General features: G+C 72.0%; 60 protein-coding genes and 2 tRNA genes (1 of these 62 only partly in view). 39 read left to right on the top strand and 23 right to left on the bottom strand.

Annotation, left to right across the window (positions count from 1 at the left end; all coding sequences use genetic code 11):
* Positions 1-44: the start of a hypothetical protein gene (locus E3328_RS16445; protein WP_135365695.1), read on the bottom strand. 520 nt of this gene lie to the left of the window's left edge; 44 of the gene's 564 nt are visible here — the first part of the coding sequence; its start codon is at positions 42-44; its stop codon lies beyond the left edge, outside the window.
* A gap of 384 nt (positions 45-428) precedes the next feature.
* Here E3328_RS16445 and E3328_RS16440 point away from each other — a divergent pair, with 384 nt between their 5' ends.
* Together E3328_RS16440 and E3328_RS16435 are read left to right on the top strand one after the other, a co-directional pair.
* The gene (locus tag E3328_RS16440; RefSeq protein WP_135365694.1) at positions 429-1,577 is read left to right on the top strand and encodes a hypothetical protein; all 1,149 of its coding nucleotides are present in this window, start codon (positions 429-431) and stop codon (positions 1,575-1,577) included.
* Between the two features lie 107 nt (positions 1,578-1,684).
* Entirely contained in the window at positions 1,685-2,881 is a 1,197-nt protein-coding gene (locus E3328_RS16435; RefSeq protein WP_135365693.1) for a DUF5305 domain-containing protein, read from the top strand.
* Here the strand turns inward: E3328_RS16435 and solA are convergent, their stop codons facing one another.
* The 3 genes from solA to E3328_RS16420 all read right to left on the bottom strand — a co-directional run bounded on the left by solA (position 2,882) and on the right by E3328_RS16420 (position 7,016).
* The gene (gene solA / locus E3328_RS16430; protein ID WP_135365692.1) at positions 2,882-4,039 is read right to left on the bottom strand and encodes an N-methyl-L-tryptophan oxidase; all 1,158 of its coding nucleotides are present in this window, start codon (positions 4,037-4,039) and stop codon (positions 2,882-2,884) included.
* A 93-nt stretch (positions 4,040-4,132) separates the two neighbouring features.
* Positions 4,133-6,124 carry an AMP-dependent synthetase/ligase gene (locus tag E3328_RS16425; protein ID WP_135365691.1) on the bottom strand — a complete coding sequence of 664 codons (1,992 nt, stop codon included), beginning with the start codon at positions 6,122-6,124 and terminating at the stop codon, positions 4,133-4,135.
* A gap of 253 nt (positions 6,125-6,377) precedes the next feature.
* Positions 6,378-7,016, bottom strand: a complete 639-nt coding sequence (locus tag E3328_RS16420; protein ID WP_135365690.1) for a helix-turn-helix domain-containing protein — start codon at positions 7,014-7,016, stop codon at positions 6,378-6,380.
* 83 nt (positions 7,017-7,099) lie between these two features.
* Here E3328_RS16420 and paaA point away from each other — a divergent pair, with 83 nt between their 5' ends.
* From paaA to E3328_RS16375, 10 genes are all read left to right on the top strand, one after another.
* A complete protein-coding gene (gene paaA / locus E3328_RS16415) occupies positions 7,100-8,050 on the top strand; it encodes a 1,2-phenylacetyl-CoA epoxidase subunit PaaA (protein WP_135365689.1) in 951 nt (316 codons plus the stop codon).
* 2 nt (positions 8,051-8,052) lie between these two features.
* Positions 8,053-8,370 carry a 1,2-phenylacetyl-CoA epoxidase subunit PaaB gene (paaB, locus tag E3328_RS16410; protein WP_135365688.1) on the top strand — a complete coding sequence of 106 codons (318 nt, stop codon included), beginning with the start codon at positions 8,053-8,055 and terminating at the stop codon, positions 8,368-8,370.
* Positions 8,370-9,203, top strand: coding sequence for a 1,2-phenylacetyl-CoA epoxidase subunit PaaC (gene paaC / locus E3328_RS16405; protein ID WP_135365687.1), 834 nt, complete (start codon positions 8,370-8,372; stop codon positions 9,201-9,203). Before paaB ends, paaC begins: the two co-directional genes overlap by 1 nt.
* Entirely contained in the window at positions 9,200-9,658 is a 459-nt protein-coding gene (gene paaD / locus E3328_RS16400; RefSeq protein ID WP_135365686.1) for a 1,2-phenylacetyl-CoA epoxidase subunit PaaD, read from the top strand. Before paaC ends, paaD begins: the two co-directional genes overlap by 4 nt.
* Positions 9,658-9,861 (top strand): 1,2-phenylacetyl-CoA epoxidase subunit PaaE, encoded by a 204-nt coding sequence (gene paaE, locus E3328_RS16395; protein WP_135365685.1) that lies wholly within the window; start codon positions 9,658-9,660, stop codon positions 9,859-9,861. Before paaD ends, paaE begins: the two co-directional genes overlap by 1 nt.
* Positions 9,862-9,921: 60 nt before the next feature.
* Complete coding sequence (locus tag E3328_RS16390; RefSeq protein ID WP_135365684.1) at positions 9,922-10,890, top strand: NOP5/NOP56 family protein; 969 nt, start codon at positions 9,922-9,924, stop codon at positions 10,888-10,890.
* Entirely contained in the window at positions 10,887-11,516 is a 630-nt protein-coding gene (locus E3328_RS16385) for a fibrillarin-like rRNA/tRNA 2'-O-methyltransferase (protein WP_135365683.1), read from the top strand. The genes E3328_RS16390 and E3328_RS16385 overlap by 4 nt, the downstream gene beginning before the upstream one ends.
* 68 nt (positions 11,517-11,584) lie before the next feature.
* Positions 11,585-11,971, top strand: coding sequence for a hypothetical protein (locus E3328_RS16380; RefSeq protein WP_135365682.1), 387 nt, complete (start codon positions 11,585-11,587; stop codon positions 11,969-11,971).
* A 97-nt stretch (positions 11,972-12,068) separates the two neighbouring features.
* Positions 12,069-12,245, top strand: a complete 177-nt coding sequence (locus tag E3328_RS22135; RefSeq protein WP_167837431.1) for a hypothetical protein — start codon at positions 12,069-12,071, stop codon at positions 12,243-12,245.
* A gap of 70 nt (positions 12,246-12,315) precedes the next feature.
* A complete protein-coding gene (locus E3328_RS16375; protein ID WP_135365681.1) occupies positions 12,316-12,549 on the top strand; it encodes a DUF2249 domain-containing protein in 234 nt (77 codons plus the stop codon).
* Between the two features lie 26 nt (positions 12,550-12,575).
* On the opposite strand, the gene E3328_RS16370 is transcribed toward E3328_RS16375, so the two are convergent.
* The 3 genes from E3328_RS16370 to E3328_RS22615 all read right to left on the bottom strand — a co-directional run bounded on the left by E3328_RS16370 (position 12,576) and on the right by E3328_RS22615 (position 14,313).
* Entirely contained in the window at positions 12,576-12,956 is a 381-nt protein-coding gene (locus tag E3328_RS16370) for a putative zinc-binding protein (RefSeq protein ID WP_135365680.1), read from the bottom strand.
* Between the two features lie 87 nt (positions 12,957-13,043).
* Entirely contained in the window at positions 13,044-13,325 is a 282-nt protein-coding gene (locus tag E3328_RS16365; protein ID WP_135365679.1) for a sulfurtransferase TusA family protein, read from the bottom strand.
* Complete coding sequence (locus E3328_RS22615) at positions 13,318-14,313, bottom strand: hypothetical protein (RefSeq protein WP_135365678.1); 996 nt, start codon at positions 14,311-14,313, stop codon at positions 13,318-13,320. Before E3328_RS22615 ends, E3328_RS16365 begins: the two co-directional genes overlap by 8 nt.
* 121 nt (positions 14,314-14,434) lie before the next feature.
* On the opposite strand from E3328_RS22615, the gene E3328_RS16355 reads away from it, so the two are divergent.
* Entirely contained in the window at positions 14,435-15,325 is an 891-nt protein-coding gene (locus E3328_RS16355; protein WP_135365677.1) for a hypothetical protein, read from the top strand.
* 28 nt (positions 15,326-15,353) lie between these two features.
* Here the strand turns inward: E3328_RS16355 and E3328_RS16350 are convergent, their stop codons facing one another.
* From E3328_RS16350 to E3328_RS22610, 4 genes are all read right to left on the bottom strand, one after another.
* Positions 15,354-15,863, bottom strand: a complete 510-nt coding sequence (locus E3328_RS16350) for a hemerythrin domain-containing protein (RefSeq protein ID WP_135365676.1) — start codon at positions 15,861-15,863, stop codon at positions 15,354-15,356.
* Positions 15,864-15,923: 60 nt separating this feature from the next.
* Complete coding sequence (locus E3328_RS16345) at positions 15,924-16,694, bottom strand: sulfurtransferase (protein ID WP_135365675.1); 771 nt, start codon at positions 16,692-16,694, stop codon at positions 15,924-15,926.
* Positions 16,695-16,932: 238 nt separating this feature from the next.
* Positions 16,933-17,004 (bottom strand) — tRNA-Thr (locus tag E3328_RS16340).
* 97 nt (positions 17,005-17,101) lie between these two features.
* Entirely contained in the window at positions 17,102-17,872 is a 771-nt protein-coding gene (locus tag E3328_RS22610) for a DUF7114 family protein (protein WP_246023030.1), read from the bottom strand.
* Between the two features lie 142 nt (positions 17,873-18,014).
* Here E3328_RS22610 and E3328_RS16330 point away from each other — a divergent pair, with 142 nt between their 5' ends.
* Together E3328_RS16330 and E3328_RS16325 are read left to right on the top strand one after the other, a co-directional pair.
* A complete protein-coding gene (locus E3328_RS16330; RefSeq protein WP_135365674.1) occupies positions 18,015-18,710 on the top strand; it encodes an enoyl-CoA hydratase/isomerase family protein in 696 nt (231 codons plus the stop codon).
* A 108-nt stretch (positions 18,711-18,818) separates the two neighbouring features.
* A complete protein-coding gene (locus E3328_RS16325; RefSeq protein ID WP_135365673.1) occupies positions 18,819-19,529 on the top strand; it encodes a thioredoxin-like domain-containing protein in 711 nt (236 codons plus the stop codon).
* A gap of 25 nt (positions 19,530-19,554) precedes the next feature.
* Here the strand turns inward: E3328_RS16325 and E3328_RS16320 are convergent, their stop codons facing one another.
* Positions 19,555-20,388 (bottom strand): NAD+ synthase, encoded by an 834-nt coding sequence (locus E3328_RS16320; protein WP_135365672.1) that lies wholly within the window; start codon positions 20,386-20,388, stop codon positions 19,555-19,557.
* Between the two features lie 121 nt (positions 20,389-20,509).
* Between E3328_RS16320 and E3328_RS16315 the strand changes: the two genes are divergently transcribed.
* Together E3328_RS16315 and E3328_RS16310 are read left to right on the top strand one after the other, a co-directional pair.
* Positions 20,510-20,580 (top strand) — tRNA-Gly (locus E3328_RS16315).
* 286 nt (positions 20,581-20,866) lie between these two features.
* The gene (locus E3328_RS16310; RefSeq protein WP_135365671.1) at positions 20,867-24,184 is read left to right on the top strand and encodes a bacterio-opsin activator domain-containing protein; all 3,318 of its coding nucleotides are present in this window, start codon (positions 20,867-20,869) and stop codon (positions 24,182-24,184) included.
* A 38-nt stretch (positions 24,185-24,222) separates the two neighbouring features.
* On the opposite strand, the gene E3328_RS16305 is transcribed toward E3328_RS16310, so the two are convergent.
* Complete coding sequence (locus E3328_RS16305) at positions 24,223-24,459, bottom strand: hypothetical protein (RefSeq protein ID WP_135365670.1); 237 nt, start codon at positions 24,457-24,459, stop codon at positions 24,223-24,225.
* Between the two features lie 120 nt (positions 24,460-24,579).
* On the opposite strand from E3328_RS16305, the gene E3328_RS16300 reads away from it, so the two are divergent.
* Positions 24,580-25,644, top strand: a complete 1,065-nt coding sequence (locus E3328_RS16300) for an AAA family ATPase (RefSeq protein WP_135365669.1) — start codon at positions 24,580-24,582, stop codon at positions 25,642-25,644.
* Between the two features lie 84 nt (positions 25,645-25,728).
* Here E3328_RS16300 and E3328_RS16295 read toward each other — a convergent pair whose 3' ends face one another.
* A complete protein-coding gene (locus E3328_RS16295) occupies positions 25,729-26,139 on the bottom strand; it encodes a hypothetical protein (protein WP_135365668.1) in 411 nt (136 codons plus the stop codon).
* A gap of 143 nt (positions 26,140-26,282) precedes the next feature.
* On the opposite strand from E3328_RS16295, the gene E3328_RS16290 reads away from it, so the two are divergent.
* From E3328_RS16290 to E3328_RS16250, 9 genes are all read left to right on the top strand, one after another.
* Positions 26,283-26,597 carry a 30S ribosomal protein S24e gene (locus tag E3328_RS16290; protein WP_135365667.1) on the top strand — a complete coding sequence of 105 codons (315 nt, stop codon included), beginning with the start codon at positions 26,283-26,285 and terminating at the stop codon, positions 26,595-26,597.
* Entirely contained in the window at positions 26,598-26,732 is a 135-nt protein-coding gene (locus tag E3328_RS16285) for a 30S ribosomal protein S27ae (RefSeq protein WP_135365666.1), read from the top strand.
* Positions 26,733-26,881: 149 nt separating this feature from the next.
* Positions 26,882-27,466, top strand: coding sequence for a twin-arginine translocase subunit TatC (locus tag E3328_RS16280; protein WP_135365665.1), 585 nt, complete (start codon positions 26,882-26,884; stop codon positions 27,464-27,466).
* Between the two features lie 87 nt (positions 27,467-27,553).
* Positions 27,554-28,315, top strand: coding sequence for a glucose 1-dehydrogenase (locus E3328_RS16275; protein WP_135365664.1), 762 nt, complete (start codon positions 27,554-27,556; stop codon positions 28,313-28,315).
* A gap of 86 nt (positions 28,316-28,401) precedes the next feature.
* Positions 28,402-30,135: a bifunctional N(6)-L-threonylcarbamoyladenine synthase/serine/threonine protein kinase gene (locus E3328_RS16270; protein ID WP_135365663.1), complete on the top strand. Its 1,734-nt coding sequence runs from the start codon at positions 28,402-28,404 to the stop codon at positions 30,133-30,135.
* A 102-nt stretch (positions 30,136-30,237) separates the two neighbouring features.
* Positions 30,238-30,690 carry a universal stress protein gene (locus E3328_RS16265; protein ID WP_135365662.1) on the top strand — a complete coding sequence of 151 codons (453 nt, stop codon included), beginning with the start codon at positions 30,238-30,240 and terminating at the stop codon, positions 30,688-30,690.
* Positions 30,691-30,728: 38 nt separating this feature from the next.
* A complete protein-coding gene (locus E3328_RS16260) occupies positions 30,729-32,318 on the top strand; it encodes an outer membrane protein assembly factor BamB family protein (RefSeq protein WP_135365661.1) in 1,590 nt (529 codons plus the stop codon).
* Between the two features lie 156 nt (positions 32,319-32,474).
* The gene (locus E3328_RS16255) at positions 32,475-32,753 is read left to right on the top strand and encodes a DUF5808 domain-containing protein (protein WP_135365660.1); all 279 of its coding nucleotides are present in this window, start codon (positions 32,475-32,477) and stop codon (positions 32,751-32,753) included.
* Between the two features lie 200 nt (positions 32,754-32,953).
* On the top strand, positions 32,954-33,628 hold the full coding sequence (locus tag E3328_RS16250) for a non-canonical purine NTP pyrophosphatase (protein WP_135365659.1): 675 nt from the start codon (positions 32,954-32,956) through the stop codon (positions 33,626-33,628).
* Between the two features lie 27 nt (positions 33,629-33,655).
* Here E3328_RS16250 and E3328_RS16245 read toward each other — a convergent pair whose 3' ends face one another.
* On the bottom strand, positions 33,656-34,126 hold the full coding sequence (locus E3328_RS16245) for a DUF7384 family protein (RefSeq protein WP_135365658.1): 471 nt from the start codon (positions 34,124-34,126) through the stop codon (positions 33,656-33,658).
* Positions 34,127-34,340: 214 nt separating this feature from the next.
* On the opposite strand from E3328_RS16245, the gene E3328_RS16240 reads away from it, so the two are divergent.
* From E3328_RS16240 to E3328_RS16230, 3 genes are all read left to right on the top strand, one after another.
* Positions 34,341-35,195 carry a UbiA family prenyltransferase gene (locus E3328_RS16240; RefSeq protein WP_135365657.1) on the top strand — a complete coding sequence of 285 codons (855 nt, stop codon included), beginning with the start codon at positions 34,341-34,343 and terminating at the stop codon, positions 35,193-35,195.
* Between the two features lie 110 nt (positions 35,196-35,305).
* Positions 35,306-36,370, top strand: coding sequence for a guanosine monophosphate reductase (locus E3328_RS16235; protein ID WP_135365656.1), 1,065 nt, complete (start codon positions 35,306-35,308; stop codon positions 36,368-36,370).
* A 45-nt stretch (positions 36,371-36,415) separates the two neighbouring features.
* Positions 36,416-36,856: a DUF7124 domain-containing protein gene (locus tag E3328_RS16230; protein ID WP_135365655.1), complete on the top strand. Its 441-nt coding sequence runs from the start codon at positions 36,416-36,418 to the stop codon at positions 36,854-36,856.
* Between the two features lie 37 nt (positions 36,857-36,893).
* Here the strand turns inward: E3328_RS16230 and E3328_RS16225 are convergent, their stop codons facing one another.
* Entirely contained in the window at positions 36,894-38,075 is a 1,182-nt protein-coding gene (locus E3328_RS16225; protein WP_135365654.1) for a redox-regulated ATPase YchF, read from the bottom strand.
* A gap of 56 nt (positions 38,076-38,131) precedes the next feature.
* On the bottom strand, positions 38,132-39,346 hold the full coding sequence (locus E3328_RS16220; RefSeq protein WP_135365653.1) for a polymer-forming cytoskeletal protein: 1,215 nt from the start codon (positions 39,344-39,346) through the stop codon (positions 38,132-38,134).
* Between the two features lie 174 nt (positions 39,347-39,520).
* Between E3328_RS16220 and E3328_RS16215 the strand changes: the two genes are divergently transcribed.
* Positions 39,521-39,718 (top strand): DUF5800 family protein, encoded by a 198-nt coding sequence (locus tag E3328_RS16215; RefSeq protein ID WP_135365652.1) that lies wholly within the window; start codon positions 39,521-39,523, stop codon positions 39,716-39,718.
* On the top strand, positions 39,718-40,188 hold the full coding sequence (locus E3328_RS16210; RefSeq protein WP_135365651.1) for a hypothetical protein: 471 nt from the start codon (positions 39,718-39,720) through the stop codon (positions 40,186-40,188). The genes E3328_RS16215 and E3328_RS16210 overlap by 1 nt, the downstream gene beginning before the upstream one ends.
* Positions 40,189-40,227: 39 nt before the next feature.
* Here E3328_RS16210 and E3328_RS22130 read toward each other — a convergent pair whose 3' ends face one another.
* A complete protein-coding gene (locus tag E3328_RS22130; protein ID WP_167837381.1) occupies positions 40,228-40,365 on the bottom strand; it encodes a hypothetical protein in 138 nt (45 codons plus the stop codon).
* 89 nt (positions 40,366-40,454) lie between these two features.
* Positions 40,455-41,876 carry an NAD(P)/FAD-dependent oxidoreductase gene (locus tag E3328_RS16205; protein WP_281275802.1) on the bottom strand — a complete coding sequence of 474 codons (1,422 nt, stop codon included), beginning with the start codon at positions 41,874-41,876 and terminating at the stop codon, positions 40,455-40,457.
* A gap of 14 nt (positions 41,877-41,890) precedes the next feature.
* On the opposite strand from E3328_RS16205, the gene E3328_RS16200 reads away from it, so the two are divergent.
* Complete coding sequence (locus E3328_RS16200; RefSeq protein ID WP_135365649.1) at positions 41,891-43,084, top strand: threonine synthase; 1,194 nt, start codon at positions 41,891-41,893, stop codon at positions 43,082-43,084.
* A 453-nt stretch (positions 43,085-43,537) separates the two neighbouring features.
* On the opposite strand, the gene E3328_RS16195 is transcribed toward E3328_RS16200, so the two are convergent.
* A complete protein-coding gene (locus E3328_RS16195; protein WP_135365648.1) occupies positions 43,538-44,062 on the bottom strand; it encodes a type IV pilin domain-containing protein in 525 nt (174 codons plus the stop codon).
* Between the two features lie 98 nt (positions 44,063-44,160).
* Between E3328_RS16195 and E3328_RS16190 the strand changes: the two genes are divergently transcribed.
* Entirely contained in the window at positions 44,161-45,804 is a 1,644-nt protein-coding gene (locus E3328_RS16190) for a PGF-CTERM sorting domain-containing protein (RefSeq protein WP_135365647.1), read from the top strand.
* Between the two features lie 108 nt (positions 45,805-45,912).
* Here E3328_RS16190 and E3328_RS16185 read toward each other — a convergent pair whose 3' ends face one another.
* A complete protein-coding gene (locus E3328_RS16185; protein ID WP_135365646.1) occupies positions 45,913-46,521 on the bottom strand; it encodes a GAP family protein in 609 nt (202 codons plus the stop codon).
* Positions 46,522-46,688: 167 nt separating this feature from the next.
* On the bottom strand, positions 46,689-48,452 hold the full coding sequence (locus E3328_RS16180; protein ID WP_135365645.1) for a Rieske (2Fe-2S) protein: 1,764 nt from the start codon (positions 48,450-48,452) through the stop codon (positions 46,689-46,691).
* A gap of 161 nt (positions 48,453-48,613) precedes the next feature.
* Here E3328_RS16180 and E3328_RS16175 point away from each other — a divergent pair, with 161 nt between their 5' ends.
* From E3328_RS16175 to E3328_RS16155, 5 genes are all read left to right on the top strand, one after another.
* On the top strand, positions 48,614-49,213 hold the full coding sequence (locus E3328_RS16175) for a DUF5789 family protein (RefSeq protein WP_135365644.1): 600 nt from the start codon (positions 48,614-48,616) through the stop codon (positions 49,211-49,213).
* Between the two features lie 68 nt (positions 49,214-49,281).
* Entirely contained in the window at positions 49,282-49,899 is a 618-nt protein-coding gene (locus E3328_RS16170) for a cupin domain-containing protein (RefSeq protein ID WP_135365643.1), read from the top strand.
* Between the two features lie 243 nt (positions 49,900-50,142).
* Positions 50,143-50,775, top strand: coding sequence for a hypothetical protein (locus E3328_RS16165; protein ID WP_135365642.1), 633 nt, complete (start codon positions 50,143-50,145; stop codon positions 50,773-50,775).
* Positions 50,776-50,943: 168 nt separating this feature from the next.
* Positions 50,944-52,119 carry a molecular chaperone DnaJ gene (dnaJ, locus tag E3328_RS16160; RefSeq protein WP_135365641.1) on the top strand — a complete coding sequence of 392 codons (1,176 nt, stop codon included), beginning with the start codon at positions 50,944-50,946 and terminating at the stop codon, positions 52,117-52,119.
* Positions 52,120-52,806: 687 nt separating this feature from the next.
* A complete protein-coding gene (locus E3328_RS16155) occupies positions 52,807-53,418 on the top strand; it encodes a DUF998 domain-containing protein (protein WP_135365640.1) in 612 nt (203 codons plus the stop codon).
* A 21-nt stretch (positions 53,419-53,439) separates the two neighbouring features.
* On the opposite strand, the gene E3328_RS16150 is transcribed toward E3328_RS16155, so the two are convergent.
* A complete protein-coding gene (locus tag E3328_RS16150; protein ID WP_135365639.1) occupies positions 53,440-53,949 on the bottom strand; it encodes an NUDIX domain-containing protein in 510 nt (169 codons plus the stop codon).
* Positions 53,950-54,092 lie beyond the last annotated feature (143 nt).

The following is a 54,092-nucleotide window of genomic DNA, read 5'->3' as shown; positions in this document are numbered from 1 at the left end:
ACAGCCAGTGACCCGATACCGATCAGTGCTTGCCGTCGATTCATTTTCATTTTTCACACACCCACCTGAAAGGCGGTTACTACGTACCATATTGTTCTCAAATAAATAGCTTGTGTCTCAAATGGGCTTCTTCAGAGCGAGAGAACGCCCGAAAGGCTCTATACCCCCGGTAATCGGGCATTCTGAGATCGACCGGCAACGAAAAACATTTAACTAACAATCACTCTACTGACGGGTAACTACCGGGCGGTGTCGGCCGTGGGTCCGACGCCGTAGCGCGGTCGGTGGGCGGTCGACAGGGTGACAGCATGGGTGAGAAGTTGACGCGGCGGGCGGCGCTGGCCTGTCTCGGGAGCGGCGCGGTCGCGATGGGGCTGGGGTCGTCGGCGTTCGAGTCCGTCGAGGCCGGCCGGGGCGTCACCGTCGACGTGGCCGGTGACGGGCAGACGGCGTTTCTGGAGGTCGAGAACCTCGGGAACACGGTCGACAAGAAGAACCAGGCGACCGACATCCTCCGGCTGCGGAACAACTTCGACGAGGCGCTGTCGCTGGACGTGAGTGTCGACCCCGGTTCGGGACTCAAAGAGGAAAACGGGTTCGCGACCACGGTGAGTGCCAACGGTGGCGCGACCACGTACTCGGTGTCCTGCGACGGCAACAGCGGCGGGGGCTCGACGGAGGTGACCGTAACCGTCACGTCCGCCGACGGTCAGTCGGTCGCAGTTCAGGATGCCGCATATACGTTCGCTATCCAGCGGAATTGTCCCGGGAACGGTAGCGGCGGTGGGGGTGGCTCAGGCTCCGGATTCGATTCCATCTACGCGGAAGACGTATCTCCGTACGTGCAGCCGGGAGAGGAACGACAGACGTTCAGCTTCGTCCTCGCGGGGAATCGGAAACCGAACGAACAGGTCTCGATCAACCTGAGTGACCCGCGAGGCAACGGCGTCGACTACGACCAGACGCTCTGGAACGAGGACATCCGGATCGAATCCGGGTCGGGGTCGGTCTGGGCCAACGGTGACAGCATCGTGTACCAGGTCTCGTCACAGGACAAGAAGGGGGACACGATCGAACTCTCGGTCGGGAGTTACGCCACCGACGGCAACGGCGGTCCGTACGACGTGACGTTCACCAGGGAGGACACGGGCGAGACAGGGACGACACAGTTCGAGATAACGGGTGATGAGGGAGACGGGGCCCCGTTTACGCAGGCAAGCGCGAGTGATATCTCCGGGTCCAACCGGCAGACGTTCAGTTTCACGCCGGGTTCGAAGATAGAGTCATACGAAAACGTGGAGATCGACCTCAGCGATCCGCGAGACGACGGGGTGAACTACGACGAGACGCTGTGGGAACCCGACATCCGGGTAGAACAGGGCGCCGCCGGTTCGGACGAGATCTGGGCTTCCGGGTCGGCGATCGTCTATCAGGTACAGCCGGAAGACTACGCGGGCGAGCAGATCGTCGTCTCGGCGGGGAGCTACGAGATCCTCGAAACCGGGAAGACGTACACGGTCACGTTCACTCGTACGGATACCGGCGACCAGATCGAGGACACGTTCACGACCGGATGAGCCAGTTTAGCCGACCCAGGCGGACCCCGTTGAGAATCGACCGGGACGCTCCAAGACGCTGCATCGGAGGGCACCGGTTTTACATTGGAGGTCAGTGATCGAGAGGTATGCGCCCGAGTGATCGCCCGTCGGGACTCGAACGGCTGAGATACGCCGTGGCCGCCAGACGCGGTATCGTCCTCGGGGCGCTCCTCCTGACTGCGGCGCTCGGCGGCTTCGTCGCCGCCCAGACGTTCACCGGGCCGGACACCGCGACCGAACAGCGGACGGTCGGCACCTGGACCACCGAGGGGGAACTGCGCCACGGCGCCGTCGTCCAGCGGGACACCCGCGCCTTCGACGCCGGCGCGGTCCTGCACAACCGCTCGGTCTACTTCTCGTCGGTGACGCCGGCGCTCAACGGCTCGTACGTCTTCCGCCACAGCGGCGACGCCGAGCCGGCGACCGTGCAGACGGACCTGCGACTCGTCGTCCGGGCCGTCACCGTCGGCGAGGACAAGAGCGTCCTCTGGCGGGTGAGCGAGCGGGTCGCCTCCGAACGGACCGCGTCGCTGTCGCCCGGGGACGAGTTCGCCGTCCCCTACGAGTTCAACGTCACCGCCCAGTCCGAGCTGGCCGAGCGAGTGCGCCGGGAGCTCGGCTCCTCGCGCGGGGAGCTCCAGGTCCGGCTGGTCGCCGACACGACGGTCTCGGCGACCGTGGCCGGGGAGCGGTTCGACCGCGAGCGGACGGCCACGCTCGAAGTGACGCCGCGAGGGGACTCCTACGCCGTCAGTGCGACGAGCGCCGGCCAGCGGCGCGAACCCGTCACCGAACGGGTCGCCGTCCCCGTCGAACCGGACCCGGTGGCCCGCTACGGCGGGCTGCTCGCGGCGCTGCTCGGACTCGTCGGCGTCGGCCTCGTCGCGTACCTCGACCGGGCCGGGCGGCTCGACGTGGACCCGGAGACGCGGGCGGCGATGGAGCTGGCCCGTGACCGCGACTCCTTCGCGGAGTGGATCTCGACGGGTCGGGTCCCGCCCGCCGGCGACGACCGCGTCGTCACCGTCGACTCGCTGGCGGGCCTGGTCGACGTGGCCATCGACTCCGATCGGCGGGTCGTCGAGGACACCGACTCGGGGACGTTCGTCGTCCTCGACGGCGGGACCCGCTACGAGTTCCGCCCGGACGACTGCGACGGGGACGTGCTCGGCCCCGTCGACGGTCACGGCGAGGGGTCGGAGACAGCGCCGTCCGGTGGCGACCGACCGGCCGACGACCCTCTGACGGGAGACGGCGAAGAACCGCCAGCGACCGACGAGTGATCAGTCGAAGCGGTCGAGCGCGTACTCCGAGATGTCGAAGTCGGTCCCGCCGTCAAGCGCCAGGTCCGCCAGGACCTCGCCGAGCGCGGGCGCGAACTTGTACCCGCGACCGGACAGCCCGGCGGCGACCGCGACGCGCCCGTTCGCGAGCGTGTCGAGGACGAACCGCCCGTCCGGCGAGTTCGTCACGAGGCCGGTCGAGAGCCGCAGCGTCGGCCCGGCGGCGCCGGGGACGTGCGCCTCGGCGAACGCCCGCAGCGGTCGCTCGTCGGCCTGTGTCGGCTCGGAGAGCGCGTCCGGCGCGGTCGGACGGAAGTCCGCCCGACCGAACTTCATCCCCGGGAGCGAGCGGCCGGGGAGACCGTAGTAGTTCTCCCCGTCGACGGTTGCGACGAACGGGGGGAGCGGGTCACTGGCAGCCCCCTCCGATCGCCCGGCCGCGAGCGAGGCCGACCGGCCGCCGCTCGGCGCGAACCACGCGGTCGCGTGACGGCAGGGTTCGAGGAGACCGTCGAGGGCGTCGACCGCCCGGGCCGCCCAGGCGCCCGCCGTGACGACCAGCCGGTCCGCGCGGTAGGTGTCGCGGTCGGTGTCGACGCGGACGCCGCCGTCGACGGTCGTCCAGTCGACGACTCGCTCGCGGGCCCGGACTGTGGCGCCCGCGTCGAGCGCCGCGGCGACGTGCGCGACGACGCCGCGTTCCGAGGCGACGACGGCGCCGTCGGGCTGGTAGAGCGCCTCGGCGTCGTCCGGGAAGTCGTAGCCGGGGAACCGCTCGGCCAGCTCGGCGCCGGACAGCGACTCGTGGGCGAGGCCGTGGCGCTCGCAGGCGCGGCGGGCGCTCGCGACGGGGTCGTCGCCGCCGACGGCGACTGCCAGCGACCCCGTCCCCGTCAGCAGGTCGCGGCCCGTCTCCGCTTCGAGGTCGCGCCAGGCCTCGTGGGCCCGGTCGGCCAGCGCCATCGTCGCCGGGTCGCCGTCGAGCAACCGCTGTAACAGTCGCGTCCGCCCGTGGGAGGAGCCCCGGCCGTGGGGCACGTCGAAGCGTTCGAGGCCCAGGACCGCGGCGCCGCGGCGGGCGAGGTGGTACGTCGCCGCGCTCCCGACGCCCCCGACTCCGAGAACGATCGCGTCGTATCGCCCGCCGCTTGGTGCCATGTCGACCCCTGCGGAGTCACCCGCCAAAGCCATTACGTCATCCGACCGCCGCACTCGGTCGCGTGACAGGTTCGACCCCGGTATCGTGTCGGGTCACTCGGCGACCGGGGCGGCGCGCTCCTCGTAGATCCGCTCGATGGCGTCGTCGTGGACCGACCGGATGTTCCGCCGTTTCTTCTTCATCGAGGGGGTCAGCAGGTCGTTCTCGGCGGTCCACTCGCGGGAGACGAGCTCGAAGGCCTTGATCCGCTCGACGCGTTCCAGCTCGGCGTTGACCTCCTCGATTGCCTCGCCGACCCACTCGCGGACGCGCTCGTCGCGACACAGCGCCTCGTCGTCGGCGGGCAGGTCGACCCCCTCGCGGTCGGCCCACCGCCGGACCGCCTCGAAGTTCGGGACGACGATTGCGCCGACGAACTTCCGCTCGTCGCCGACGACCATCACCTGGTCGATCCGGTCGCTCGTCGCGAACCGGTCCTCGATGGGGCCGGGCGCGACGTTCTTCCCCGTCGAGAGGACGATCAGCTGTTTCAGCCGGTCCTTGTAGCGGAGGTACCCCTCCGGGGTGATCTCGACGATGTCGCCGGTCAGGAAGTACCCGTCCTCGGTGAACGCCGCGTCGGTCTCGGCCTCGGCGTTCCAGTAGCCGTCGGTGACGTTCGGGCCGGTCACTTCGAGTTCGCCGACCGGCCCCTCCGCCTCGGGGAACTGGTCGTCGCCGACCGCCGACTCGTCGACGCGGGCGTCCACGTCGGTCACCGGCGGGCCCATCGTCCCCGGCCGGATCGCCTCGGGGGGGTTCACCGAGAGGACCGGCGCCGTCTCGGTCAGGCCGTACCCCTCGACGACCGGGATTCCCATCCCGAGGAACATCTCGGCGAGTTCCCGGCTGAGGCTGCCGCCGCCGCTGACGAGGAACTCCACCTCGCCGCCCATGCGCTCGCGGACCGTCGAGTACACCAGCCGGTCGGCGACCGCGCGCCTGGCCCGGAGGGCGACGCCGGGGTCGTCGGCGCGGGCGTAGTCGCGGGCGACCCCGACGGCCCACTCGAAGATCCGCTCTTTGGCCGCCGAGTCGCTGGCCTGCTCGCGCATGTTGTCGAAGATCCGCTCGTAGACCCGGGGGACGCTCGCGCCGGTCGTCGGGCTCAGCAGCTGCAGGTCCTCGGGCAGCGTGTCCGGGCTCTCGGCGTAGCCGACGGTCGCCCCGGAGGCGAACATGAGGAAGTGGCCGGACAGCCGCTCGAAGACGTGCGCGAGCGGGAGAAAGGAGATGGTCCGCGAGTTCTCGTCGAGGACCGGCGTCTCCCCCTTGTCGGGGCGCGGACCCATGCGCTTGCGACACTGGTTGACGTTCGCCCGGAAGTTGCGGTGGGTGAGCCGGACGCCCTTCGGCTGGCCCGTGGTCCCGGAGGTGTAGATGATGCTCGCGAGGTCGTCGGGGTCGCGCTCGTCGATCCACCCCTCGTAGGCCTCGCGGTCGAACGCCTCCTCGCCGCGCTCGTGGAGTTCGGCCAGCGTCAGCGCGTCGCCGCGGTCGGCGGCCGGGCCGTCCGGAGCGGTCTCGTCCATCACGACCGAGAAGGACAGGTCGAGGTCGTCCTCGACTTCCTGAACGCGCTCCAGCAGCGACTCGTCGCCGACGACGACCCCGGTCGCGTCGGGGTCGTCGAGCAGGTATCGCACCTGTTTCGGCGAGGAGTCGGTGTAGACCGTCGTCACCGTCCCGCCGGCCGCGAGGACCGCGAAGTCGGCGAGCGCCCACTCCATGCGGGTCTCGGCGAAGATGGCGACGCGGTCGCCCGCTTCCAGCCCAAACTCGCGGAACCCGGCGGCCAGCCGGCGGACGACCGACCGCATCTCCCCGTAGGAGATATCCGCGTACTCGCCGTCCGGCGCCGCCGGGATCACGTCCGGTGCGAGCGAGCGGTCGTAGACGCCGCCCTTGTACCGCTGGGCGGGCGCCGACCCGTAGCGGTCGGCCGCCGCCTCGAACATCGCCGCGAGCGTGTCCGTCCCGACGACCTCGTCGGTGTAGGTCTGTTCCGCGGCCCACCACTGGCCCGCGGGCTCCGGGGCATCCATGGGACCCTATAAGATCCCGGGTATGATATATGTTATCGAACGTGCGGTCGGCTCTCGGTCGTTGAACGTGACGAAAACGGAGATCGAGTTGTCGGGACGGGTCGCGGTCTCCCCCGCGTCGGTCCCGTCGGATCGGCCGACGAGTTTCCGACCACGGACGACCGTCGCCGGTCCGCTCGAACCTGGCGGGCGAATCGATATAGCGCTTTAGAGTTTACGGGACGGCGGGTCGGTCGAAGACCGCCCCACCGGATCACCCGAATATGCCGCCGAACAGCGTCGCTTCGGCCCGGTGGACGCGTTCGAGGAAGGCGGACTTGCTGATCCCGAGGTCGGCGGCCACGTCGGCGGCGGTCGCCTCCCGCGGGACGGCGAAGTAGCCGCGTTCGAGGCCCGCCTCGACGGCCTCGACCTGCGCCGGCGTGAGGTCCCAGTGGGCGGCGACGCCCGCCTCGCCGTCGGGACCGAGCGGCGAGGCGCGTTCGACGGTGACGCCGACCCGCTCGTCGGCGGCGTCGAGGACGCCCCGGAGCACGTCGCGGCCGACGACGGCGCCGCGGTGGCGCTCCTCGCCCGCCCGGTAGCGCAGCGACTCGACGAGAAACCCCGCGTCGGTCAGCTCGTGGACCGCGCAGGGCGCCTTCGAGAGACAGCGGTAGGTCTCGCGGTCGCCCGCCCGCGCGACGTGGAGGTACCGGACCCGGTCGTCGGCGTCGAGCGCCTCGGCCACGCCGGCGTCGGCCGGGCCGCTCGCCCGGACGAGCGCGTTCCCGTCGGTCCGCAGCTGCGGCGGGTCCGCGTCGACGGCCGCGTCGGCCGCCGCCGAGGCGCGCGCGAGCGGGCAGTCGTCGCCCGTCACGCGGAACTCGACGACCAGGCACTCCTCGATCATCCGTGCGTGGTACTCTCTCCCAACGTAAAAACCCACGATATGAGCGGGTCAATACGTACCCGCGCCGGAATCGTAGCCCCGACATGGACATCGACGCGGTGAAAGAACGGGCCGGCCCCCGGGAGTTCGGGCCGGCCGACGACATGCCCGCGGCGTACCGGGAAGCGGCGACGCGGATGCTCCAGTTCCACGCCAACAGCGAGATCATGGGGGCGTACCTGGAGAAACCGTTCGTCCGGCAGTCGCCGAGCATCGACCGGAAGCTGGCGTTCAGCGCCAAGGTGCAGGACGAGATCGGCCACGGCCAGTTGCTCTATCGCGCGGCGGAGGCGCTGGGCGTCAAGACCCGCGAGGAGATGCTCGACGAACTCGCCCGCGGCGACGGGAAGTTCCTCAACTGCTTCCACTACGAGATGGAGGAGTGGGCGGAGACGCCGATGATCGCCTTCTTTGTCGACGGCGCGGCGATGAAGCGCCAGGCCACGCTCAAGCGGTCGAGCTGGACGCCCTACGCCCACGCGATGGACAAGATCTGCTTCGAGGAGGGCTTCCACGTCAAACACGGCGAGGACATCATGCGTGAACTCGCCGCGGGATCGAAGGCCGAACAGCGGCGGCTGCAGGAGGCGTTCGACACCTGGTGGCCGCGGATCCTCCAGTTCTTCGGGCCGACCGACGACCAGTCCACCCATCACGACTTCGCCGCCGAGGTCGGGCTGAAGACGGCGAGCAACGACGAACTCCGCGACCAGTTCCTCAACGCCTACGTCCCGAAAGCCCGCAAGTACAACCTGGAGATCCCCGACGAGCCCCGGATCCGCTACCACGAGGACCGCGACCACTACGAGGTCGTCGAGGACGATCTCGACTGGGAGGAGTTCTTCGCCGTCGCGAACAACGAGTACCCGGAAGGGCGCGAACAGATCGACGGGCGAGCGAAGGCCAGGGAAGCCGCCGCGTGGGTCCGCGACGCGCTGGCGTCGAGCGACGGCAGTGCCCCGGACGACGGCGCCGTCGCGGCCGGAGGTGACTGACCGTGCGCTGGGAAATGTTCCGCCAGGAGTCCCGGGGCGACTACCACCGCCACTGCGGGGACGTGCACGCCCCCGACCGGGAACTGGCGGCGCTGTTCGCCCAGATTCAGCACGGGCGCCGCATGACGACCGAGAGCCTCTGGGTCGTCCCGAGCGAGGCGGTCACCGAGGTCGACGCCGACGACGCCGCGTTCGGCGGCCGGACCGACAAGGCCTACCGCTGGGCGACGACGTACAACGTCGACGCCACGTTCGCCGAGGAGGTCGCCGACTCCGAGCGCGAGCAGGCCGCAGCGGAACGATCCGGGGGGACCGACTGATGGGCGACCCGCGACCGCTCGCCGCCCTCGACGGGGACGAGCGGGCGGCGGCCGAGTCGCTGCTCCGGCGGCTGGCCGACGACGAGTTCGTCCTCGCCGAGCGCTACACGGAGTGGCAGGTCGTCGCGCCGACCCTGGAGTCGGACCTGGCGCTTTCGAACGTCGCGCAGGACGAACTCGGCCACGCCCGCGTGTGGTTCGACGCGCTCGGCGAACTGGGGTACACCGAACGGGACCTCGTCTGGGAGCGCGACCCCGGCACCTTCCGCCACAGCACGCTCGTCGAGCTGCCCTTCGAGGAGGGCGACTGGGCCGACGCGGTCGTCCGGGGCTATCTCTACGACGTCGCCGAGGACCTGCGCCTGGACGCGGTCTCGGAGTCCGGGATCCGCGAACTCGTCGACCCGATCGAGAAGATCCGCGGCGAGGAACCGTACCACCTCGACCACGCCCAGACGTGGATCGAACGGCTCTGCGCCGACGACGACGGTCGGGACAGGGTGCAGTCGGCGGTCGACCGACTCGTCCCCCACGCGCTGACGCTGTGGGAACCGGGCGAGCGGGCCGGGGCGATCCGGGAGCACGGGCTCCGCGGGGCGTCGCTGTCGGCGATGCGCCGACAGTGGCTCGACACCGTCGGGTCGTTCCTGGAGGGCCACGGCGTGGCCGTCCCGCTCGATCCCGGTGACGACCCCGCCGACCTGCTGCCGGCCGCCGTCGGCCGCGACGGGAGCCACACCGACCACTGGCCGCGCCTCCACGACGAACTGACCGGGACCTACCGGGAACTCGGCCGCAGCGAAGTCCGCCGCCTCCGGGGTGAGCGCGCGTGAGCGACCCGGATCTCGACACTCCGGACGGGCGCGCGGTCGGCGGTGACGGGACCGACCCCGGTCAGACGGCGTGCGCGTACACCACATATCGCGATACGAAATCCGGCGGCGAGCGGGAACTGCCGGCCACGGGAGCGGACGCGACGGGCGTCGAATCGCGGGTCTGGGCGGCGCTGCGCGAGGTCGAGGACCCGGAGATGCCCGTCAGCGTCGTCGACCTCGGGCTGATCTACGGCGTGACCGTCGAGGACGGCGTCGCGGCGGTCGAGATGACGCTCACCTACACGGGGTGTCCGGCCCGGTCGATGCTCACCGACGAGGTCGAACGGGCGGCCGCGAGCGCCGAGGGCGTCGAGCGGGCGGACGTGCGGCTCGTCTGGTCGCCCGAGTGGACGCTCGACCTGGTCACCGACGACGGGAAGGCGGCGCTCCGGGAGTTCGGGGTGAGCGTCTGATGGGCGACGGACGGCGCGACGGCGCGGTCGGGCGTCGCGGGTCGGACCCGAGCGTCGACGCCGAGGACGACACGGGGGCAGCCGTCGCGTGTCCCTACTGCGGGTCGACCGACACGGAGCGCGACCACCCGAAGGGGCCGTCGCTGTGCCGGTCGATGCATTACTGCCGCGCCTGCGACCAGCCCTTCGAGGCGATGCGCTGAGGGGGAAACGAGGCGGGCCAACCGGCGTGCTTTTTTGGACCGGGCGGCGAACCCGCAGGCATGACCGAACACGCCGGGTGGTTCGCGGGGATCGACCCCGGGGACGCCGAGGCCGCCGCCGAGCGAGTCCGGGACGGGTCCGCCGAGTCGCCCGCCGACTGGCCGGCCCTGGCCGTCGAGGAGGGGTTCGCCGCCGACGAGTCGGCGTACTACGAGCGCCTGCGCGAGGCGACGACGGCCGCCGCCCGGGCCGCCGTCCACGAGCGCGAGCGGGCGGACGACAGACAGCTCATCCACGCGGTCCGCGCGATGGACGACTGCGAGCGCACGGCGAACGAACTCGCCGAGCGGGTCGCCGAGTGGGCCGGTACACGCTTCGACGACGCCGGCACCGGCGTCGACTACGCCCGCGAGCTGGCCGACCGCGAGACGGGGCCGTCGGACTCGGACGAAGAGCCGGATCCGGCTGACCCGGACGAGGGGGCGGAGCCGGCCGACCCAGGCGAGGCGCGACTGTTCGCGCTCGCCGAGCGGACGGCCGCGCTGGCCGACGAGGCCGACGCGCTCCGGGCGTACGTCGAGGAGACGACGCCGTCGGTGGCGCCGAACCTCGCCGCGATGGCCGGCCCCGTGCTGGCGGCGCGGCTGATCTCGCTGGCCGGCGGGCTCGGCGAACTCGCGAAACAGCCCAGCAGCACGGTGCAGGTGCTCGGCGCCGAGGACGCGCTGTTCGCCCACCTCCGCGGGTCGGCGCCCTCGCCCAAGCACGGCGTCATCTTCACCCACGAGTACGTCCGCGGCACGCGCCCGGAGAAACGCGGGTCGGCCGCGCGGGCGCTCGCCGGGAAGCTCACCATCGCCGCCCGCGTCGACCACTACAGCGGCGAGCGCAAACCGGAACTCGACGCCGAACTCGACGAGCGTATCGCGACCGTCCGCGGGAACGACGGCGACGGTTCCGACTCCGGGAGTGACGGTGGCGGACGCGGCGACGCTGGCGACGCCGAGAGCGGAGGTGACCGTTCGTGAGTGACCTCCCGGCGGGCGTCGAGCGCCGCGAGTTCGACGGCGTCGAGCGGCTGGCGACCCGCGGCGAGCCCCACTACGGCGAGCCGACCGACGGCGAGTACCGGGCCTGGAACCCCGACCGATCGAAGCTCGGCGCGATGCTCGAACTCGGGATGGACACCGGCCTCGCCGGCGGCGAGACGGTCCTGTACCTCGGCGTCGCGTCCGGGACGACGGCCAGCCACGTCGCCGACTTCGCCGGCCCGACCTACGGCGTCGAGTTCGCCGCGCGGCCGGTGCGGGACCTGCTCGACGCCGCCGAGCCGCGGGACAACCTCTTCCCGCTGCTGAAGGACGCGCGCAAGCCCGAGACGTACGCCCACGTCGTGGAGCCGGTCGACGTCATCGTCCAGGACGTGGCCACGCGCGGACAGGCGGCGGTCGCCGTCGCCAACGCCGAGTTCCTCCGCGAGGACGGCCGGCTCCTGCTCGCGGTCAAGGCCCGCAGCGAGGACGTGACCCGCGACCCCGCCGACGTGTTCGACGACGCGCTCGCCGAACTGGAGTCCGCCTACGAGGTGCTGGAGACCGAGCGGCTGACACCCCACCACGACGACCACCTCGGCGTCGTCGCGACGCCGCGGTGAGCGCGAACGGCTCCCCTCGCGCGAGAACTTAAAGGGGATGGCGCCGTATCACCGGGCGAGGCGACCACATGCCGGCGCGCGACCCCTCGTTCGCCATCCCGGGGCGGCCCGAACGGACGTATCCCCGGAGCGGCGGCGTCGAGTACGAGGGCGAGACCGTCTTCGTCCTCACTCCGGAGTCGGACCGCCCGGACGGAGACCTCGACGACCTCGTCGCGGCGGTCCTCGAAGCCGACGCCTACCGCTCGGGCGACTTCATGGAACTGCCCATGCCGCTGTATCTCGTCCGCGACGAGGGGACGACCGACGTGTTCCGCGTGACCGTCCGCGACGGCGCCGTCCGCCTGCACGTCCTCCCCGAGACCGACTCCGAGGGGCTGCGCCGCTTCTACGACCGGCTCCGGGAGACATCCGACTGCGAGTGGTCCGTGACCTGCCGGACTGACTTCGGGTGACGGCCGCCCTCGCCGTCGGCTATCCCGTGTCGCCGGTCCGGCCGGGCCGAACCGGTTCGGACGAAGGCTCTCGTCGCGGCCCGTCCGATGACTCGCCATGCCCTCGCTGTCGTCGCTGGCGCGTCCGGGACTGCTCCTCGCCGCGCTGTTCGGAGCCGCGGGTGTCGCGCTCCGGGGGCCGGAACGAGCCGTCCTGTGGGCGCTCGTCGGCTACTTCCTCGGGAAGTCGATCCAGAGCACCGTGTGGGCGGTCACGGCGGGCCACTCCGCGTAGCCGCGGCACCCGCCGGGCGAACATCTTCCCGGAAACCGACTCGCGGGACGGGCGCGTCCGTCCGAACGGGATGACAGGACAGCGACTGGACCTCCGCGAGATCCCGCCGCCGCAGCGACATCCGACGATCTTCGACGCGTTCGAGGACCTGGAGAGCGGGGAGGCGCTGACGCTGGTCAACGACCACGAACCGACGCCGCTGTACCACCAGATGGCCGCCGAGATCGAGGACTTCGACGCCGAGGGCTACACGGTCGACCGCGTCGGCCCGAACGAGTTCATCGCGACGCTCCCGAAGAAGTAACGCCGTCCTCTCCCGTCTTCGACCCGTCAGGCGGTCGCGTCCAGCGCCGCCACCTCGTCGACGAGTTCCGCGAACAGCTCTTCCGCCTGCTCGTCGTCGTAGTCGGTGTGGTACTCCTTGGCGACGCCGCGCTTCGCGAGGTTGACGTGGCTGTCGGGGGTCACGTCGTGCTGTTCGAGGCTCTTGCGGGCGCACTCCAGCGGACAGCCGTCGACGACGAGTGTCGGCCGACCCGACGTGGCGGTCTCCACGAGCGGCCCCACGTCGCCGCCGACGCCGGCGATACAGGACATCTCGGCGACCCGCTCGCGGTCCAGTCGGACGGCGAGGTCGTTGGCCATCTGTGCGGCGCTCGAACAGCCCGAACACGAGTAGACCAGCGGCAGGTCGTCGTAGTCGTCGGTCATCGCTACCGGCTACCGCGCCGCGGCGCGAAAGACCTGTCCCGAACGGCTTCGCGTCTGCCGGCTCGGCGGTCTCCAGTCGCCCCGCGGTCACTCGCTGCGGATCCGCAGGTAGGTCGTGTACTCCCTGCGGAGCAGCCGGCCGCGCTCGCGCTCGATGGCGAGCAGTTCGTGGGGCGTCTGTTCGGCCAGTTGCGGGTACTCCTCGGTCGCGCGGCCGTCGGTGCTCCTGACGACCAGCACGGCGCCCGCCGGGAGGTCCTCCAGCGCCCGCTGGACCTCCGCGATCCCGCTGGCGCAGCCCCGGCCGCGGTTGTCGACGGTCACGTCCGGCTCCACGTCGGGCGCCGTCTCGGGGACCGACTCAGTCACCGCCGGCCACCTCCGAGCCGTCCGCCGCGGACTCGCCGCCGCCGCCGTCGGTACCGCCGAGGTCGTCGAGTTCACAGACGCCCTCGACGGGCGAGCAGGCCCGCCACATCGGGCAGAGCTTGAAGATGACGACGAGCAGGCCGATGGTCCCGACCTTCGCGAGGACGGCCAGGCCGACGGTGCTCCCGAGGTAGGTGCCCAGAGCCGTCCCGAGGCCGTCGACGGCCTGGTAGAGGCCGGTCAGAAGCAGCGCCGGGATGACGAACCGGACCGCCCAGCGGAACCGCTCCAGCTGCTCGCCGGCGGCGCGGACGACGGGGACCGTCGACCGGCTTTTCCCGGTCGGGACGGCGACGAAGATGTTCCAGACCGCACCGCCGAGCCAGACGGAAAAGGCCAGGAGGTGCAACACGCGGACGCCCGCGGCGACCGGCTCGAACCCGCGCAGCGCCACCTCGGCGACGGCCGTTGCCGCGACGACCGCCAGCGCCAGTCCCAGTGCTGCGAGGCCGAGCGGGCTCCGGAACTGCTGCTCGACGGCGTCGCTCCGGACAGTCATCACGGCGGCGAGCGCGACCCAGGCCGCCAGCAGCGCGGCGAACCCGGCGACCGCCGAGGTGGCCCCGAACGCCGTCAGGTACGACCGGACGACGACGGCGCCTGCGACCGCGAGGACGGCGACGGCGCCGGCGGCGATGCGGTCGAAGCGGTCGTACATCGCCGCGCAGTACTCCGCGGCGCCCTCGCCCAGATCCGCCGGCCGGACGAACAGGTGTTTCCAGACGAACCCGCCCGTGAGCACGCCGACGGCGACGAAGTAGGCCCACTTGACCGCGGCGACCCCGACGCCGGCGCCGCCGAGGCGCGCGGTGACCCACGTGCCGACCAGCGACGCCGCCAGGATCACGGTCAGCGCCACCTTCGGCAGCGTGTACCTGTCGAACAGCGGGTCGGACTCCTCGGCGGCCGTCCGGGTGTCGGATGACATGGCGAGCGGGTTCCCCTCGTCGGAGTATTAGGCCGACCAAAAGTAGTCCTGTGGGCGGACATATTCGGCCCGAACATCTCCGGAGGGAGCCCTTCCCGCGGCGAGCGCGAACCGCCGGGTGATGGACGAGGCGACCTCCGCGGACGGCGACCGGGTGCCCGTCGAGTGGCGGCGCGTCTCGCTGGACGGGGCCCCGTCGCCGGTCGTCCGCCGGGTCCCCTACCTCGAACTGAAACTCGAACACCCGGACCTGGAGCCGACGGGCCGGGGGGACCGGTTCTTCCCGGACGCCGTGCCCTACGAGCTCGACGGCCGCCCGCGGGTCTTCTACTGGCGGCCGGCGCTGGACGCGTCGACGTGCCCCGACGGCTGGGTGGCCGCCTGCGCGACCACCCACGGGCTCGCGGGGTTCGGTTCCCTCCCGACGGCGCCACCGCCGCTGGTCTCCGGGCACGGCGAGGCGACGGTGGTCGTCGTCGACGGGGCCGTCGGCGGCGACGCGACGACCGCCCGCGTCCGCTCGTACGACCCGCCCGCGGTCCGCGTCGACGCGGTCACCGAGTCGGCGGTCGAGCTGACCGTCGCCGGGGCGGTCCGCGAGGTGCCGGTCGGCGAGCGCCGCCGGTTCGAGCTCGCCGAGCAGCGGGTCGAACCGGCCGATGTCGACGGGGAGACGGCCGTCGCGCCGGAGCTGGTCGTCCGCTACCCCGGTCGGCGCGAACTCCACCACCCCGTCCCGGGGACCGACTCGCGGGTGTTCCCGTCGTTCGGGCTCGATCTCGACGACCTGTCGAACCCGCTACCGGTGCCGACCGCCGCGGGCGAACTCGACGACGCTGCGCTGGCGACGGCGGTCGGGGTCGACCTGTCCGAGCGGCCCTACCCCGAGCGGGCGCTCTGGCAGGCGTTCGCCTACACGGCCTTCGACCCCCACGCCGACGCGGCGCCGACGCTCGGGCAACTGCCGGACGGTCGGATCGTCCTCCGGGACGGCGCGCTCGACGAGAAGTGATGGGAGCGACTACGCCCGGCTTTACCGCTCAGGCGACGATCTCCTCGGGCGAGGGCCGGACGGTCTCGTCGTACTCGGTGAGCGTCAGCCCCTGCTCGTTGGCCTCTTCCATGCTCTGCTCGATGTCCTCGAAGACCTCCCGGTCGGCCTTCTCCAGGTAGACGGTCAGGCCGTCGCAGTCGCTGACGTGAACCATGATGTTCGGCAGCGCCCGCAGCGCCTCCTGTTTCTCTTCCTCGGTCAGTTCGTCCTGGCTGGTGAGCTCGGCCAGTGTCTCGGCGGCCTCGATGGCCTCGTCGTGCTCGGCGACCAGTTCCTTGACCTTCTCCTCGCCGAAGAAGGGGATCAGCGCGGGGTACAGCGCGTCCTCCTCGTACTGGAAGTGCGGGCCGGCGGCCCGGTCGATCTCCGCGACCAGCCGCTCGGCCCGGTCGAGGTCGCCCGCCTCGATGGCGTCGGACAGTTCGAGGCACTTGTCCCTGGTCTGGCGGTGCTCCTCCTGGAACGTCTCGATGACGCGGTCCTCGACGGAACTCATGGCTCGCCCGACCGTTTGGACCGGTCGCACTTGGTCGGTGTCGCGAACGCCTTCGGACCCTCAGGTCGTCTCGACCGGCCCGCCGTAGCCCGCCCAGGCGTCGATCCCGCCCTCGTAGACGGCCACGTCGTCGTGGCCCAGCGCCCGGAGGACGGCGTAGACGAAACTGAGCCGCCGGGCCGTGTTGCAGTACAGCCGGACCGGGCGGTCGAACGCGACCCCGTGGTCGCCGAGGACCTCGCGCAGCCGCGGGTCCGGCTTCAGTCGGCGCTCGTCCTCGTCGACGAGGTCGCGCCACTGGAGGTTGACCGCCCCCGGGAGGTGGACGGTGTCGTACTCGACGGGGTCGCGCGTGTCGACGACGACCGCCGAGCCCAGCGCCGCTTCCAGCGCCTCCGGGGCGATCAGCGGACCGCCGTCGCCCAGTTCGGCCTCGTAGCCGGTCGGTTCGACGGCCGGCGAGTCGGTCGTCGTCTCGGTACGGTCGCGCCAGTCGGCGAAGTCGCCGTCGAGCAGTCCCAGCCGCTCGATGTCGTGGCCGAACACCTCGGCGGTTACCAGAAAGCGCGACGCGTACACTCCGAACTCGCCGTCGTAGGCAACGACGCGGTCCCCGGGTGCGATCCCCGCATTCCCGAGCAGGTCCCCGAACGCCTCCGCCGCCGGTAGTTTCCCCGGCGTCTCGTCGGTCGGGTCCCTGAACTCCCGGTAGGGGACGTTCACCGCGCCGGGGACGTGTCCCTCCTCGTACTCCCGCGGGTCGCGCACGTCGACCACGACGGCCTCCTCGTCCTCGGCGAGTCGCTCGGGCGGAACGAACAGGTCTGACATCGGCTCGCCGACAGTTGGGCCCTCCCCGAGATAAGCGAACTCGCGAACACCTCCGCCCCCTCACCCGTCGCGGTCAGTTCTCCGGCCGCACGTGGTCGGATCCCCGACGCCGGCCCGCGGAAGGGTAGCGGAGCCGTACTGCGGTCTTCTCAGTGGCACAGAGAGACGCGCGGAACGGGCCGGTTCCGGGAACTCGCGTGGAACGGCGACGGGGGTATCCGGTGAGAAACGCGGGAAGAGCCTAGGCCGGGATTTGAACCCGGGCTCTCGTCCTTACCAAGGACGCGCTTTACCTCTAAGCTACCCAGGCGCGTTTCCGAGTTACCGCGATTCGTCTTTAGGCGTTTCGATTCACCCCCGCTGTGCGTGCGAGCCACACGGCGAGTCGGGGACGGCGCGGCGACCGTTCAGATCCGCTCGGCCAGCGCCGCGGCCGTCCCGTCGGAGAACAGCGACTCGGCCAGCGGGAGCCGGCCGTCCGTGTGTCCGAGCGTGCCGACGTGGCGCCGCAGGTCCTCGGTGACGGACCCGCCGGCGGCGGTCGTCCCGGCGACGGCGGCGAGTTCGAACACGTCGGCCTCCAGGTTGGCGCCGAGGCGGTCGTCGCCGGTGGTCCGGCGGCGGGTCTGGTCGCCGCCGAACGAGCGGACGACCGCGACGGCCTCGCCGGCCGCCTCGGTGCGGGCGAGCAGGTAGAACCCGCGGGCGACCATCACGTCGGCGACGAGGATGTCCATGTCGGCGGCGTCGGCGTCCGCGGTCGCGGTCGGGCCGGCGGCCACGCCGTCGGTGACCGCCACGTCGCCGCCGTCGGTCCGCTGGTCGGCGTCCGCCGGACTGCCGCCCGGGGCGCCGCCGTCCGTGCGCTCCTCGTCGCGCTCGCCGGCGAGGGCGCCGTCGCGCTCCCACGGCGGGTCCCGGGAGAGCGAGCGGGTGAGTCGCAGCCCCTCGTAGATGAGCTGGACGCCGGCCCCGCGGTCGGCGACGGCGTCGGCGTCGACCGACCCCGCGTCCGCCGAGCCGCCCGCGGTGACTGCGCGAGCGCTCAACACCGTCAGTACGCCGGGTGCCATCGACCCGTCTTCGAGGCGTTCGCGGATCCGTTCGCGGAGGCGGTCGGGCTCGACGTCGCCCACGGCCTCCAGCGCGGCCCCGCGGACCGCCGCGGCTTCCTCCATTGGCGTCGGCTAGCGGTGGGAGGGGCAAAGACCTTTGGAAACGACTCACCCAACGGTCCGGTATGGCCCCGTACACCGCGGGCGAGCCCCCGTTCGGCCCCGAGCGACCGCCGGCACGGCCGACACCTCGGGAGGCCCGACCGTGATCGAGACCGACGCCGAGGGGGACATCCGCGTCGTCACGCTCGACCGGCCCGACCGTCGCAACGCGCTGACACCCGCTGCGCTCGACGACCTCGAATCCGCCGTCGAGAGCGCCGACGCGCCGGTCGTCTTCCTCCGGGGCGCCGGGTCGGCGTTCTGCGCCGGCGCCGACCTCGACGCGGTCGCCGACCTGCCGGACCGCGAGGCCGCCGAGCGGTTCGCACGCCGGGGCCAGCGGGTCGCGGCGACCCTCGTCGACTGCGAGTCGGTCGTCGTCGCGGGGGTCGACGGCGCGGCCCGCGGCGGCGGCGTCGAACTCGCCCTGGCCTGCGACGTGCGCGTCGCAACGCCCGCGGCGACGTTCGCCGAGCCGGGCGCGGCGATCGGCCTGTTCGGCGCCTGGGGCGGTACCCACCGACTCCCCGAGATCGTCGGGCTCGGCGAGGCGATGGACATCGCCCTCTCCGGCCGGGTGCTCGACGCCGACGAGGCGCGCCGGGCGGGACTCGTCTCCCGCGTCGTCGACGACCCGCGTGCCGTCGCCGAGGAGATCGCCGCCAACGACCCGGCGGCACTGCGCGTCCTCAAGGAGCGGCTCCGCGACGACGCCGACCGCGCGACCCGGGAGCGCCGGGAAGCCGCGGCGTTCGCCGACCTGCACGCCGACTTCGAGCGGTCGGATCCCGACCGGTAGTCCGGTCGAGCGGCCGCCCCGGCGGCGTCGTCGCGGCACGCCCGGAGGCGGCTTCTGTCACCGCGGGAACCGAAACCTTCGAAAGCGGTGACCCCTCATAGGAGGCTAATGCCGGACTGCGACTACTGCGGGGCGACCTTCGACGGCGAGGACGCGTACCTCGACCACCTCGCCGCCGAGCACGAGGGGGAACTGGGCTCGATCGACCGGCGCCGCGTCGCCGAGCGGAATCCCGACGACGACGGCGGTATTCCGCTCGGCCCGGCGATCCTCGTCGGCCTGCTCGCGCTCGCCGGCGGGCTCGTCGTCTACGTCACCTTCCTCATGGGCGGGTCGGGCGGGACCGCCGCGGCGAGCGGCCTGCCCGACAGCGGCGACCAGTCGGTCGTCTCGCAGGTCCAGACCGAGGAGTCCAACGGCCTCGAACACCGCGAGCAGGGCACCGACATCGACTACGAGCGGGTCCCGCCGACCAGCGGCCCCCACTGGGGCGGCACGTGGGAGAGCGCCGGCTTCTACGCCGAGCAGCCGCCGCTGGAGTCGCTCGTCCACTCGCTGGAACACGGCGCGGTCGTCGTCTACTACGACCCCGCCGAGCTGACCCCCGAGGCCGAGGAGAACCTGCACGGCTGGGCGAACAACCAGACCGGCGACTGGCAGAGCTTCATCGCCGTCCCCCACCCCGAGGAGGACCCCGAGTCGGCGTACGTCCTCACCGCCTGGACCAAGCGCCTGACCATGGACGAGTACGACGAGGAGACGGTCCGCGCGTTCGTCGCCGAGTACATCGGCCGCGGCCCGGAGAACCCCGTGCGATAGCGCCCGAAAACCGCCATTCTCGCCGTCAGTACAGCGGGTCGGGTCCCGGCGGCGCCGCCCGCTTGTGCTCGCTCCGCTCGTACAGTCCGCGGACCCGCTCGACGGTTTCGGCGTCGACGCCGATGTGGTCGGCGGTCGCAGAGACCGACAGCGGGCCGTCGACGTGCAGCGCGAGGACCGAGTCGAGCGTGTCGTAGCCCATCCCGAGTTCGCCCTCGTCGGTCTGGTCGACCCACATGCCGGCGCTGGCCTCCTTGGCCGCGAGATCCTCGGGCACGCCGACGTGGCGGGCCAGCTGGCGCACCTGCTGTTTGTAGAGGTTCGCGATCGGGTGGCAGTCGACGGCGCCGTCGCCGTACTTCGTGAAGTAGCCCACCAGCGCCTCCGTCCGGTTGCCCGTCCCGACCACGAGCCCGCCCTCGGTGTTGGCCACGAGGTAGTTCAACACCGCGCGGATCCGCACGTAGAGGTTGCCCGTCGCCATCCTGTCGCCCTCGGCGTCGGGGTAGGCGTCGAGGAAGGCGTCGGCGATGGGCGTGATCTCCACCACGTCGTACTCCACGTCCAGCAGTTCGCTCGCTACCCGCTCGGCGTCGCTCATGTTCTCCTCGCGGTTGACCTCGCTGGGCATCACCAGCGCGTGGACGGCGTCGGCGCCCAGCGCCTCGACGACCAGATGCGAGGTCAGCGTGCTGTCGATGCCGCCGGACAGACCCATCACCGCGCGGTCGGCGCCCGCGGCCTCGAACTGGTCGCGGATGAACCCGGCGATGTGCTCGCGGTGCGCTTCGAGTTCGTCGGTCGAGAGCGACATGTCGAGCGGGTCGCTCGCCCGGACGAGGTCCTCGGTCGTAGCCATACCGGACCGTTCGCACGAGCGCGACTAATACCCTCGTGTCGCCCCGGATCGGTGACCGTCCGTCCACTCGCCCGAAGCGCTACGTTCAAGTGATCGGGACTGCCACATCCACCCGAAGGGAGCGCCGTTGGTCCAGTGGTAGGACATTAGCTTCCCAAGCTAATAGCCCGGGTTCAATTCCCGGACGGCGCATCCTGCGGTGAACAATACGGCGAGCACCGCGTAGCGTGTGCTCGCCGTCGTGAACCGCGGCCGCGGTCACGGGAATTGAACGACGGCAGACCGATCGATCGCGGTTTGAGCGAAGCGAGAACCGCGATGTGAACGGCGGAGCCGTCACAAGCGAGGTCTGGCATCGAGTTCAGTTCCCGGACGGCGCATCGCACTCCGTTCTCATCGGTCCCGCAGCCCGTCGGAATCACCCCGGTCGGTTACCGGATACTTGGGTTTAAGCCGTTCCGAGCGAAAGACGGCGCCAATGGCTGAGCGTAACGAGGTCCTGGTAGCCGGTGGGCCGGCGGACGGCCGGGCGGTCGCCGACGACCTCGCGGCGGTCGACGGGCTGGCCGTCGAAGCGACGGGGGCGGCGAGCCCCGCCGAAGTCGACCCCGACGGCGTCGACTGCGTCGTCTGGGTCGGGCCGGCGACGGCCGACGACCTGGCGGCGCTCGTGGAACGTGCGGGCGGCCCGGGCGGGATTCCGGTCGTGCTGGTCGACGACGGTGACGACGGCGGTCTCGACCCGGAGGTCGCCTTCGACGCCGGCGCGGCCGATGTCGCGCGTGCCGGCGAGGTGGAGACAGCGGTGCTGGCCCGGCGAGTCGAGCGATTGCTGGCGGGCGAGACGGACAGTGCCTCCCCGACCCGCGCGGCGACCGACGGCAGCGGCGAGCGCGGGGGAGTCGAGGCGGCGACGCCGCCGGCGGCGAACGCCGAGCGCGTCCTCGAACGCGTCGACGCCGCCGTCCTGGGACTGGACGACGACTGGCGGATCACCTACCTCAACGAGCCGGCGGCGGAGGCGCTGGGCGAGCCGGCCGAGGCGGTCCGCGGCGAGGTCGTCTGGGAGGCGTTCCCCGACCTGGAGGGGACCGTCTTCGAGCGGGAGTACCGCGAGGCGCTGGCGAGCCAGGAGGTCCGCACGTTCGAGACCCGCTACGACCCGGAGGACAGCTGGCTGGCGGTGTCGGTCTACCCCGCCGCGGACGGGCTGTCGGTGTACGTCCGGGACGTGACCGAGCGCAAGCGGACGGAGGCGGAGCTCGAACGCAACGAGCGGGCGCTGCGGGACCTCCAGCGGCTGGCCTCCTCTCGGGACCTGTCGCTCGACGAGAAGCTGGAGCGGGCGCTGGCGGTCGGCTGCGACCGGCTCGACCTGCCGCTGGGGTACCTGACCCGGATCGACGGCGACACCCAGACCGTCGTGGCCGCGCACGGCGACGCCGTCGAACCGGGCACCAGCCAGCCGATCGAGGAGAGTTACTGTCGGCGGGCTATCAAGACGGACGGGCTGCTCGCGCTCGAACACGCCGGCGCCGAGGGGTGGGACGGCGACCCCGCCTACGAGCGCCACGGGATGGAGTGTTACCTCGGCGGGAAGCTGCTGGTCGACGGCGAGCTGTACGGGACGCTCTGTTTCGGCGCCGCCGACGCCCGCGAGGGGCCCTTCACCGACGCCGAGGAGACGTTCATCGAGCTGCTCGTCGAGTGGGTCAGCTACGAGATCGAGCGCCGCGAGCGCGAGCGGGAGCTGGGTCGCTACGAGACCATCGTCCGCTCGGTCGACGACGGCGTCTACGAGCTCGATGAGGAGGGACGGTTCACGTTCGTCAACCCGGCGATGTGCCGGATCACCGGCTACGACGCGGACGAGCTCGTCGGCGAGCACGTCTCGGTCGTCAGGGGCGACGACGCGACCGCGGCGGCGGTCGAGGCGCTGCTGGCCGGGGAGGCCACCGAGCGGACGGTCGAGTCGACCGTCCAGCGCAAGCGCGGTCCGCCGGTCCCCTGCGAGGACAACCTGACGGCGCTGACCGGCGAGGACTCCGTCAGGGGCGTCGTCGGCGTCGTCCGGGACGTGACCGAGCAGAAGGCCCACCGCGAGATGCTCTCGGAGCTGGTGACCTCCTCGCGGTCGCTCATGCAGGCGCGGGACCGCGAGGAGGTCGCCGAGATGGCCGCCAAGGCGGTGGCGGACGTGCTCGGCTTCGATCTGAACACCGTCCGCCTGTTCGACCGCGAGACCGACCGCCTCGAACCCGCCGGGACGACCGACGCGGTCGCCGAACGCGGCGTCCGGACCCCGACCTACGACGTGGACGAGGGCGGTCCCGGCCGGGCGTTCGTCGACGGCGAGATGGTCGTCGTGGCGGACACGGCGACCGTTGACGACGACCGCCCCCACGACATCGTCCGCTCGGCGCTACACGTCCCGATGGGCGTCCACGGCACCATCAGCATCGGCGCCGAGTCGGTCGACGCCTTCTCGAACACGGACCGCCAGGCCGCCCAGCTGCTGGCGACCAGCGCCGCCGCGGCGGCCAACCGCGCCAAGCGCGAACAGGAGGTCCGCGAGGCCCGCGAGCGGGTCGACACGCTCGTCGACCGGATCAACGGCCTCATCGAGAACACCGTCGAGGTGCTCGTCCAGTCGGGGACCCGGGAGGAGCTGGAGGCCGGCGTCGTCGAGCAACTGGTCGCCACCGACCCCTACGCCTTCGCCTGGATCGGCCGGCCGGACCTCGCGGCCGAGCGCATCGAGGCCACCGCCTGGGACGGCGGCGTGCCCGACCTGACCGACGCCGTCGCGGACCTGTCGCTGGACCGGGCGGCCGCTCGCGACGCCGCCGACCCCGCCGCGCTCGCGCTCGACGACGAGGCCATCCACATCGTCGACGACCTGGCCGACGCCCCCGAGGGGAGCGTCCACGCGGCCGCCCGGGAGGCCGGCCTCGGCTCGATGATCGCCGTCCCGCTCACCTACAAGGACGCCAGCTACGGCGTCCTCTGCGTCTACGCGTCGGAACCCGACGCCTTCGCCGACCGCGAGCAGGTCGTCCTCGGGGCGCTCGGGCGGGCCGTCGCCAACGCCGTCAACGCCATCGAGAGCGGTCGCATCCTCTCGACGGACCGGGTCGTCGAACTGGAGTTCACCGTCCGGGACGACGACCTGCTGTTCAACCGCCTCTCCGCGGGAACGGACGCGACCTTCGAACTGACGGGGTCGGTCCACGAGTCGGACGGGAGCCTCCGCCTGTACGTCGCCGCCAGCGGGGCCGACGCCGAGGCCATCGAGTCGGTCCTCGACGGGGACGACGGCGTCGCGGCGTCGAGCGTCATCGCCGACCACGACGGCGAGGTGCTGTTCGAGGCGGTCGTCGACGACTCGCTGGTCGAGTTGCTGGCCGACCACGGCGCGGTCACCCGCGCGGTCGTCGCCGAGGACGGCGTCGTCCGCTACACGATCGAACTCCCCTACGAGGCCGAGGCCCGCGAGCTGTTCGAACTCGTCTCCGACCGCCACCGCGGCACCGATCTGGTGGGCTACCACGAGCACGAGCGGCCGGTCCGCACCCGCCAGGAGTTCCGCGAGGCCGTCACCGACCGGTTTACCGACCGCCAGGAGACGGCCATCCGCACGGCCTACCTCGGCGGCTTCTTCGAGTGGCCCCGCGACGTGGACGGCGACGACCTCGCCGGGTCGATGGACATCTCCCGGCCGACCTACCACCAGCACCTCCGGGCGGCCCAGCGCAAGGTGTTCGACGAACTGTTCGACCCCCACTCCGGTCGGTAGCCGACTGCGGAGTTCCAGCCGGCGAGCGTCGGGACCGCTCAGTACGAGTTCAGAACTATCGAGAGTCCGTACAGCAGCGCGACGAACACGCCGAGCCCGACGAGAAACGTGAGGAGAGACCTGGCGACCGACCCCGCAGTGGGCCGCGGGATCTCCCCCGTCTCGTCGTCCGCCTCCGCCCGCCCGGACTTCGCCATCGTGTCCGAGACGCTCGAACCGCTGGACATGGTTCCGGGCGTCGTGTCCCCGGTGTCGTCTCCCCCGGCTGCGTCCATACGTCCCGAAACTGTTCTGTCAGGGATAAGTCTTCTGCGGGGCCGTGGTCGCGGGTGCCGCGGTCCCGTGTCGGACCGAGAGAGGTGGATTGATACGCCGGGGCGACCTACCGGCGGGCGATGGCCGACGACGACGGCGACGACGGGACGGCAGCCGACGACGGGGCGGCGGTCGAGGGTCCGCTGTGGACCGAGACGCACGCGCCGGCGCTTTCGGACCTGCCCCAGCCGGAGGTCCGCGAGCACCTGGAGAGCGTCGTCTCCGAACCGATGAACCTGCTCGTCCACGGGCCGAAAGGCGCCGGCAAGACCGCCGCGGTCCGCGCGCTGGCCGACGAACTCCACGACAACCCCGAGGCCGACCTCGTGGAGATCAACGTCGCCGACTTCTTCGACATGACCAAGAAGGAGGTCAGCGAGGACGACCGCTTCGCGCAGTTCATCGACAGCAAGCGCCGCCGGGAGTCCTCGAAGGCCGACCTCATCAACCACGTCCTCAAGGAGTCGGCGAGCTACCAGCCCGTCTCGGGCAGCTACAAGACGGTCCTGCTGGACAACGCGGAGGGCGTCCGCGAGGACTTCCAGCAGGCGCTCCGGCGGGTGATGGAGCAGTACTACGAGGCCACCCAGTTCGTCATCGCGACGCGCCAGCCCTCGGCGCTGATCCCGCCGATCCGCTCGCGGTGTTTCCCCGTCTCGGTGCGCAAACCGACTCACGACGAGACGGTGGCGGTGCTGGAGGACATCGTCGAGGCGGAGGGGGCCGACCACGACGACGAGGGCATCGAGTACGTGGCGGGCTACGCCGACGGCGACCTCCGGGAGGCGATCCTCGCCGCCCAGACCACCTACGAGCAGGAGGGCGAGATAACGATGAACACCGCCTACGAGGTGCTGGGATCGCTGGGCGCCGACGAGCGCGTCCAGGAGATGGTCACGGCCGCCGAGGCCGGCGAGTTCACCGACGCCAGGTCGACGCTGGACGACCTGCTCGTCGACGAGGGCCACAGCGGCGAGGAGGTGCTGGAGGACGTGCTCGCGGTCGCCCGCTCGCGGTACTCCGGCGCCGACCTCGCCCGGGTCCACCGGCTGGCCGGCGAGATCGATATGGACCTCCACGAGGGGACCAGCGACCGCATCCACGTCTCGCACCTGCTGGCCGAACTCGGCGAGATGGGTACGTAGGAACGCGGCGATCCCGGTCGTCTCCGGTCCGGTCCGGTTCGGGTCGTTCCCCGCCGACAGTCGTTCGTTCGTCGAGCGGCCCGTTCACGAACCCGGACGCTCGCGTCCGCGGTAGACGCTCCGGAGGACGCTCGCGCCGGAGCCGCCGAGTACCAGGACCCAGAACCCGACCGCGAGGAGGGCCTCGAACTCGCCCGGCGGCGCGCGAACGAGGCCGGCGACCAGCCACACCGCGAGCGCGAGCGACCCCAGCCCGACGAGCGCCAGCCCCGCCCGGACCGGGCGCGTCCGACCGACCCGGCGGCAGAACGCCCGAACCCGCGTGGAGGCGTACGGGAGCAGTATCAGGACCGCCGCGACGCTCCAGGCGGCGACCGCGGTCCAGCCGCCGGCGACGGTGACGCCCCCGAGGACGAGGGTGTCGTACGCGCCGAGCGCGGCGACGGACGCCGCGAGCAGCCCCAGCACCAGTCGCGAGCGCCGTCGGTCGGCCACGGCGGACCGTCGCTCGGACGTGATAAACGAGTGTCGGTTCGGCGGCCGGCGGTCGCGCCGCGCTCGCCGGCGGGTCGGTCGACCCCTGTTGGCCGGTTCGAAATCCTTTTACGCGCTTCGGGGGGAGTATTGGGCAACGAACCATGGACATCGACATCATCGAGGAAGACGAGAACCCGATGTTGCATCGGACGGACGTGCGCTTCGAGGTGACCCACGAGGAGGCGACGCCCTCGCGGCTCTCGGTCCGTGACTCGCTCGCGGCGAAGCTCAACAAGGACGCCGAGGAGGTCGTCGTCCACGAGCTGGACACCAAGTTCGGCATGCGCAAGACCGTCGGCTACGCGAAGGTCTACGACGACGCCGAGTACGCCCGCGACGTCGAGCAGGACCACATGCTCGAGCGCAACAAGATCACCGCCGACGAGGGCGAGGGCGAACAGGCGGAGGAAGCGTAGATGCCCCGCCACGAGTTCTACGACGAGGACGGCAGCACCGACCGCGAGCAGTGCCCCCGCTGCGGCGACACCTTCCTCGCCGACCACGGCGACCGCCAGCACTGCGGCAAGTGCGGCTACACCGAGTGGGAGTAAGGCGCCGTTTTCGCCGCCGTTTTCGCCGCCGCGTAGCGACCGGTTCGATCGCCTCGTAGCCGGTCGCTCGCCGTCCGCTCCGGGCTGGGGTGGTCGCGAACGCGTCCTGGGAGAAGATTGATGTCCGAGACGCCGGTCGTTTCGTTCGAATGACCGGTCCTCCCACGCGAAAGCGGGCGGCCGGCGGCGCGTCGGCAGTTCGGAGCGTCCTCGACGAGTCGCGGGACCTCGTCACGCTGTTGGCCGCGGCCGCCGCGTTCCTGGTCGGGAGCGTCTCGACGTGGTACGCGCTCAGGATCGACGCCTGGACGGCGCTAAAGACCGACCTGAGCGCGATCGGCGACGCGACCGTCGTCGCCACCACGCCGTGGGACGTGATCCTGTTGCAGGCCCAGACGGCGGCCGCAGTCGGGCTCGTGCTGGCGGTCGAGGTCGTTTGCTACCGCGCTCGCGGCGCGCTGCTGGGCGACCGCTGGTGGCCCGGCGACCCGCTCCCCGGGACAGCGCGCGCGTTCCTCGTCGTCGCGGGCGGCGCGCTGTTCCCGGTCGGCGTCCTCGTCGGCTACGACCACGTCGCCCCCGTCGTCGTCGGCCTGCTGGCGGGCGACGGTACCGCGTGGACGGTCGTCCGGTTGGCGCGGATCACTCTGGGGACCGCCGTCGCGTCAGGTCTCGCCGCGCAACTGGCGTTCGCCGGCGTCGTCGTGAGCCTCGGCGGGCGAGTCCGGTCGTAGCCGAGGGCCGCTGCCAACCCCGAGAGTTCCGAACTCGGTGACACATTCATACCGCCGCCGCTCGAAGGTCGAACGGGGAGACTACCGATGCCAGACTTCGACGGCAAGACAGCGATCGTGACCGGTGCGAGCGGGGGAATCGGCGAGGCGGCGGCGAGACGGTTCGCCGAGGAAGGCGCCTCCGTGGTCGTCGCCGACCTGAAGGTCGAGGAGGGGGAGGCGACGGTGGCCGACATCGAGGACGCGGGCGGCGAGGCGACGTTCGTCGAGACGGACGTGAGCGACCCGGCGGACGCCGGGGCGATGGTCGACGCGGCGGTCGACACCTACGGCGGACTCGACTTCGCGTTCAACAACGCCGGCATCGAGGGGGCCAGCGAGGCGACCAGCGACCAGCCGGTCGACAACTTCGACCGGGTGATCGACGTGAACCTGAGGGGTGTCTTCCTCGGGATGCGGGCGGAGATCCCGGTCATGCTCGAGGACGGCGGCGGGGCCGTCGTCAACACCTCGTCGATCGCCGGCCGGGTCGGCTTCCCGGAGATCAGCCCGTACGTCGCCAGCAAGTTCGGGGTGATCGGTCTGACGAAGACCGCGGCCCTGGAGTACAGCGGGGAGGGCGTCCGGGTCAACGCGGTCTGCCCCGGCGTCATCGACACGCCGATGGTCCGGCGGTCGTCCAGCGAGGACGGTTCGGCGCAGATCGACCAGGCGATCGCCGCCACGCCGACGGGTCGGCTCGGCGAACCCGAGGAGATCGGCGACGCCGCCGTCTGGCTCTGCTCAGACGACGCCTCGTTCGTGACCGGCGAGGCGATGACGATAGACGGCGGGTACACCAGTCAGTAACGGGGTCACCGACGGCCGGTCGGGGCCCCGCGCCGACCGCAGACCGAAGTCGTCTTTTCGCTGGCCGGCCGACCCGGGAACGAGCCATGGCCCCGACCTCCGCGGAGTCCGACGAGATCCGGCGCGTCCTCGGCATCGAGGGGACCGCCTGGGCGGCCAGCGCCGCCGTCTACGAGGTCGAGGCCGACGACGTGACCATCGAGAGCGACCCGTACCAGCCCGACAGCGGCGGGATCCACCCCCGGGAGGCCGCCGAGCACATGAGCGAAGCGGTCCCGAGCGTCGTCGAGACGATGCTCGACGAGGCCCGGACGCGAGCGGCCGAGGACGACGCCCGCGACGCCGACGACCCGCCCATCGACGCGGTCGCGTTCTCCCGTGGTCCCGGCCTGGGCCCCTGCCTGCGGATCGTCGGGACCGCGGCCCGCGCGGTCGCCCAGCGGTTCGACGTGCCGCTCGTGGGGGTGAACCACATGGTCGCCCACCTGGAGGTCGGCCGCCACTACTCGGGTTTCGAGGCGCCGGTCTGTCTGAACGCCAGCGGTGCGAACGCGCACGTGCTGGCCTACCGCAACGGCCGCTACCGCGTGCTCGGCGAGACGATGGACACCGGGGTCGGCAACGCCCTGGACAAGTTCACCCGACACGTCGGCTGGTCCCACCCCGGCGGGCCGAAGGTCGAGAGCCACGCCAGAGAGGGCGAGTACGTCGACCTGCCCTACGTCGTCAAGGGGATGGACTTCTCGTTCTCGGGGATCATGAGCGCGGCGAAGGAGGCGTACGACGACGGGACCCCGGTCGAGGACGTGTGCCGCGGGCTGGAGGAGACGATATTCGCGATGCTGACGGAGGTCAGCGAACGGGCGCTGTCGCTGACCGGCCGCGACGAGCTCGTCCTCGGGGGCGGCGTCGGGCAGAACGACCGCCTCCAGGGGATGCTCCGGGCGATGTGCGAGCAACGCGGCGCCGAGCTGCACGTCCCGGAGGACCGCTTCCTGCGGGACAACGCGGGGATGATCGCGGTGCTGGGCGCGGAGATGGCCGCCGCGGGCGACACGCTCGCCGTCGAGGAATCGGGCATCGACTCGGACTTCCGGCCCGACGAGGTGGCCGTGACCTGGCGAGCCGACGACCCCGAACCGGCGCCGGCGGCCGCGACCCGGGTCGACGCGGGCGAGGTCGCCGAACAGCAGGGCGCGGAGGCGACCGTCTCGATCGAGGGCGACCGCGTCGTCAAGCGGCGGGTGCCGCGTTCCTATCGCCACCCGGCGCTCGACGAGCGATTGCGCCGCGAGCGGACGCGCGTCGAGGCGCGGCTGACCAGCGAGGCGCGCCGCTGCGGCGTCCCGACCCCGCTCGTGCTCGACGTGGACACCGCCGAGTCGACCATCGTCTTCCAGCGCGTCGGCGACCGCGACCTCGACGCGGGGCTGACCGCCGAGCGCGCGCGGGCGGTGGGCCGTCACCTCGCGACGGTCCACGACGCCGGGTTCGTCCACGGCGACCCGACGACCCGGAACGTCCGCGTCGGGGCGAGCGACGGGGCGAGCGGCGACGCCGCCGGGGGTCCCGGCGACGGGGACGACGCCACGGGCGGCGACCGCGTGTTCCTCGTCGACTTCGGGCTGGGGTATCACACCGGCCACGAGGAGGACCACGCCATGGACCTGCACGTGTTCGCCCAGAGTCTGGCGGGGACGGCCGACGACGCCGACCGGCTGCAGGCCGCCGCCGAGGACGCCTACCGCGCGACCAGCGAGCGGGGCGAGACCGTCCTCGACCGCCTCCGGGCGATCGAGGGCCGGGGCCGCTACCAGTGACCGCTACACCGCTGGGCCGTAGCCGCGGTCGCCCCGATCCCCGCGTTCCTGTTGGCCGACACCAATGAACTTTAAATAGCAGTCGGCGAACATACGAACACTATGGACCGACCGCTTGTGGTCTACGACGACGAGAACAGGGAACTGCTCGAGGAAGCGGGGGAGATCGCCGCGGGCGTCGACGCCGAGCTGATCATCCTCTCGCTGATGACGGCCGACGAGTTCAGGGAGGCCCGCGAGGCGCTCGACGTGGTCGCCCAGGAGGAACACACCGCCTACGACGACAGCGTCGTCATCGACGCCGCGAAGAAACAGGCCCGCGAGGCGGCCAGGGAGCTGTTCGACGACGAGGTCGACTACCGCATCGTCGGGGCCCGGATCGGCGACAGCGAGAGCGAGGCCGACCGCATCCTCGAGGTCGCCGACGACAACAGCGTCGACCACGTGTTCATCACCGGCCAGAAGCGCTCGCCGACGGGCAAGGCCGTCTTCGGCGACCGCGTCCAGTCGATCATCCTCAACTTCGACGGGCCGGTGACGAGCCTGCTCGCCTAGCGGAAGACTTACTCCGGCCGACGCGCTGGCCGGACACGATGGACGACACCCAGCCCTGGCGGCGACGGACCCTCCTCCGGCGCGCCGGGACCGGCGCGCTGGCCCTGGCGACGCTCGGGGCCGCCGGCACCGGCGCCGCATCGACAGTCCCCGACAGCGACGCGGCCGACGACCGGTCGGACCCCGACAGCGGTCCGGCGAGCGACCCGTCGAGGCCGGCCGCCGCGCTCGACCGGCAGTCGACCGTCTCGGCGGGACCGGGCCGCTGGCCGCAGTTCCAGGCCGACCCGGCCAACAGCGGGTACACCGAGACGCTCGGGCCGGCCGAGGCGTCGACCGCCTGGACGTTCGACACCGGCACCCCGGGGCAGGCGACCGCGGCCGATCCGGGCACGGCCACGGCGGGCGACGAGCCGCCCGACGACCCGACCGACAACGTCGTCTCCTCGCCGGCGGTCGTCGACGGCACCGTCTACGTCGGGAGCAACGACGGCCACCTCTACGCGGTCGACGCCGTCTCCGGCGAGCAGGAGTGGCGCTACGGGACCGGGTCGGATCCGGAGTCCAGGGAGGAGGTGATGTCCTCGCCGGCGGTCGTCGACGGCACCGTCTACGTCGGGAGCCACGACGCCCGCCTCCACGCGGTCGACGCCGCGAGCGGCGAGCGGGAGTGGGTCTTCGACGCCGACGGGACCGTCTTCGCCTCGCCCACCTACCGCGACGGCGTCCTCTACGTCGGCAGCCAGGCGGGGACCGTGTACGCGGTCGACACCGCGGGCGAAGAGGTCTGGAGCGCGTCGGTCGCCGACCGCGTCGACTCGACGGCGGCGGTCGTCGACGGGAGGGTGTACGTCGGCCGCTGGAACGAGGACCGCACCGGCAGCGTCGTCGCGCTCGACGCCGAGAGCGGCGACGAGGTCCGGGAGTACGACGCCCGCGGCCGGGTCGCCTGCTCGCCGACCGTGACCGGCGGGGTCGTCTACTTCGGCGACTACGCGGGCGTCGTCTACGCCATCGACACGGGCACGGCGGAACTCGTCTGGGGGCGCCAGCTGGGCGGGCCGGTGCTCGCCTCGCCAGTCGTCGTCGACGGCACCATCTACGCCGGGAGCTTCGGCGAGACGCTGTGGGCCATGGACGCGAGCAACGGCGACATCGAGTGGTCGTACGCGACCGACGGCCAGATCCTCAGTTCCCCGGCGGTCACCGGCGACACCGTCTACGTCGGGAGCGAGGACCAGCACCTCCACGCGGTCGACCGCGAGACCGGTCAGGGGCGGTTCAGCGTCGAGACGGGCGAGGCCGTGCTGTCCTCGCCCGCGGTCACCGCGGGCGCGGTCTTCGTCGGCAGCAGCGACAGTTTCGTCTACGCCGTCGGGACCCCCGGCGGCGGCGAGTCCGTGAGCGCGACGCCGCCCGGCGGGACGGACGGGACCGACGGGTCGTCGGCCACCCCCGACACGGGCAGGTCGGGCGACGCCGCGGAGACCACCTCCGGCGACGGGGCGGGCTTCGGCGCGCTCGGCGCCCTCGCCGGCCTCGGTCTCGGCGCCTGGAGGCGGGTGCGGACCGCCGGGGCCACCGGCGACGGCGCGGCGGGCGTCGACGACGGCCCCGACGGCGAGTGAGACGCCGGTAGCGACCCCCGACACCGAGTAGCGGTGGCGGCTGCCGCCGGAACCCGCGCGGGCTGACAGGAACGAGGCGCGGTCGGCTCGCGGCCCGCCCTCGCCCGGTCGCTTGCGGTGGAAAACGACTTAACGGGGCCGCCCGTATCCTGCCACATGGTCGACAAGCCCACTTCGGGGTCGCTGTTCGGCATTCCGTACAACTTCGAGCAGCCGAGTCTCAAGCGGATGCTCTCGACGTACTGGCAGCCCGGCGAGGGCATGCTCGTCGAGAAACCGTTCGGCGTCGGCTACACGCTCAACCTCGCCTCCTGGCGCTCGTGGGTCGTCCTCGCCGTCGCCGGCGCCCTCTGGTGGCAGGGCAACCAGAGCGCCAGGGAGGCCGAGTTCGACGACGAGGACGAGGAGCCCGTGGAAGTCGTCGTCGAGGACTGACCGGGACGACCGTTTCTCACGCTCTCCGGCCGGGTAGTCCCGGCTGTCGCGCGCTGCCGTGGGAACGTCCGCGTACGGAGATCCGGGAGGACACCCGACGGCGGGCGTCCGGCGCCGGATACCCGGAAGGGGCGCCCGGCGGCGGGTCCCGCGGCGTCCGGATCGACGCGACTTTGCCCGCCCGAGCGCAGTGCCCGCGTATGACCGTCACCTTCGTCACGACCAATCCCGGGAAGGTCAACGAGGCCCGCGAGTACCTCGCGGAGCCGGTCGAACAGCTCGACTTCGACACGCCGGAGATCCAGAGCGCCGACCTCGGCGCCATCGCGGCCCACAAGGCCCGTGCGGCCTACGAGTACGCCGGCGAGCCGGTGTTCGTCGACGACGCCGGCCTCTTCGTCGACGCGTTCGACGGCTTCCCCGGCCCCTACTCCTCGTACGTCCACGACACCGTCGGCGTCGAGCGCGTCTGGCGGCTCGCCAGCGAGGAAGCGGACCGCGCCGCCAGCTTCCGCGGGGTCGTCGCCTACTGCGACGGCGCGGACTTCGCGGCGACGCCGGAACCGGTCGACCGCGACGACCGGCGGGGCCAGGACCTGTCGGCCGACGAGCGCGCGGCGGCGACGACGGACGAGCAGGTCCGCACCGACGACGGCGACGACGGCGACCTGCCGGTGAAGCTCTTCTACGGCGTGGTCCCGGGCGAGATCGTCGAACCGCGCGGGTCGGGCGGGTTCGGCTACGACCCCATCTTCGAGTACGACGACCGCACGTTCGCCGAGATGGACCCCGACGAGAAGAACGCCGTCTCCCACCGCGGGCGCGCCCTGGCGAAGTTCGCCGACTGGCTCGCCGAGCGGGACACGCCCGAGTGAGCGCGGCGTAGCGGTGATTCGCGGCAGTCATGCCCGCGGGTCCCGGTCGGGACCGGGGTAGTCGCCGCCCTCGACGGCCTCGTACAGCGATTCGGGGTCGAAGACGGCCGCGAACGCCCGCGGTGACCTGACGCTCGCCTCGACACGGCCGCGGATCGCCGCGCCCGCGGCCGCCGACTGCAGGTCCCCGTCGAAGCTGAGGACGTGCATCGCGCCGCCGTGCAGCGCCGACGCCAGCGCGGGGTGGTCGCCCGCCGGGTGCTCGACCGGCTCCCGGAGCCCCTCGACCCGTTCGCGCCAGTCCGCGGCCAGGTCCGGGTCCGCGAGGTCGGCGACCACCGCCTCGGCGTCGGCCAGCAGCGGGTCGCTCGCGACGAGCGCCATCCAGGAGTGCGATCGGACGGCGTCGAGCGCCTCGCGGGCGTCGCCGCCAACGAGGAGGTCCGCCGCGAGCACGTCCGCGTCCGCGACGACGCGGGCGGGGCTCGGCTCGGTCACGCTTCCCCACCGGACTCCGTCCGGCGCTCGCGGAGCGCCGCTCGCACCGCCTCGCTCGTCACCTCGCGGTCGGCTGCCCGCTCGAAGAGGTCGGCCCACGTCATGGCCGCAGGGAGGGCGCCCGCCCGGGAAAAACGTGCGGTCGAGGCGGTCGCGGGCCGCCGGGACCTGATCCTGCGAAAGAAGGTTGGTGCTCCCGGCCGAACGGGACTCCATGGGGGAGGCCACGCACGCCGGCGGGGAAACTCCGGCCGTTCGAGCGCTGCTCTCGCAGGTGCACCCGGTGTTCATGCTGCCGCCGCTGGCGGCGTCGCTGTTCGGCGGCGTCTTCGCCGGCGCCGTCGACCCCGCGGCGGCCGCCGCGCACGTCGCGGCCCTGTTCTTCGCGGTCTACACCGCCCACGTCAAGGACGGGTACGTGGACTTCCACGTCCGCGACGAGGACGACAGCCACCCGCTCTCGGCGCCGGCCTGCCGGCGCGCGCTCGCCGGGTCGACCGCGGGGTTCCTGGCGGCGCTCGCGGCCGTCTGGGCGCTCGGCGGGCCCGGCGCGGCCGCGCTAACGGCGCCGACGTGGGCGCTGGGCTACTTCCACGCCCCGCAGCTGGACACCAACACCGTCGGCGCCACGATGGGGTATCCGACCGGGATCGCGCTCGCGCTCCTCGGCGGCTTCCAGGTCCAGGCGGGCCGGCTCACGCCCGCGGTCGTCGGGCTCGCCGGCGTCTTCCTGCTCTTCCTCTCGGGGATCAAGGTGATCGACGACGCCCAGGACTACGACTACGACCGATCGATCGACAAGCGGACGGTCGCGGTCGTGCTGGGCGAGCGGGGCGCCCACCGGGCCGCCTACGCGCTCATGGCGACCGGGATGGTCGCGGTCGTCGCGCTCGCGCTCGGGCTGCGGGCCGTCCCGCCCAGCGCGGGCGCCGCGGCGCTCGTCTTCGGGGCGGTCGCACTCGTCGCCCGTCGCGCCGAGCCGGAACTGGCGACGATGCTGCTCATCCGCGGGTCGTACCTGTTCCTCGCGGCGCTGGTCGCCGCGGTGTGGTTCCGGCCGCTGGGCTGACCGGAACGGACGGCGGCCCGGGTCCGCCGGCTCCGAGGCGAGTAGGCACCGCATACGCCGACCCGGGACCGTCACGGCTATACGGCCGGACGCGTTACGGTTGTGGCGGTATGGACGACCTCCGAACCGGGCTCTCGTACGGCGACGTACTGCTGGTCCCCCAGCGGTCGCCGGTCGACAGCCGGAGCGACGTTGACCTCTCGACGCAGCTGACGCCCGACATCGAACTCGACACGCCCCTCCTGTCGGCCCCGATGGACACCGTGACGGGCCCCGAGGCGGCCGTGGCGCTCGGTCGAGCCGGCGGGTTCGGCACGATCCACCGCTTCCTCGGCGTCGACGAGCAGGCCGCGGCCGTCGAACAGGTCGTCGACGCGGGTCAGCCGGTCGGCGCCGCCGTCGGCATCGCCGAGGACGCCGTCGCGCGGACTGCGGCGCTCGTCGACGCCGGCGTCGACTGCGTGATGGTCGACGTGGCCCACGGCCACCTGGAGCGGTGTCTCGACACCGTTGAACGCCTCCGCGCGGAGTTCCCGGACACCGATCTCGTCGTCGGCAACGTCGCCACGCCCGAGGGCGTCCGCGACCTGGCGGCCGCCGGCGCCGACTGCGTGAAGGTCGGCATCGGCCCCGGCTCCCACTGTACGACCCGCCGCGTCGCCGGCGCGGGCGTCCCACAGCTCACCGCCGTCGACGACTGCGCCGACGCCGCGGACGACCTGGGAATCCCCATCGTCGCCGACGGCGGCATCCGCTCGTCGGGCGACGCGGTCAAGGCGCTGATGGCCGGCGCCGACACGGTGATGATGGGCAGCCTCTTCGCCGGCACCGAGGAGACGCCGCCCGAGATCGTCGAGGTCGACGGCGAGCGCTACAAGAAGTCCCGGGGCATGGCGACGACCGCCGCCGCCGAGGAGCGCACGGACAAGGAGGACGCCGCCGCCGAGGTCGACGCCGACGAGGGCGTCGAGGGGTTCACCGAGTACAAGGGCCCGCTGGCCGACGTGGCCGAGGAGTTCTGCGCCGGCATCCGCTCGGGACTGTCCTACTGCGGCGGCCACACCATCCCCGAGGCCCGCGAGCGCGCCGAGTTCATCCGCGTCGAGCAGGCCGCCAAGGAGCGGGAGGGCGCCCACGGCGACCACGACTGGGAGACCGTCGTCGTCGACGACTGACCGGCGGGCGCGGTTGTTTTCCGTCGGGCCGCCGATCGGTCGGGCATGAGCATCGCGGCCGAGGGCGACCGGAGCGGCGAGATGACCCTCGCGTTCGAACTGGCGGCGATCCGCGAGTTCGGGGACCCCGAGGCGGTCTTCGCGGACGCCCGCGAGTGGAGCCGCTACGTCGGCGTCGTCGCCAACGACACCGATGCGGTCGCCGAATTCGTCGCCGAGCGCGACGTACAGCAGGACTTCGACCTCGGGGACCGGGACATCTGGCTCGTCATGGAGGGCATCCGCGAGGACAGCGACGCGCCGCGGCACGTCTTCGTCGGCACGACGCCCGAAGACCGCCGGATCGCCGACGCGACCGGCTGGGAGTTCCGCCGGCCCGCCGAGGTGGCCGACGCCGCCGGCTGGTCGCTCGCCGGGTCCGACAGCGGTTCCGGCTCGTCGGATCCGGGCCTGCTCGCACGTCTCTGGGCCCGTCTCTCCGGGTGACGGGCCGTCCGGTTCGCTGCCCGGGCCGCCGCCCGCTTCAGTTCGCCGTCGAGACGATCTTGATCACGTCGCCCTCGTCGAGTTCTTCCTCGTCGCTGATGCGCATGTTCTTCCGCGCGTCGACGGCGTGGAGGTAGCCGTCGCCGATGTCGGAGTGGACGGCGTAGGCAAGGTCCTTCGGCGTCGAGCCCTCGCCGAGCAGGAAGGCGTCGGGGAGGGTGTTGCCCTGGCCGTCGGTCCAGTGAGTCTCGTCCTGGACGGGGTAGGCCGTGATCCGGTTCAGCACGTCGTATACGGCGGTGTCGAGCGCCTGCTGGACGCCGGTGCCGCCGTGCTCGGCCATCACCTCGCGGATCTGTTCGAGCCCCTGGGCCTGCTGGTCGCTCACGTCGCCGACGATCTCGAAATCGGCGTCGCCGGGGTCGTAGTCGACGACGCCGGCCTCGGCGGCCTTCCGGAGGGCCAGTTCGCCGTCGGCAGTGGCGGGGATGGTCGCCTCGTTGCGCTCCTTGAGCGCCTGGAGGTTCTCGGGCGGCGCCACGTCGGCCTTGTTCGCGACGACGACGATGGGTTTGGTCCGCTCGCGGATCTCGGCGGCGAGTTCCTCGCGGTGTTCGTCGGTCCACTGGATCGGGTCGTCGGGGTAGTCGAGGTCCCGCAGGGTGCGCGCCACGTCGAGTTCGGTCGCGCCGACGCCGGTCAGCAGCTCGGTCAGCTCCTCGTCGATGTCGAAGTCGGGCGAGCGCGAGGCCCGCTCGACGCCCTCCCAGTTGCGGTCGACGATGCTCGCCAGCCACAGGTCCATCTCCTCCTCGATGAACTGCAGGTCCTCGACGGGGTCGTGTTCGCCCACCTCGACGGGCTCGCCCTCCTCGTCCGTACCTCCAGAAGCGTCGACGACGTGGAGGATGGCGTCGGCGTTCGACAGTTCGTCGAGGAACTGGTTGCCCAGGCCGCGGCCCTCGTGGGCGCCGGGGACGAGCCCGGCCACGTCCAGCAGCTCGACGGGGACGAACCGCTTGCCGTCGTGGCAGTTCTCGTCGCCGCAGCGCTCGTCGCGGTCGAGACAGGGGCAGTCCGTGCGGACGTGGGTGACGCCGCGGTTGGCGTCGATGGTCGTGAACGGGTAGTTGCCCACGTCCACGTCGGCCATCGTCGCCGCCTTGTAGAAGGTCGACTTGCCGGCGTTGGGCTTGCCGGCAAGCGCGATAGAGAGCATACCCCTACTTCCCGGGGCCGCGAAAAGCCGCTTTCGGTCCGGCCACCCCGCCGCGGTCAGTCCGCGTCGGGAGCGATCTCGGCGTCCTCGTCGTGGCCGTTCTCGCTGTGGTCCGCGTCGCCGCCCATCATCGGGACGACGCCGTCCAGTTCCGCCTCGACGGCCTCGCGACTCTCGACCGCCGGCGGGTCCTCGTCCGAGTCGGTCCCGGCTTCGTCGCCGGAACCGGCTTCGTCGTCGCCAGGTTCGGCGTCGTCGACGGTGTCCGTGTCCTCGTCGGCCCCGTCGGCGTCGGTACCGTCGTCGGGCTCCGGCGGGTCGTCGTCCGCGTCGGCGTCGGTCCGTTCGTCCGCTCCGTCGTCGGTCGCCGCTTCCTCGTCGTTGGTCTCGTCGCCGGCCGGGGCTTCCTCGTCGTCGGCGGGCGCCGGCCCGAGCGCGTCGCGGACCTGCGTGAGTTCGCCGCTGACGCGGATCTTCCCCTCGACGACGGCGTGTTCGTGGAGCTCCACGTCCTCGGCGGAGATGTCGCCCCAGACGGTCGCGCCCTTCGCGACGAACACGTCGCCGCCGCGGGTGGTCACGTCGCCCTTGATCTCGGTGTCGGCGCCGACGACCACGTCGCCGCGGGCGCGGAGGCTGCCGAAGATCGTGTTGTCCTCGCCCACGTCGAGCGACTCGGCGCGGACGTTGCCGTGGAGCCGGCAGCCGTCGCCGACGGTGGCCGGCGTCGAGACGCGCCAGGCGTCGTCGCTGACCCGCGCGCCGCGCGGGATGACGACCGGCTGGTCCTCGTCGTCCTCGGCGTCGACGAGCTGGGAGGCGAGGTCCTCGGCGGCCTCCTCCTCGCCGATGCGCAGCAGCTGCGAGAGGTAGACGACGAGGAAGACCACCGTCGGCATCGGGTTGCGGATGACGATGTGGCCGCTGGCCTCGAAGCTCTCCTCGATGTCCACGTCGTCGCCGATGTCGACGTTGCCGGCGACCTTGAGCTCGCCGCCGACCCGGGTCCGCTCGCCGAGGTAGGCGTCGCCGCCGACGAGCACGTCCTCCTCGACCTCGCTCCACATGTCCAGCCGGCAGTCGCCCGCGGCCTCGATGTGGCCCTCGAAGGTGACCCGCTCGCCCGCCATCACGTCGTCGCCGCGGACGCCGAACTCGACGGTGCTCTGCCCGCCGACGATCACGTCCCCGTCGGTCACCAGGTCGTGCTCCTCGACCGTGGTCCCGTCGGGGATCGCGAGTTCGTCGAGCGGGTCCGAGCGGATCGGCACACCCGATATAGCGATTTCGGTCGTAATAAACCCTCACACCGCGCACGACGGGCGTCTGACGCGCGTCTGACGGCGCCGACGGTCGTCGGCTCGGCCGGCGCGTGGCCGGCGGGCGGCTCCCACGGAACGGCGCGGATCTCCAGATATTTATCCGCCGACGGCCTACCGGCGAGCATGACCGTACTTTCGTTCGACGAGCAGGGGGTCGACGTGGTGTACGAGGGCCACGACTTCCGCCTGGAGAAGTCGCTCATCGAGGACGCGACCCAGAAGTCCTACCCGGAGGTCACGGACCACGAGGTGCTGAAGCTCGTCGAGAGCGACCCCGCGCTGTCGGGCGAGCCCCGCCGGATCGCCGACATCGTCGACTGATGGACGCGACGCGGCGCGGCCTGCTCGCGGCCGTCCCCGCAGCGGTCACGATGGCCGGGTGCTCGCTCGTGGGCGGCGGCGACTCCGACGACCGACCGCCCTACGCCGTCGAGAACGAGAGCGACGAGACCCGGAGCGTCGACCTTCGGGTCTGGGAGGTCGGTCCGGTCGACCCCTTCGACGAGCGGCCGGACTCCTTCCGCGACGACTTCGAGGCGGCCGCGGCGGAGGGGACGGTCCCGGAGTCCGACTACGAGTGGCGTGAGAGCTACGAGCTGTCGATCGAACCGGGCGACACGGCGGCGCCACTGGACGAGTCGAGCGCGACTGGCCTGCTGTACGTCCGGGCGTCGGCCGACCACGGCGGAGCCATCGGCGTCTGGGTCGAAGCCGACGACTCGTCGGAAGATTTCTTCGTCGCCATCTCGGTGTACGGACACGGGATGAGCGCGACGACCGGCGAGGACTGAGCCGCCGCCCGGCGATCGTCGTCGAACCGACCGATCCAGTCAGGCCAGTACCTGCGAGTAAACGAGGAACGGGACGACGAACAGCACCGCGAACAGCAGCAGGAGGATCAGGCCGTAACTGGCCAGCGTCGCCCCGGCCGTCGTCCAGGCGGGCCCCAGGCGGTCGAGCGCGTTCACGGGTGAGAGTGGGGCGGGGGAGGACTTAGGCATTCGGTCGCACGCCGGGTGATGCCGGAGACCCACGAGAAGTTCCGGACGGCGGCGGCTCAGATGTCGTCCGAGACCGCCTCGGCTGCGGCCCGGCCGCTCTCCAGCGCGCCCTGGATGGAGGACCACTCCGTGTAGTCGCCGGCGAGGTAGACCGGGCCCTCGGGGGCGTCGGCTGCGGGGAGGCCGTCGCGGAAGCCCGGCGGCTGGTCGAACTGGGCGAACTCGACGCGGTCGGTCGCGAGCAGTTCGAGGTCGTCGAAGCGGTGTTCGGGGTACCAGGTGACCAGGGCGTCGCGGACCGCCGTGGCGAGTTCCTCGTCGCTCCGGTCGGGGACGCCGAGCGTCGTCGCCGAGAGGAGGGCGTGGCCGTCGGGGGCGTACTCCGGCGCGACCGTCGAGAGGGGCGCGACGGTGTTGGGACAGCTGTCGACCGCGTTGAGGACGAGCCGGTGGCCGGTGTCGAGCGAGCGGTGTTCGCGCGTCCGGAAGTACTGGGTGACACAGCCCCGCGCGTCGGTCGGGATCGACTCGACGCCGGTCAGCTGGCGGGCCGTCCGCGGGTCGGTCGCGACCACGACGGCGTCGGCGTCGACCGTCTCGCCCCCGGTCTCGACGGTCGCCTTACCGGTACCCCCCTCCCCCGTAGCCCCGTCGCCGGCCGCTCCTTCGACCGCGGTGACCTCGGTGCCGGTCCGGATGGACACACCGGCCTCGCGGGCGCGGGCGGCGAGTTGCCGCGGGATCGCGCCCATGCCGTCGGCGGGGACGGCGGTCTTCCCGCGCGAGAGCATCGAGAAGGTGTAGCGGAAGACGCCGGCGTCGGTCGACAGCGAGCGGTCGAGCGTGATACCGCCGTAGAACGGCGCGGCGAAGTTCTCGACGAACTTCTCGGAGAACCCCTTCCCGTCGAGGTACTCGCGGATGCTCTCGGTCGGGCCGTCGAGGAGCTCGTCGGGGTCGGCGTTGCCGAGTTCACGGCGGAGCCTGAGCACGCGGAGCTTGTCCAGCAGGGTCACGTCTGGGTTCATCGCCGACTCGACGGCGGCCAGCGGCGCGCGGAACGGGTCGGCGAGCGTCGAGCGGTGGTCCGGGCGGGCGATGGTCGCCCCGGGGGCGAACGTGCGGAGATCGAGGGCGCCCAGATCGAGTTCCTCGCGGACGGCCGGGTAGGCCGAAAAGAGGACCTGGAACCCGCGGTCGAGGGTGAAGCCGTCGACCTCGCGCGAGCGGACCCGTCCCCCGAGTTCCGCGCGGCGTTCGAACAGCGTCACGTCCGCCTCGTCCCGGGCCAGGCGCCGCGCCGCGACCAGGCCCGCCAGTCCGCCGCCGACGATGACGACCTCGCTCATACCGGTCCCTTCGGCCCGACCCACTAAACGCCCCCTGTCTCCGTCCGCTCGCGGAGGGGCCTCCTGCCGAGCCCCGAACCCGTTCGCCGCCCCAGCGGCCGCGAACGGACAGTGCTTAGTCGATGGCATCCCGCGCTCCGGGTATGGACACGACCACGTCGCTCGACGGCCTCGTCTGCGCCGACTGCGCGGCGACCCACGACCCCGCGGCGGCCCCGCGGCGCTGTCCCGACTGCGGCGGCGTCCTCCGCGCGAGCTACGACGCCGACGCCGCCGAGGTGACCCGCGAATCGCTCGGCGCGGCGCGGTTCGACGGCATCGCTCGCTTTTCCGACCTCCTGCCGTTCCCCGCCGACTCGCTCGTGACGCTCGACGAGGGGACGACGCCGCTGATCCCCGCGCCGGAGTTCGCCGAGGCACTCGGCGTCGGCGCCGTCTACGTCAAAGACGAGGGCGCGAACCCGACCGGGACGACCGCCGACCGCGGGACAGCCCTCGCCGTGACCGCCGCCCGCGACCACGGCGCGGAGAAAGTCGCGCTCCCGACCACGGGCGACGCGGGCCAGAGCGCCGCCGCCTACGCCGCCCGCGCGGGACTGAAGTCGGAGGCGTTCGTCCCGACGCGCTCGACGTTCGTCGCCAAGGCGATGACCAACGTCCACGGCGGCGACATGAGCGTCGTCGAGGGCCGCTACCCGGACGCCGTCGACGCCTTCGAGGGCGCGATGAGCGACGACAACACCGACTGGCACTCGCTGGCGCCGTTCGACACCCCCTACCGCCACGAGGGCGCCAAGACGCTCCTGTTCGAGGTCGTCGAGCAACTCGACTGGGAGGTCCCCGACGCCGTCGTCCACCCAACCGGTCACGGCCTCGGCGTCGTCGGCAGCCACCTCGCCGCCGAGCAGTTGCAGGCCGCGGGGCTCGTCGACGACGCACCCGCCCTGCACGTCGCACAGCCCGAGAACTGCGCGCCGGTCGTCGCCGCCGACGACGCGGGCGACGACGACACCGAGGCGTGGGAGCGCCCGGACACGCTCGTCGGCTCGCTGGAGGTCCCGGACCCCGCCGGCGGCGCGCTCGCCCTGGAGGCCGTCCGCGACACCGGCGGCTGGGCGGTCGGCGCGGACGACGACGACGCGCTCGAGGCGGCGGTCCAGCTCAACGCCGAGGGTATCGAGGCCAGCGCGACCGGCGGCGTCGGCGCCGCCGCCGCGCAAGAACTCGCCGACGGCGGCCACCTCGGGAGCGACGACGTGGTCGTGCTCGTCAACCCCGTCGCCGGCACCAAGGAGAACGACGTGCTCCGCAGCCACCTGATGCGGAAGGGCGTCTGAACGGCCCAGAACGACGACCTTCCGAACGGCGCGCGCTGTCGCGCGCTCTCGTGCGCGCGACCGAGCCGTGCGAGGGATTCGCGACTCGCGTGTCGCGAATCGGCTGGGGAGGCTCGTGGCCCGTTGCGGTGCTGTGCGGGGCGGGCGCGGTGCCACACCGTGCGGTCGCGGTCCCTGGTGGACTGAAAGGGCGAGGCGCGCTCGCGTTTATCCAGTCGTCTGAGCGGGCACTATCCGCGCGGTGCGAGGCGCGCAGCGCCTCGAAGCGAACGGCTGTGCCGTGAGCGGGCGGTGCGGAGAGCGCGGATATCCCGCTCAGCGACCGCGAGCGCGCCGAGGGCTTTCAACGCCTGCTGTCGAGTGCGGTCGATCCGATTCAGAGCGAGCGCGCCGAGGGCTTTCAGCGCTCACCGCAGAGTGCAGTCCTCTCAGAGACACCGAAGACGAACCCGCTCACTCCAGCGTTGCGTTCGCGAGCGTCACCGACTGTCTCGTCCCGCGCATCGAGCCGGTCCACACCACCCGAACGCTGTCCCCGGACTCCAGGTAGAACCCCACGCTCCGCTCGGCGTCCAGGTAGTTCCCGTCGCCGTCGGCGTCCACGCTGGGGTCGTCGACCGTCAGCGAGTCGCCGGGAGCGACCGGATACCCCACCCCCCGTTTGGTCGCGCCGGGCGAGTCGCCGACCCACACCACTTCCGCGCTCGTCCCGGCCGAACTGTCGAGGACGACGACGGACAGCCGCTCGGTCGTCCGATCGGAGATCGAATCGCCGCCGGCGTGTTCGACGGTCACCGATCCGGCTTCGGCGTCGAACGCCACGGAGAAGTCGGCGCCGGGGCTGTCGCGGCGGAGTTCGTCGCCGAGGTAGACGACCGAGCCGACGAGCCCGGCGACGACCGCGACGGCGACCAGCCAGACGACCCACCGCTCGACGCCGCCGCGCTCGTCGCCGACCAGTCCGGGACCCCTCGTCATTGCCGACAACCACTCGCGCCGGGTAGTTAGCTGTCGGGGGTCGGCGGGGCGCTCGCCGGACAGAAGGCATTTATTTCGCTCGGCCGACACGCCGCGATATGGCCCTCCGCTCACCGACCGCGAACCGGACAGCGCTCGCCGCGCTGGTGCTCGTGGGACTGGCGGGCGCCGCCGTCGCCGGCGGTGTCGCGGCCGACGGCGGCCAGTCCGGCGCGAACCTCACAGTGCTCGCCGCGAACGGGTCCGTCGACGACCGGATCGCCGACGCGGGCGACGTTCGCGCGCTGCGATCGAACGGGACGCTCACCGAACCCGGCTACGACGACACCGTCGTCTACGGCGATACGCTCGTGGTCCGGATCCGGTCCGAGGCGCTGAACGAGTCGGTCGCGGCCGCCGACGGCGCGACCGCGACCGAGCGGTTCTTCGCCGCGCTGGAGGAGTCGCGGACGAACCTGACGGTCCGGGCGCTCGTGGGACCGAACCGCCGGCCCTACGAGATCGCGCTCGAACGGAGCGAGACGCGCGTCGTCCGGGACCGCCGGACCGCGACGACGTACGCGGTCGTCGACACGAGCGACATCGTGGTGACCGAACGGGACAGCGACGAGCGGTTCCCGTCGTTCCCCGACTGGGACGACTTCGAGGTGACGCTCGAACGCCCGGAGGGGCCGCCGCTCGAAGACAACTTCGCCTTCGTCGGCCCGGACGCGACCGTCGACTCGCCGACGGCGGGCCTCCGGACGAGCGGGCGGGGGCCGGCCCGGATCGACGCGGGCGCCGACGAGGCGATACTGTCGGGGTACACGAACCTCCTGCCCGGGCGGACCGTCGAGGTCGCGGCGGTCGGGTCGAACGGGACGGTGCTGGCCGACGACACCGTGACCACGACCGCGAACGCCTCCGCGGCCGCCGACCCCGAGCGCTCGCGGTCGGAGTTCGACGCGTGGCTGACCGGCCTCTCGACGGCCGACCGCGAGCGGTTCACCCTCCGGGTGACGAACGGGAACAGGACGGTCTGGGAGCGCCGCGTCGTCGTCGGGCCGGAGCCGCGCTGGTCGGACCTCGCGGCGACGGCCGTCGAGTCGGGCGCGGACTCGTGGACGCTGCGCGTGAACGCGTCGATCCGCGTCCCCGACGGGGCGCTGTTCGTCGTCGACCTCAGGAGCGGAGGCGAGTACTACAGCCGCGAGGCGGTCGTCCCGGAGGGGCGAAGCGAGCAGACCGTCGCGTTCGAGGGGCTCGACGGATCACCGGGCGGATCGGTGGACCTGGAACTCCTCTGGGACGCCGACGGCGACGGCGAGTACGGCCGCCCGCCGGACACCGAGTTCACGACGACCGCCGACGTGCCGAAGACGGAGTACGGCGAACTCTCCGTCGAGTTCGGGGTCGACGGCGCCGGCGTGACCACGGTCACTCCGACGCCCACGCCGACCGCGACGGCCGAGCCGACCGCCACCGGGACAGCGACAGCGAGACCCACCGCGACACAGACGGCAACCCCGGCGGCGACCGCGCCGCCCGAGCCGCCGACGACTCCGAAGACGGCCACGCGGACGGGGGCGGGCACGAAGGCTGGCACGTCGACTGCGACGCCGACCACCGCGGACACCACCGGAACGGCGACCGCCGGCCGCACCGCGACGGCGGCCACGTCCGGCGACGGTCCCGGATTCGGCGTCGCGGCCGCCTCGGTCGCGCTCCTGGCCGGTCTCTTCGCGGCCACGCGGCGCGGTTGAGACCCGGTCGTCCGCTCCCCGATGGACCGCCCCGCCGCGACTCAGGTACTCGGCGCTCGTGGACGACCGCTCCTCGCGAGGAGGCGGGAACAGCGCAGCTATCGACGGTCAGGTGAGCACCAACACGAGGAAGAACGCGAGGACGACCTCGTTGACGACCCAGGCGCTGTCGTGCATCCAGTCGCGGACGCGGGGGAGCAACGTCTCGGCGCGAGCGCCGAGCAGCGCCACCGCGAGGGAGGGAAGCGCGAGCAACAGCAGCGTAAGCGCGACGAACGGGGCGGCGTCGACCAGCGGGAGGTCGTTCGCGGCGAGATAGGACCCGACGGCGACCGACGTGACGATGTCGGTCGGGAACACGCCGAGCAGGAGAAAGCCGAGCCGGAAGGAAAAGCGCGGGGAGGCCCGCTCCAGTTTCCCCATCCACTTCGGCGGCTCGGACTCCGCGCGCCCGAGGAACGTGGATATCATCGCCGCGACGATCAGCACGACCACCACCGTCGAGAGCGGGCCGTTCGACCCCTCGCCCCCGACCGCTGACACGCCGCCGAGGAGGTAGGTCAGCGCGACCACCGCCGAGATGGAGACCGCCGCCCCGGAGACGAACAGCGCGGAGTTGCGCCGCCAGTCGCGACTCGTCGCCAGGAAGACGGCGCTGAGGAACTGCGGTCCGGCGACCATCACGACCGCGAGCGGGAGTACCGTGAGGAAGCTCATCCGCGTGCTCGCCGCGGACTCGCTGCCCTGTCGTCGGCCGGCCGTCCGCGCGCGGACCTGCGGGCGTGTAAACTCACACACACACCTGGGCCCGTGGCCGAAATCAGGCTACTGCAGGCGATCTCAAGGCCGGAACCGACCGGCGGGGCGCGGGTCGATCGCCGTCGTCAGTCGTCCGCCGCCTCGTGGATGTTCTCGCCCCGATACAGCCGCTCGGCGATGGTGAACGTCTGCTCGGCCTCCCGTCGGGTCGGGAAGTGCGCGGCCATGTACCTCGCGGGGGCGATCAGCGCCAGCCGCCGCTCGCGGTCGCTCTCGGCGCTCTCGAACTGCGCGAACCCGCCCTCGACGTTCTGGAGGGTGTGGAAGCCGGCGTCCTCCCGCAGGAGCCCCTCGGCCATCGTCCGCTTCAGCCGGTCGGGATCGCCGCCGGCGTCGAAGTGGCGGGAGACGATCCGCCCGGCCTCGTCGACGCGACCCTGCTCGTCGAAGGTCTCCAGCAGCCGCTCGCGCAACTCCGCGGGGTCGTCGCCCTCGCCGGCGCCGACCTCGGGGAGCGGCGCCTTCGGCTGGTTGAGGAAGCGGTCCAGGTAGACCGACATGGCCCCCTGCCAGCACGCGCGATACAGGTCGTCGGCGTCGGTGCGGCCCGCGAGCCGCTCGACCGCGTTGGCGAACGAGAAGGTGTGATGGACCGTGTTCCAGTCGCCGAACTCGTTGCTGGTCGCGAAGTGCGCGACCCGCCGGAGCGCCGCCACGGCGACCGCGTGGGCCAGTTGCTCGGTCGTCGCACCGTTCCGGACCGCGTCCCGGAGCGCCTCGTCGATGGCGTGGGGATCGTCGCCGAGCAGCCGGTCGACGAAGTCGTCGGGCCGCTCCCAGGACTCCCCGGCGCCCGCCGCCGAGAGCTCGGCGATGTCGCCGTCGGCGTCGAAACAGAGTTCGGCCACGTCGACCGGCTGGCGCCAGGAACTCGTCTCCTCGGCGCGGGAGCCGTCGGTGATCGTGTCGACCGTCGCCGCCAGCACGTCCGGCGCCTTCTCCCAGCCGACGTGGTCGAGCGTCTCGAACGCTTTGTTGATGAAGTCGACCGTGTGGCTGCTGTTCATGTAGAGGTGGTCGGTCGCGGCGGCGACGAGGATCTCGGCGAGGTCCTCGGGCGGGAGCGTGGCGGTCGCCGCCCGCAGGCAGCGCTCCGCGCCGTCCGCGTCGCGGACCTCGCAGGTCTCGCGGAACCACGACTTCAGGCGGTCCTTCGAGAGGTCCTCGTTGTCCAGCGCGTACTGGTCGAACCTGGGGGGCTCGCCCGCGCAGTTGCTCGCCACCTCGCGGACGCCGACGAACATCGCCCGCTGTTTCTCGTCGTGGTCGACCTCGTCGTAGAGGTTCGCCATCGCGCCCAGCGTGGTCAGCCCGCGCCCCCAGCCGTCGGCGCGGTACTTCGTCCCGAAGTCGACCGCCGTCTCCAGCGGGGTCGCGAACCCCTCGCCGAGGCCGTCGAGGTGGATCGCGCTCTTGGCGAGCACGAGCGAGAGGTTCTCGGCCATGCCGTCGACGAGTCGGTTGCGCCAGTGGACCTCCGGTGCCACGTCCGTCTCGGGGTCGGGGTCGACGTACACCGTGCCCTCGCGGACCGCCGTCGGGAACGTCTGCACGTCGTCGGCCCAGATGTCGAACGTGTCCCCGCAGGACAGCTCGAACCGCGCGTGGTGCCAGTGACACGTCAGCAGCCCGTCCTCGACGGTCCCCTTCGACAGGGGAAACCCCATGTGCGGACAGCGGTTGTCCACCCCGTACACCTCCCCTTCGTGGTGGAAGAGCGCGATGCTGTGACCGCCGACCGTCGTCACCGCCCGCCCGTCCTCGCGGAGCGCGTCGAGGTCGGCCGCCGCCTCGTAGCCGTCCGGCCCGTCCGTGGACTCCGTTGCCATACCACACATCTCGGTCGCCGTCGGTAAAGGCGTTCGCTGAAGCCCGTTTTTGAAACCGAACGGACACGTGGGGGCGTCGACCGAACGGTTCGACCGCGGGGCGACGCCGGCCGGACCGTGCCGACCACAGGGTTATCCGCGCCCGACTCCAAATTCACGGGATGCCAGACGACAGAGCGGGGAGAGACAAGCAGGCCCGGGACGAGGCGAACCGACAGCGAACGCGGGCGATGCTGGAGGAGCTCGAACGCGGCGACGAGACCGAACCGCCGGTCGACGAGCGCGAACTGGCGGACCTCGAAACCGAGCTCGACGCGGTGACGTTCCCGGCGACGGGGCTGGAGCTCGTCGAGGCGGTCGGCTACCACACCGTCGAGTCCGAGGGGGAGACCCACGACCTGGCGGAGCTGCTCCCGCGGTCCGAGCGCGAGGCGTACGACTCGCCCGAGGCGGTCCGCGCGCGCGTCCAGCGCCCGACGGTCGCCGCGGCGATGCGACGGATCGTCGAGGCGGCCGACGAACTCCGGGGCGTCGAGTTCGGGAGTTCCCAGTACGAGGGGTACGAGCGGACCTTCCGGGAGCTCAGAGCCATCGACGCCGTCGACGACGACGAGGGGATCCCGGTCGTCGCCGACTGGATCGTCGAGCGCATCCGCGAGAAAGAGAGACTCCCGGGGTCCCGGGACGTGCGGCGGCGGGCAGCGAAGTTCTGTCGGTCGAACGGCTACGAGGTCCGCAATGACGAGTGGCTCGGTGTGTGAGCGCGGTCGGCGGTCGGGTCGCCCCCTGGCGCCCACAGAGATTTCTCGCTCGGCCGCGAGTGGCCGACATGGAACGCGTCGCGTTCGACGAGCCGACCGACGGACCGACCGCCGGCGTCGACCGCCGCGGGCTCTCCGACCCGCTGGCCACCGACGGCGTCGCGATCAACCGCTACCGGATCCCGCCCGGCGAGGGGTTCCCGAGCGGGCTCCACACCCACGCCGACCAGGAGGAGGTGTTCGTCGTCCTCGACGGCACCGCGACGTTCGAGACGCTCCCCGGTCGGGATCCCGACGACCCGGGCGGGTCGAATACCGCCCGGAGCGGCCGGGTAGTCACCGTCCCCGCGGGCGAGGCGGTCCGGTTCGCCCCCGGCGAGTACCAGTCGGGGGACAACCGCGGCGACGACGACCTGGTCGCGCTCGCTATCGGCGCGCCGAGGGAGACCACCGACGTTCGCGTGCCCGTCCGCTGTCCCGACTGCGGCGAGGCTGACTTCGCCCTCGACGCCGCGGGCGACGCGCTGTCGTTCCGGTGTCCCGCCTGCGGCGCCGAGCGCGTCCCGGCGCCGTGCCCGGACTGCGGGAGGGACGCGCTGACGCTCGCGCTCGACGACGGCGGCGCGGTCGTCGCGGCGTGCGACGGCTGCGGCGCGGCGTTCGACTCGCCGCCGTTCCGCGACTGAGCGGCGAGCTGTCGACCGCGGGACGAACCGCCGCCGCGGAACTTGCAAGCCGGGCGGACGGCGAGAGGAGTCGACTATCGCGCGGTAGCGGCCGCAACGCGGCCGCGAACGGCGGGCGTGGACGCTCTCCCCACTCCGCCTGTCGTCGGCGCGTGAGCGCCCCGGCGACGGCGGCGTGTCCGTTTCGATGGCAGGCTCCGGACTGTTCAGCGTGGCTCCGCAACCGACGCACGGGGACACACGATGACAGACGACTCCGTCCTGCCGTTCGACACCCCGGAGGAATCGCGCCGATCAGTGATGAAAAAGAGCGCGCTCGCGGCCGCGGGCACCGCCGCCGCGTCCGGCGCGGGCGTCGCGGCGGCACAGGACGACGACGACGGCGACGACGCCGGAGTGCAGGAGTCCCAGAAGGCGATCCTGTTCACCGACAGCGTGCGCCCGAGAGCGGACTTCGTCGTCACGTCGCCGGTGATAGAGTGGGTCCCGAACGTCGAGGAGGTCCGCGACAACGTCTGGTCGGACTACAACACGCGGATGATCCGCTACCTCGGGACCGGCGAGCGGGCGACCATCTTCGTCGCCGAGGAGGCCGAGCTCCCCGAGTACGACGAGGAGGCCGGCTACGTCGTCGACGACGCGGGCGACACCGCCGACGACGGCACGGTCCAGCCGGAGGTGTTCACGATCGACCCCGAGTTCACGCTGTTCGACACGGAGGGGTGGCTCACGACGATCAACTTCAGCCCGGTCGGCGAGGACGAGGAGGACGACCTGCTCGATAACGAGGACTGGTGGCTCGCCGACGACGAGGGGGACAACGGCACCGACACCGCCACGGGTACCCCGACCGACACCGCGACCGACGGCGGCTGACCGCCCGCCGATAGCCCGCAGGCTCGCCCGTGACCGCCCGGGCGTCCGGACCGACGACCCCGACGGGCGCCCGGGTCGGACCGGCGGCCGCGGTCGTCCGCCCCTCGGCCGCCGCGATCCCAGACCCGTTCTATTGAAGTACCTCAATCGTCTACACCGGCACAAGCGATGAGCGAGGACTTCTACGAGGTGCTGGGGGTCTCCCGGGACGCCAGCGAGGAGGAGATCCAGCAGGCCTACCGGGAGAAAGCCCGGGAGTACCACCCCGACGTGAGCGACGAGGACGACGCCGAGGAGAAGTTCAAGAAGGTCAAGAAGGCCAAGGAGGTCCTCACCGACGAGGAACAGCGCCAGATGTACGACCAGCTCGGCCACGACCGCTACGTCGAGGCCGACAAGCACGGTGCCACCGACAACGGCGGCGCCGGCGCCGGCGGCATGGGGGGAATGGGCGGTATGGGCGGCATGGGCGGCGGAGGCGGCCAGGGCCCCTTCGGCGACATGTCCGACATCTTCGAGACGTTCTTCGGCGGTGGCGGGGGTCGCGGCGACTCCAATCGCCCCCGCCAGGGTCGGGACCTGCGAACCACCCTGGAGATCGACCTCGAAGACGCCTACCACGGCGTCGAGAAGGAGCTCAACGTCACCCGGCCGGACACCTGTCCGGACTGCAACGGGAAGGGCCACCCGCCGGGCACCGACTCCCGGCAGTGTCCCGAGTGCAACGGCCGCGGGCAGACCACGACCACCCAGCAGACGCCGATGGGCCGCGTCCAGCAACGGCAGACCTGCCGCCACTGCGAGGGCGAGGGCACCGTCTACGAGGAGACCTGTTCGACCTGCCGCGGCGACGGCGTCGTCCGCGAGGACGCCTCCCTCTCCGTCGAGGTGCCCGCCGGCATCGAGGACGGCCAGACCCTCCGCATGGAGCGCGAGGGCGCCCCCGGCGAGCGCGGCGGCCCCAAGGGCGACCTCCTCATCGAAGTCTCCGTTCGGGATCACCCCGACTTCGAGCGCGACGGCGCGGACCTGCACCGCCAGGAGCCCATCTCCTTCCCGCAGGCGGTCTTCGGCGACACTATCGAGATCTCGACGCTCGACGGCGCCGTCGAACTCGACGTGCCCGCCGGCACCCAGAGCGGCGAGACCTTCCGCCTCTCCGGCAAGGGGATGCCCCGCCTGCGCCGCCGGGGCGACGGCGACCTCTACGTCCAGGTCCAGGTCGTCACCCCCGACGACCTCAACAGCGAACAGAGGGAAGCCCTCGAAGCCTTCGCCGAGGCCGGCGGCGAGGAGGTCGACGTGGGCCAGGGCTTCTTCGAGAAGATCAAAGACAGTTTCTAACCATCTTTTTCCCGCCCGGGTTTCCTCGCGCGCCGGAGGCGCGCTGCGGGGAACCCGGGCGGCAAAAACATGGGTGAAAAAGGCCGCCTCCGCGGGGCTTCGCCCCGCTCCGGCGGTCGAACCGCGCGCCGCAGGCGCGCGGATGCTCAGTGCAGGTGACGGCTGTTGTAGTGAGCGGTCGCGGTGCGGTCGGCGTGCGCTGTCGAGCGGTGCGAGGCGCGACTTCGGAGCGCCTCGATGCGAACGGCTCTGCCGTGAGCGTGCCCGCCTCCTGGCGGGCCGCTCGAAATAGCCGCGCGAGGGATGAGCGACGATAGGAGCGAATCGGCTGGGGAGGCTCGTGGCTGTCTGTGGTGCTGTGCTGTTCCTGGCGGACTGAAAGGGCGAGGCGCGCTCGCGCCGGGCGTCGCCTGAGCGGGCCACTATCCGCGCGGGCGGTGCCGAGAGCGCGGATATCCCGCTCAGCGACCGCGAGCGCGCCGAGGGCTTTCAGCGCTTACCGTCGGGTGCGGTAGATACGACTGCTAGCGAACGCGCCGAGGGCTTTCACCGCCTGCTGTCCACTGCGGTCGCTGTCGTGCTCGTTTCTTCCGCACCAGAACAACCAGAAATAACTACTCGACTCACAATATAAACAGAACGTCGTCGACCCCGTCTTTTTTCGTGGGGGCGGACCCAGCGCGCGGTATGGCCGACTACGACCCCCTCCGTCCGCTGGTCCCGCCCGCCGTCGGGCTCGCGGCCGTCCTCGTCGCGTTCGGCGGCGTCGTCTACGCGATGGCCGCGGCGCCGTGGTTCTCGCCGCTGTACTACGCCCTCTCGGATCTGGGCGCGCGCGGCGTCCCGACGGCGCCGATCTTCAACGGTGCCCTCCTCGTCGGCGGCGCGCTCGGCGCCGGCTTCGTCGTCGCCGTGCTCGCCGACACCGACCACCCGATCCGGAAGGCCGGCGGCATCTTCGCCCTGCTCGCCATGCTGTTCATGGCGTTCGTGGGCGTGTTCCCGCTGCCGCACCCGCTGCACGGGCTGGTCGCCGTCCCCTTCTTCCTGTTCCTGACGCTCGCCGTGTTCCTGTGGGGCGGCGGCGACTACGCCGCCGGCCGGGAACTCCGCGGGCTCGTGCTAGTGTTGCTCGGCGTCCTGCACGTCGTCTCGTGGACCTGGTGGTTCCTGTTCCCGTGGTTCCCGCCGGGGATCGCCATCCCGGAACTGTTCGGGGCGGCCGCCTTCGCGGTGTGGGGCGGCTGGCTCGCCGTCGAGGAGTTCGAGCGGGTCCGCGTCGACCGCGAGCGGCTGTGAGCGGGCCGCCCGGCCGCCGAGTCAGTCCGATCCGCGGACCGCCGCGGCGCGCTCGACGTACGTCTCGGTGAACGCCGGCACGTCCTCGCGAGCCCGGAGTTCGTCCAGCGTGAGCCAGTGGACCGCCGCGACCTCCTCGGGGTCGCGAACGCGGGCCTCGCCGCCGTCGTACTCGCAGCGCGTGACGACGTTCAGACACTGGTGGCCGGTGTCCGTCTCGAAGGTCCCGCTGCAGACGTACGCGACCTCGCCGACGGTGACGCCGACCTCCTCCGCGATCTCGCGTCTGACCGTACTCTCGATCGCGTGGTCGACGCCGGGTTCGGGTTCGAGTTTCCCGCCCGGCAGCCCCAGAAGCCCGGCCGCGTGGTCCTCGGCTTCGCTCCGCTCGACGAACAGGTACTCCGTGGTCCGGTCGTCGAGTGCGCCGGTCCCGTCCGCGGGTTCGTCTCCGTCCTCGGATCCATTTCCGTCGCCGCGCGCTCTCGCGACCACCCCGTCGACGTTGACGACGTGCGCGTACTCGTCCATGGTGTGTCATGTGGCGGATCTCGGCTTTCGTTCTTTCGAGTCGACGTGGTTCGAGTGGGTGCTGGCCGGCGCTGGGTTCTCTCGACGCGCTCGCTGTGACCCGGATCGACTGCATGCGACGGCAGGCGCTGAAAGCCCTCGGC

Source organism: Halosimplex halophilum (assembly GCF_004698125.1).
In the GTDB taxonomy this organism is placed as follows: Archaea; Halobacteriota; Halobacteria; order Halobacteriales; family Haloarculaceae; genus Halosimplex; species Halosimplex halophilum.
This window is presented reverse-complemented; position numbering and strand designations above follow the sequence as displayed.

What these genes read in the sequence shown, in the direction of transcription:
- E3328_RS16435 (WP_135365693.1), top strand. Translation starts at nt 1,685, where the DNA reads ATGCGCCCGAGTGATCGCCCGTCGGGACTCGAACGGCTGAGATACGCC.
- solA (WP_135365692.1), bottom strand. Translation starts at nt 4,039, where the DNA reads ATGGCACCAAGCGGCGGGCGATACGACGCGATCGTTCTCGGAGTCGGG.
- E3328_RS16425 (WP_135365691.1), bottom strand. Translation starts at nt 6,124, where the DNA reads ATGGATGCCCCGGAGCCCGCGGGCCAGTGGTGGGCCGCGGAACAGACC.
- E3328_RS16420 (WP_135365690.1), bottom strand. Translation starts at nt 7,016, where the DNA reads ATGATCGAGGAGTGCCTGGTCGTCGAGTTCCGCGTGACGGGCGACGAC.
- paaA (WP_135365689.1), top strand. Translation starts at nt 7,100, where the DNA reads ATGGACATCGACGCGGTGAAAGAACGGGCCGGCCCCCGGGAGTTCGGG.
- paaC (WP_135365687.1), top strand. Translation starts at nt 8,370, where the DNA reads ATGGGCGACCCGCGACCGCTCGCCGCCCTCGACGGGGACGAGCGGGCG.
- paaE (WP_135365685.1), top strand. Translation starts at nt 9,658, where the DNA reads ATGGGCGACGGACGGCGCGACGGCGCGGTCGGGCGTCGCGGGTCGGAC.
- E3328_RS16390 (WP_135365684.1), top strand. Translation starts at nt 9,922, where the DNA reads ATGACCGAACACGCCGGGTGGTTCGCGGGGATCGACCCCGGGGACGCC.
- E3328_RS16380 (WP_135365682.1), top strand. Translation starts at nt 11,585, where the DNA reads ATGCCGGCGCGCGACCCCTCGTTCGCCATCCCGGGGCGGCCCGAACGG.
- E3328_RS22135 (WP_167837431.1), top strand. Translation starts at nt 12,069, where the DNA reads ATGCCCTCGCTGTCGTCGCTGGCGCGTCCGGGACTGCTCCTCGCCGCG.
- E3328_RS16375 (WP_135365681.1), top strand. Translation starts at nt 12,316, where the DNA reads ATGACAGGACAGCGACTGGACCTCCGCGAGATCCCGCCGCCGCAGCGA.
- E3328_RS16370 (WP_135365680.1), bottom strand. Translation starts at nt 12,956, where the DNA reads ATGACCGACGACTACGACGACCTGCCGCTGGTCTACTCGTGTTCGGGC.
- E3328_RS22615 (WP_135365678.1), bottom strand. Translation starts at nt 14,313, where the DNA reads ATGTCATCCGACACCCGGACGGCCGCCGAGGAGTCCGACCCGCTGTTC.
- E3328_RS16355 (WP_135365677.1), top strand. Translation starts at nt 14,435, where the DNA reads ATGGACGAGGCGACCTCCGCGGACGGCGACCGGGTGCCCGTCGAGTGG.
- E3328_RS16350 (WP_135365676.1), bottom strand. Translation starts at nt 15,863, where the DNA reads ATGAGTTCCGTCGAGGACCGCGTCATCGAGACGTTCCAGGAGGAGCAC.
- E3328_RS16345 (WP_135365675.1), bottom strand. Translation starts at nt 16,694, where the DNA reads ATGTCAGACCTGTTCGTTCCGCCCGAGCGACTCGCCGAGGACGAGGAG.
- E3328_RS22610 (WP_246023030.1), bottom strand. Translation starts at nt 17,872, where the DNA reads ATGGAGGAAGCCGCGGCGGTCCGCGGGGCCGCGCTGGAGGCCGTGGGC.
- E3328_RS16325 (WP_135365673.1), top strand. Translation starts at nt 18,819, where the DNA reads ATGCCGGACTGCGACTACTGCGGGGCGACCTTCGACGGCGAGGACGCG.
- E3328_RS16320 (WP_135365672.1), bottom strand. Translation starts at nt 20,388, where the DNA reads ATGGCTACGACCGAGGACCTCGTCCGGGCGAGCGACCCGCTCGACATG.
- E3328_RS16310 (WP_135365671.1), top strand. Translation starts at nt 20,867, where the DNA reads ATGGCTGAGCGTAACGAGGTCCTGGTAGCCGGTGGGCCGGCGGACGGC.
- E3328_RS16305 (WP_135365670.1), bottom strand. Translation starts at nt 24,459, where the DNA reads ATGGACGCAGCCGGGGGAGACGACACCGGGGACACGACGCCCGGAACC.
- E3328_RS16300 (WP_135365669.1), top strand. Translation starts at nt 24,580, where the DNA reads ATGGCCGACGACGACGGCGACGACGGGACGGCAGCCGACGACGGGGCG.
- E3328_RS16290 (WP_135365667.1), top strand. Translation starts at nt 26,283, where the DNA reads ATGGACATCGACATCATCGAGGAAGACGAGAACCCGATGTTGCATCGG.
- E3328_RS16285 (WP_135365666.1), top strand. Translation starts at nt 26,598, where the DNA reads ATGCCCCGCCACGAGTTCTACGACGAGGACGGCAGCACCGACCGCGAG.
- E3328_RS16280 (WP_135365665.1), top strand. Translation starts at nt 26,882, where the DNA reads ATGACCGGTCCTCCCACGCGAAAGCGGGCGGCCGGCGGCGCGTCGGCA.
- E3328_RS16275 (WP_135365664.1), top strand. Translation starts at nt 27,554, where the DNA reads ATGCCAGACTTCGACGGCAAGACAGCGATCGTGACCGGTGCGAGCGGG.
- E3328_RS16270 (WP_135365663.1), top strand. Translation starts at nt 28,402, where the DNA reads ATGGCCCCGACCTCCGCGGAGTCCGACGAGATCCGGCGCGTCCTCGGC.
- E3328_RS16265 (WP_135365662.1), top strand. Translation starts at nt 30,238, where the DNA reads ATGGACCGACCGCTTGTGGTCTACGACGACGAGAACAGGGAACTGCTC.
- E3328_RS16260 (WP_135365661.1), top strand. Translation starts at nt 30,729, where the DNA reads ATGGACGACACCCAGCCCTGGCGGCGACGGACCCTCCTCCGGCGCGCC.
- E3328_RS16255 (WP_135365660.1), top strand. Translation starts at nt 32,475, where the DNA reads ATGGTCGACAAGCCCACTTCGGGGTCGCTGTTCGGCATTCCGTACAAC.
- E3328_RS16250 (WP_135365659.1), top strand. Translation starts at nt 32,954, where the DNA reads ATGACCGTCACCTTCGTCACGACCAATCCCGGGAAGGTCAACGAGGCC.
- E3328_RS16240 (WP_135365657.1), top strand. Translation starts at nt 34,341, where the DNA reads ATGGGGGAGGCCACGCACGCCGGCGGGGAAACTCCGGCCGTTCGAGCG.
- E3328_RS16235 (WP_135365656.1), top strand. Translation starts at nt 35,306, where the DNA reads ATGGACGACCTCCGAACCGGGCTCTCGTACGGCGACGTACTGCTGGTC.
- E3328_RS16230 (WP_135365655.1), top strand. Translation starts at nt 36,416, where the DNA reads ATGAGCATCGCGGCCGAGGGCGACCGGAGCGGCGAGATGACCCTCGCG.
- E3328_RS16225 (WP_135365654.1), bottom strand. Translation starts at nt 38,075, where the DNA reads ATGCTCTCTATCGCGCTTGCCGGCAAGCCCAACGCCGGCAAGTCGACC.
- E3328_RS16215 (WP_135365652.1), top strand. Translation starts at nt 39,521, where the DNA reads ATGACCGTACTTTCGTTCGACGAGCAGGGGGTCGACGTGGTGTACGAG.
- E3328_RS16210 (WP_135365651.1), top strand. Translation starts at nt 39,718, where the DNA reads ATGGACGCGACGCGGCGCGGCCTGCTCGCGGCCGTCCCCGCAGCGGTC.
- E3328_RS16205 (WP_281275802.1), bottom strand. Translation starts at nt 41,876, where the DNA reads ATGCCATCGACTAAGCACTGTCCGTTCGCGGCCGCTGGGGCGGCGAAC.
- E3328_RS16200 (WP_135365649.1), top strand. Translation starts at nt 41,891, where the DNA reads ATGGACACGACCACGTCGCTCGACGGCCTCGTCTGCGCCGACTGCGCG.
- E3328_RS16195 (WP_135365648.1), bottom strand. Translation starts at nt 44,062, where the DNA reads ATGACGAGGGGTCCCGGACTGGTCGGCGACGAGCGCGGCGGCGTCGAG.
- E3328_RS16190 (WP_135365647.1), top strand. Translation starts at nt 44,161, where the DNA reads ATGGCCCTCCGCTCACCGACCGCGAACCGGACAGCGCTCGCCGCGCTG.
- E3328_RS16185 (WP_135365646.1), bottom strand. Translation starts at nt 46,521, where the DNA reads ATGAGCTTCCTCACGGTACTCCCGCTCGCGGTCGTGATGGTCGCCGGA.
- E3328_RS16180 (WP_135365645.1), bottom strand. Translation starts at nt 48,452, where the DNA reads ATGGCAACGGAGTCCACGGACGGGCCGGACGGCTACGAGGCGGCGGCC.
- E3328_RS16175 (WP_135365644.1), top strand. Translation starts at nt 48,614, where the DNA reads ATGCCAGACGACAGAGCGGGGAGAGACAAGCAGGCCCGGGACGAGGCG.
- E3328_RS16170 (WP_135365643.1), top strand. Translation starts at nt 49,282, where the DNA reads ATGGAACGCGTCGCGTTCGACGAGCCGACCGACGGACCGACCGCCGGC.
- E3328_RS16165 (WP_135365642.1), top strand. Translation starts at nt 50,143, where the DNA reads ATGACAGACGACTCCGTCCTGCCGTTCGACACCCCGGAGGAATCGCGC.
- dnaJ (WP_135365641.1), top strand. Translation starts at nt 50,944, where the DNA reads ATGAGCGAGGACTTCTACGAGGTGCTGGGGGTCTCCCGGGACGCCAGC.
- E3328_RS16155 (WP_135365640.1), top strand. Translation starts at nt 52,807, where the DNA reads ATGGCCGACTACGACCCCCTCCGTCCGCTGGTCCCGCCCGCCGTCGGG.
- E3328_RS16150 (WP_135365639.1), bottom strand. Translation starts at nt 53,949, where the DNA reads ATGGACGAGTACGCGCACGTCGTCAACGTCGACGGGGTGGTCGCGAGA.